Source organism: Luteimonas panaciterrae, assembly GCF_020511115.1.
GTDB lineage: Bacteria > Pseudomonadota > Gammaproteobacteria > Xanthomonadales > Xanthomonadaceae > Luteimonas > Luteimonas panaciterrae.
In genome coordinates, this window is the sequence record NZ_JAJAVH010000007.1 from 288,358 (window position 1) to 345,484 (window position 57,127).

Sequence of the window (57,127 nt, forward strand, 5' to 3'; positions counted from 1 at the left end):
CCTGCTGCTCGATCGCAGCGGTAAACAACTCGGCGCCTTTCACGGCGAAACCACCTCCGGTGGCAAGGCCATCACCTTGTATGCCGCGGGCACCATGCAATTCCCGTTCGGGGTGTTGTTCGCCGTGCACGAAGGCGGTTCGGTGGCGGCATTCGATCTCAGCGACGTGGCGCGCGCGCTGCAACTCGATCCGGTGTGCACGCAATGACGAGGTGCATCAAGCCAGCGCTGTTCGCGCTCGCCGTGTGCGCAAGCATGATCGCGCTCGCCCTGCCCGTCTCGGCCGGACAGGTGTATCGCTGGACCGACCGCGATGGCATCGTCCATTACGACGGTGATCGTCCCGACGCGCCCGGCGCGGACGTCACCGTGCTGCCGTTCCAGGCCGAGCCGAGCGCGATCGCGCGGCTCCGGCTCGAAACCGGCGACGGCGTTTATCTCGCCTATGCCGACAACATGCTGGCGGGCCCGATCGAGGTCATGCTGCACAGCGAAGGCGGCAATGCCGCGATCGTCGGCGAACCCGCGCTTCCCGCGCGCGCCACCGTGCCCGCGCGCGGCAGCACGCTGGTGGCGCGCCTGCATGCGGCGCCGGGAAGCCGCGGCGGCAGCTTCAAGGTGCGGCTCCAGGCCGTTCCCGGCTCGCCGAACGCCAAGCCGCAGGATTACGAATACGCCTACCCGCTGCAGACACGCACGCTGCGCGTGGAACAGGGCTTCGGCGGCGGCTTCAGCCACAACAGCGTGGAAAACCACTACGCCGTCGATTTCGCCGCCGACATCGGCACCACCGTGCTCGCTGCGCGCGAAGGCACGGTGATGCAGATCGCCTCGGACTTCGACAAGGCCAGCCTGGATGCCGAACGTTTCGGCGGGCGCGCCAACTTCGTGCGCATCCTGCACGACGACGGCAGCATGGCTGTCTACGCGCATCTGTCGATGGAAGGCGTGCTGGTGCGCGCGGGCCAGCGCGTCCGGCGCGGCCAGCCGATCGGCGTCTCCGGCAATACCGGGTTCAGCACCGGCCCGCATCTGCATTTCGTGGTGCAGGTCGATCGCGGCATGCGCCTGGAGTCGATTCCGTTCCGCATGTTCGGGCCGGCGGGCATCCTGCGCTTCAGCGAGGTGCGTCCCGGCGAAGCAAGCCCTAATCCGGCACGCCCCGGCAAAACGGCCGGTACGGGCCGATAACGCGACCGCAACGCGTATAATCCGCCTCCTTTCCGTGACCGAACCCGCGCCAGCACGGCGCTCCTCGCCATGTCTGACGTTTCCCTCGAGGCTTCCCGCCGCCGCACCTTCGCGATCATCTCGCACCCGGACGCCGGCAAGACCACGCTGACCGAAAAGCTGCTGCTGTTCGGAGGCGCCATCCAGATGGCCGGCTCGGTGAAGGGCCGCAAGGCCGCGCGCCACGCCACCTCCGACTGGATGGCGCTGGAAAAGGAACGCGGCATCTCGGTGACCAGTTCGGTGATGCAGTTCCCCTACGAGGGCCGCATCGTCAATCTGCTCGACACGCCCGGCCACGCCGACTTCGGCGAGGACACCTATCGCGTACTCACCGCGGTCGACTCCGCGCTGATGGTGATCGACGTGGCGAAGGGCGTCGAGGAACGCACGATCAAGCTGATGGAGGTGTGCCGCATGCGCGACACGCCGATCATGACCTTCATCAACAAGCTCGACCGCGAAGGCCGCGAGCCGATCGAACTGCTCGACGAAGTCGAACGCGTACTCGGCATCCAGTGCGCACCCGTCACCTGGCCGATCGGCATGGGCCAGCGTCTAAAGGGCGTGGTGCATCTGGTGACCGGCGAAGTGCATCTGTACGAACCCGGCCGCAATTTCACGCGCCAGGACTCGACCATCTTCACCTCGATCGACGATCCGCAACTCGAAACGCGCATCGGCGCCGACATGCTGCGCGAACTGCGCGACGAGCTGGAACTGGTGCAAGGCGCCTCGCATCCGTTCGACGCGGACGCCTATCTCGCGGGCACGCAGACGCCGGTGTTCTTCGGTTCGGCCGTCAACAACTTCGGCGTGCAGCCGTTGCTGGATTTCTTCGTCCAGCACGCGCCACCGCCGAAATCGCACGAAACCACCACACGGGACGTCCTACCGCAGGAAGAGAAGCTCTCCGGTTTCGTCTTCAAGATCCAGGCCAACATGGACCCGCAGCATCGTGACCGCGTCGCCTTCATGCGCGTGTGCTCGGGGAAGTTCAGCGCCGGCATGAAGGCCTTCCACGTGCGCAGCGGCAAGGAGACCAAGCTCGCCAACGCGCTGACGTTCATGGCCAGCGATCGCGAGATCGCCGCCGAGGCCTGGCCGGGCGACGTGATCGGCATCCATAACCACGGCACGATCTCGATCGGCGACACCTTCACCGAAGGCGAGGCGCTGGCGTTCACCGGCATCCCCAACTTCGCACCGGAACTGTTCCGCCGTGCGCGCCTGCGCGATCCGCTCAAACTCAAGCAATTGCAGAAGGGTCTGGCGCAGTTGTCCGAGGAAGGCGCCACGCAGTTCTTCCGTCCGCTGATGAGCAATGATCTGATCCTGGGCGCAGTCGGCGTGCTGCAGTTCGACGTCGTCGCTTATCGGCTCAAGGATGAATACGGCGTGGATGCCAGCTTCGAGCAGGTGAGCGTCGCCACGGCGCGCTGGATCCGCTGCGACGACGCCAAGAAGCTGGAAGAGTTCCGCGACAAGAACGCGCTGAACCTCGCCATCGACGCCGCCGGCGAGCTGGTTTATCTGGCGCCGACGCGCGTCAATCTGCAGCTGGCGCAGGAGCGCGCGCCCGGTGTGCAGTTCAATGCCACTCGCGAACACGCGCAGTCGGTCGGCGAAGGCTGAGCCGGTCGCTTGGTAACGACTGAAACGGTCACGCAAAACGAGTATGTAACCGCGTAAGATTCGTCGTGTTCACGCCATCGCCAGCTGCAATGGAGTATTTACTCTGAAATTGCACGGCAAGGTACCTGCATGCGCACTGCGGTTTCGTCCACACGCTCCCCAGAGGAGTTTTCCCGCGAGGAACTCGCCAGCGCGCTGACGCACGGCGTCGGCGCGATCAGTGCTTTGGCCGCCGGTGCCGTGCTCATCACGCTGGCCGCGCGCGATGGCAATGCCTGGCAACTGTCGGCGGCGATCGTCTTCGGCGTCTCCCTGCTGCTGCTCTACGTGGCCTCCACGCTCTACCACGCCATTCCGTTCCCGACGGCGAAGACGCGGCTGAAGGTCTTCGACCATTGCGCGATCTATCTGCTGATCGCCGGCACCTACACGCCTTTCACTCTCATCGGCCTGCGCGGCAGCCTGGGCTGGTGGCTGTTCGCGGCGATCTGGACGCTGGCGCTGGCCGGCGTGGTGTTCAAGCTGTTCTTCACCGGCCGCTTCAAGCGGCTGTCGACGCTGATCTACGTGGCGATGGGATGGCTGGTGCTGATCGCGATCAAGCCGGTGATGGCCGCCCTCGACGGCTGGACCTTCGGCTGGCTGCTCGCCGGCGGCGTGTTCTACACCCTGGGCACGGTGTTCTATCACCGGGAGTCGCTGCGCTACTCGCACGCGGTCTGGCATCTGTTCTGCATCGCCGGCAGCGTCTGTCACTACATCGCGGTGATGGCGCAGGTCTTGCCCTATTAACAGCGTGCCCTACTAAAAGCACGCCCTACTCAAGGCGCGCCCTATTGACGGCGGAGCCCTGCCGCGTGCTGACGGTCGCATCATCTCCGATAACGACATCACAGCTCCTTGCGCACCGCGCCGCGCAAGCATGCGCCGCTGACGTACCCCCTGACGCCCCGCATTCGCACCGTGGGCGCACGCCGCCATGCGCGCGGCATCGTGGACGCATGGGATTCGTGAAGGACATCACGGCGGGACTCCCTTGAATTGCCAATGCTGGCAACGGAGGGGGAGCCTGGGCGACGTCGGTGGGTAACGGCGGCGTGTGTCCGTGGCACACATACGTTCGCACAGCCGGTCGCGGCTCCGCTCCCGAGGAATTCCGAGCAAGGAGCAAAGCGTGAACGATTCACGATCGCCAGACATCGCCGACGGCGGCGATATCCATTCATAGACATCAACGGGAACGGCCGCACCGCGGCTGTCGTCCCCGTCGTGCGCAACGGCATGCAGGAGACAGGACATGAGTAACGTGCGTTTGGACAGGAAGACGGCCGAAGCGACGCTGGAAAAAATGATCGTCGATTATCGCGATTCCTTGCCGATCTCCTACCGCATTCCCTTCTTCGGCAGCGATCCGCTGCGCGACGCGATCAATGCTTCTCCCGATCTGAAGGAAAGGCTGCTCGATGCCGTGAGCAACGGCTATCTCACCGGCTTCACCAACGTCAACGCGCCGGAGGGCGCGTCGGCCGGCTATGCCATCAAGACAGGCGCCATGCACCTGCCCGAGTCGGCATTGAAGAGCCCCAATGATCTGATCTTCGTCCTCGGACACGAGACCCAGCATGCCTGCAGCCAGAAGGGCGTGAACTACGTCGATCGCACCCTGGTGCCAGGCATCGCCGGCATCGCCATGAAACCGCCGCCGCACGATTACACCGCGCCGATCAAGGACTACGTCGATCGTACCCTCGCGGAAGAGGCGCAGGCGCATATCGGCGGATTCAACGCAGCCGTCTCCGCGCTCGCCAAGAAAGGCCAGCCCGTGACCGTGGAGAACCTCTATCGCTTCGAGCCCGGCCGCATGCGCGACTTCATCGACGTGGGCGGGACCTTCCCCAACAACACCTACCAGCTCAAGCAAGGGCTGACCCAGAGCCAGGACGGCAGCCTGGCCTACAACCAGGGGAATGTCGATGCGATGAAGCAATACTACGCCGACAAGTTCCCCGGCAGTTTCGGCGACAACGGCCTGCTCAATTACCGTCACGAAAAGGTGATCGAAGGCTGGCACATGGCGCACGAATACGAGCGCATCGGCATGGCCGCGCTGCAGACGCATACCCCGCAGCAATACACCATCGATTTCGCACAGCTCGGCACCAATCCGGCGCTGTTGAACACGCCCCGGAACGGCCAGATCACCACACAGAATCCGATCGACACCGGCACGATTCCGGGCCTGCACGTCGTGAAGAACCACACGCTCAAACTCACCACACTGCTCGACGATTTTCCGGCCAACACGGTGGTCGACAAACAACAGGCGCTGGCGAGGATCCAGCAGGCGACCGCCCCTCAGCAGCCCACTACTTCCACCGTCCAACCGCTGCCGCAAAACATCGCCACCTCCAGCAACAACCTGGGAGGCAATACGAATTCGAGCATGACGAACACGCACAATGCAGGATCGATGCATTCGAACCTGTACATGCAGGCACTGGAAGGCGTGCGCAATGCCAAGCTTGACGGCGTCAAGAACCGCGAGCAGATGATCAACGTCGCCGGCTCACTGGCCCTGGAGGCGCACAAGGCCGGACTGACCTCGATCGATCATGTGGTCAAGGGCGACAAGGGCAACGTCTTCGCGGTACAGGGAGACAGCCCTCACGCCAGTACCGCGCTACGCGCCAACGTCAACGTCGATACGGCAAAACTGCAGCCCATCGAGCAGAGCAATTCGGAACTCTATGCCTCGCTCTCGAAGCAGAGCAGCAATGCCACCCAGGTACAGACCGGCAATCCCTCGCAGCAGCCACAAGGCTTGACCCATTGAGCGCGCCCTACTGAGCATGCCCTATTGAGCACGCCCGACCCGGCCAGACCCATTACCGGAGAACGACCATGAACGATCCGCAATTGCAGACTGCCGCGGACGACATCTCCGCCCGCATCCTCAGGCTGATCGAGAACGCGCACGGCGCGGACGATCTCGCTCCCGACAGTGTCGAGCGCGTGACCGGTATCCACGTCGAACACGATCCCAAGGATTCCAGGGTCTACGGCTTCGGCGCGCACATGGACAAGGACTGGTGCTACAACCTCATGTCCTTGCCGGATGACGAGGACAGCCAGTCCAGGCGCCTGATCTTCTCCTTCGACGATCAGACCGGCCATTCCTTGCCGCCGCCCGTCGGTGAACTGGACTACGACGCTTATGCACGCGCGCTGGGGGCTTCCGGCTACGCGGGAAGCCTGAGGGTCGGCCCGCGGGGCGCCTTCGATGGCTTCACCTTCAAGCGCGGCAAGGTCTCGGTGAGTGTCAGTGTTCGCGGCAACGAGGCCGATCCGCTGCATCTTCGCGTGTCCAGTTTGATCATCGACGCGCGGTAACCGGCCATGAGCACCGTCATGATTTCCCGCAGCGCGGCGGAAGCCCGGCTGGACAAGATGCTGGTCGAGTATCACGACACCCTGCCCTTCTTCCCCTATCACATCCCGTTCCGCACATCCGATCCTTTGCGCGATGCGATCGAAGCTTCTCCCGAACTCAAGGAACGGCTCATCGACTCGATCCAGCTGGGCTATCTGCGCAAGTTCACCAACGCCGAACCGGAAGCCGGCGCGCGCGCCGAGCACAAGGTCGGCACCCGCGAGATTCTCGTCCCGGAAAGAGCGCTCGACGACCGGCATGACCTGATCTTCGTCCTGGGTCACGAGAATGCGCATGCACTGAACGCCAGGGGCATCAATGCCAAGGATCAGATCAAGAGCGAGATACGGGCCATCGCCCGCGGACCGCAGCCGCACGACTACACCGCGCCGATCATGGAACTGGTCGAGCACACTCTCGCGGACGAGGCGCAGGCGCACATCGGCGGCTTCAATGCCGCGGTCTCCGCGCTTCGCAAGGCGGGCCTCGAACCCACCGAGAAAAACCTCTATGCCTTCGATCCGGCGCGCATGCGCGACTTCATCGAAGTCAGGGGCAAGCATCCCGACATGGAGTTCGTGCTCAAGGACGGACTGACGCGCGACCCGAGCACCAAGATACTGACGGCCAACGCGGAAAACATCGAGGCGATGAAGGGTTACTACCCGGACAAGATTCCCGGCACCTTCGGCGAGAACGGACTGTTGAACTACCGGCATACCGCGATCCTGGACGGCTGGACGGCGGCCGATGGCGCCGAACGCGAGGTCAAGCTCGAAGCCGCCACCGCGAAAATCGAGGAGTTCGAGAAGGGCAAGATGCCCGAGCCCAAATCCGGCCCGGGAGGTCTGCCGGAAAAGCTCACGCTCCCGGGTGGCCTCGTGCTCGTCGGCATGGATGTTCCGGATTTCGAGGACCCCGACCTCCCCAAGGTCTTCAACGACGCCGGCTACGATCGGGCGGAATACAAGATCGATTTCAAGCAACTCGGCGTCAGCCCGCTGCTACTGGATGTGTCCCGATTCGGCAATGACGGCATCATCCCGATCCAGATCGACATGACTTCCGGCCAACCCGAGAAGGCGCGCGCCAAGATCAATGGCCATCTGGATTATCTCGACGTCGTCGTCTCGACGGGCACGTTCCATCGGCTGCAGGCCGACCTCAACGGAAATGTTCCGCCACAGCCGCGAACACCCTCCGTCACGACGACAACGACCACACCCGATGCGGTCACATCGCCGCAACGCACGGACGCCTTGCCGCCAAGGCTGTACGAACAGGCGCTCGATGGCATCGGCAGGGCCGGGATCGAGGATCTGAAGGGGCAAGACCGCCTGAATGTCGCGGCGGCACTCGCGCTGGAAGCGCACAAGCAAGGCCTGCCATCGATCGACTTCGTCGTGCCGGGCGCCAAGGGCAACGTGTTCGCCGTGTCGGGAGACAACCCCCACTCGGACACGGCATTGCGCGCCAACGTCGACATCGAAACGGCCCGGCAACAACCCGCCCGGGACAGTAATGCACAACTGCTGTCCCTGCTCTCGCAGCCGACGCAGCCAACCAACACTTACGAACAGCAGCACACACAAAAGCTCACGCAATAGCCATAACCCTGTTCCTTATTCGCAACGAGGCCATCCGGAGAGAGCGCCATGAACCAATCGCAACTTCCCACGAGCGCGGACGATATCGCCACACGCATCCTGCAACTGATCGGAAACGCGCACTCCCCAGCGGATCTCGCGCCCGAGGGCATCGAGCGCAGCACCGGCATCCAGGTGCAGTACGATCCGCGCGATCAGCGTGTCTACGGTTTCGGCAACCGCATGGACGACACCTGGTGCTACAACCTGGTCGCGATGCCGAAGGACACCGACAACCAGCCCACCCGGCTGGTGTTCTCCTTCGACGATCAGACCGGGCGTTCCCAGCCACCGCCCGCGGGCAGGTTCGATTTCGAGGCCTACGCCGAGGCGATGAAAGCGGCGGGCTACGTCGGACGCATGCGTCTTGGGCCGCGCGGCGCCTTCGATGGCTTCACCTTCGAGCGCGATGGTATCTCGGTCGACGTGCAGGTGCGCGGCAGCGAGGCCGATCCCGGACAGCTGCGTGTCTCCAGCCTCGTCATCGACGCGGCGGAGGTGGGCCATGGCTAATCTCGTCATGAACCAGCAGCAGGCCACGGCAAGACTGGAAGTGATGCTGAAGGAATACCACGACGCGTTGCCGATCAAATATCGCGTCCCGGTCTTTGGCAGCGATCCGTTGCGTGATGCGGTGAACGCCTCTCCCGACCTGAAAGCAAAACTCATCGACGCGATCAGCGACGGTTACCTCACCAAGTTCACCAACGAGGCAGCCGTTCCCGGCGCCGCCGCGGAGTATCGCGTTTCGACCCGGGACATCAAGGTCCCGGAAAGCGCGCTCGACAACAAGAACGACCTGATCTTTCTTCTCGGCCACGAGAATCAGCACGCGCGCAGCCTGCAGGGAATCGATTACCGCCAGACCGTCCTGAAGCCGGATACGCTTGCCATCAGCCAGAGCCCGCCGCCGCACGATTACACCGCCCCCATCACGGCCCTGGTCGAGCGTACTCGCGCCGAAGAGGCACAGGCGCACATCGGGGGATTCAACGCTGTCGTCTCCGCCTTGACCGCGGAAGGCAAAGGCACCACGCCGGAGGACATCTATCGCCACAACCCGGGCCGCATGCGTGATTTCATCGACGTCGGTGGTGTCTTCCCCAACCTGACCTATCAGATGAAGGCAGGCCTCACCCAGCAACCCGACGGCAGCCTGGATTGGACTCCGGCCAACGTCACGGCCATGAAGGGTTACTACGCGGACAAGATCCCCGGAAGCTTCGGCGACAACGGCTTGCTCAACTACCGGCACGACTCCGTCATGGAAGGATGGCGACTCGCGCACGGCTATGAAAGCGTTTCGCTCGCGGGGACGAACAGCACCCAGAACTACACGATCGACTTCACCGGCATGGGCATCAATCCGGGAATGTTGAATGTACCGAACGGCGGACCAGGCGGTGTCGGAGTCATCAGCGCGTCCGACCCGATCCCGAACGGTATGAATCCATTTGCCGACTTCCCGACCAACGCCGTCGTTCCCCGACATACCGCTTTGACAGCGCTGGGAATCCCGCATGGACCGCAGCCGGCCGTGATGCCACCTCCGCTGCCCACCCCTACCATCACGGATTCGATCTCGTCGCTATGGAACAAGGTGACCGGAAATGCGATCGAGCGACTCAGTCCGGAAACGCCGACGACGCCGGCCCCCAAAGAGCCGCCCTTGTTCGCGCAGGCGATCGACGGTCTGGGCAAGCTCGGCAAGGACAGCGGCGTGCAGAGCCGCGAGGAATTCCTCAACGCCGCCGCCGCGCTGGCTGTGGCCGCGGAAAAGAACGGCCTGACGTCGATCGATCACGTGGAGAAAGGCAGCAACGGCAATGTGTTCGCGGTGCAAGGGCAGGACGTCGCCTCGCCTCTCGCGCAACGCGCCCACATCGAGATGGGGGAGGCGGTGCAACAGCCTTCGCAACAGAATCTCTCGCAGTTGCAGCCGCCGCCACAGGTTTCGACGCCCGAGCAGCCTTCGCAGCACAAACCGCATTCGCTCTGAAAGCCAAGCCCGCGTCCGGAGGTGATGCGGAAAGCATTTGTGGCAACTCGCACGACCGCTTCCGCATCCCTCGGACTCGCTTCGGATCATCGGTGCCACCGCGCAAGGAGACGCTCATGAATAACTCGCAACCCCCCACCACCGCGGACGGTATTGCCGCCCGCGTTCTGGATCTGATCACCAAGACGCACAACGCGGACGATCTCGCGTCCGCCGCCGTCGAACGGAGCACCGACATCCAAGGAGCCATGCCATGAGTAACGTCCGCATGGAAAGAGCCCAGGCCGAAGCGGCGCTGGACCGGATGCTGTCCGAATACCGCAGCACATTGCCGTTCGCGACCCGCATGCCGATCTTCGGCAGCGATCCGTTGCGCGAGGCCATCAACGCCTCGCCCGAGCTGAAGAGCAAGCTCGTCGATTCCGTGCAGGCCGGCTATCTCGTCGGATTCAAGAACGAGGCCGCCGAGCCCGGTGCTTATGCTTCGCACAGCGTGGTCGAGCACAAGATCACCGTTCCGCAAACCTCCCTGGACGACAAGAATGAGCTGATCTTCGTGCTCGGGCATGAGAACCAGCATGCGCTGAACCTGAAGGGCGTCAATTTCCGCGAAGGACTCAAGCGTGAAATCGAGGGAATCGCCGCCGGCCCGCAGCCGCATGACTACACCGCCACGGTCAAGAAGCTGGTCGATCACACGATCCAGGATGAGGCCCGGGCCCATATCGGCGGTTTCAATGCCGTGGTTTCCGCCTTGAAGGCGGAGGGCACGCAACCGACGCCCAAGAATCTCTACCAATTCAATCCCGGACGCATGCGGGATTTCATCGAGATCCACGGAGCGCACCCGAACTGCGAGTACCAGATGAAGCCGGGGCTGACCTTGAACAACCACGGCTTCCTGCCTGGGACACCCGAAAACGTCGAAGCGATGAAGGGCTACTACCCGGAAAAGATGCCGGGCACTTTCGGCACCAACGGGCTGTTGAACTACAGACATCAGGCCGTGATGGACGGAGTGACGATGGTGCACGGCATCGAATCCGTCGCGCTGACCGAAGCCACCGGAACCAAGATCCAGGAATGGGAAGACGCACAGGAGGCACAATTCAAATCCGCCCTGGCGGCAGCGAGCGCGGCCCAGTCCAACGGAGGCGGACTGGTTGGCGTCGACATGTCCAACTTTCAAGATCCCGATCCGGTCCAGATCGTCAGGGACGCCAACCTCGAGAGAAGCGAATACAAGATCGATTTCGGGCAGCTGGGCGTCCATCCCGCGTTGCTGGATGTCTCCAAGCTCGGACAGGATGGGAAGATCACGGTCACCAACCCTGTCACCAATCCGCAGGCGCTCCCCGACATCGTAGTGCAGAGGCATACGGGCCTGGAGCAGTTGAAACAGGAAGCCGAGGCCCGGCAGGCCGCGCTCGCGCAGCCGCCACAGCCGCAACGACCGGCGCCGACGGATAGTCCCGATGAGGCGCAATCCAAGCTGTATCTCCAGGCGATCGGCGGAATGCGCGGCATCAGCGTGACACCCGAACTCAGTCGCGGACAGATGCTCAATGTCGCCGCGTCGCTCGCGCTGGAAGCGCACAAGGAGGGACTGACATCCATCGACAAGGTGATGTCAGGCGAGAAGGGCAACCTGTTTGCCGTGCAGGGAGACGGCATCACTTCGCTGCGCGCTCATGTCAACGTCGCCGAAGCCAAGCAGCAGCCATCGGAAGACACTCTGGTGAAGCTGCATGCCTCGCTGACGCAACAGCAGCAGGAGTTCAAAGCCGCCAGCGTGGAGCATCAGCAGCCGTCCAGGATCGTGCAATAACCACCTCGCGGGAATCGCGGCGCCGCGAGACGGTGTCGTGATTCCCTGCCGAGGCTTGACGGCCAGAAGCGTCGTGGACTTCGATACGAGATATCGGGACGCTTCATCAGGGCGCTTCATCAGGGCGCTTCATCAGAATCGAAACGCCCCCTTCATCTTAGGTTTACCCGGTGCGAGGAATGGTGGCAGGCGGAGAAGAGAATCCGCATGTCCACACCCTCGCCCACGCCACGTGCCAGCAATCCGATCGCCAGGCATCCCTGGTGGAGCGCTTTCGCTGCCTTGCTGGTCACCATGGCCATCGCGGTGCTGGTTCTAGTCCTGATCTGGGACTGGAACTGGTTCAAGGGACCGGTCGAACGCCAGGTACAAACGCTCACCGGCCGCAGCTTCGTCATCACCGGCAATCTCGACGTCGATCTCGGCCGCGTCACCACGATCCGGGCCGATGGTCTGCAACTGGGCAACGCGGCGTGGTCGAAACAGCCCACGATGGCGTCGCTCGACCGGCTGGAACTGCGCATCGAACCCTGGCCATTGATCATCAGGCGCGAAGTGCGCATTCCCGAAATTCGTCTGGCGCGCCCACGCATCGCGCTGGAAACCGGGCCGAAGGGCGAGAACAACTGGACGTTCGGCACCTCTGGCGGCGGCGAGGTGCCGAAGCTGCAACGCATCTGGATCGACGATGGTCAACTGCGCTTCGTCGATGCGCGCGGCAAGACCGACATCGACGTCAAGATCGCCAGCGTGCAGCCGCGCCGCGAAGATGCGGCACCGCCCATCACCGTCGAAGGCGGCGGCAAGTGGAGCAACAACCGCTTCACGCTGAGCGGTCGCGCCGAGTCGCCGCTGGAATTGCAGAACACCGAGCAGCCGTATTCGATCAACCTGAGCGCCACGGCCGGCGCCACGCGCGCGCGGGCACGCGGCAAGCTGATCAATCCGTTCCAGCTGGAAGGATTCGATCTGCAGTTCGCGCTGGCCGGCAAGAATCTGGCCGATCTCTATCCACTGATCGGTGTCGCCATTCCGCCAACGCCGCCCTACGCGCTCGACGGACGGCTGAAGCACGAGAAAAAGTTGTGGAAGTACGAAGGCTTCACCGGCAAGGTCGGTGACAGCGATCTGTCCGGCTCGGCGAGCGTGGCCACGGGCGGGCCGCGCCCGTTCCTGCGCGCGAATCTGCTGTCGAAGCGGCTGGATTTCGACGATCTGGCCGGCTTCGTCGGCGGCGCGCCGCAGGCCAAGGGCAAGGAGTCGACCAATCCCGAACTGCAGGCGCTGGCGACGAAACAGGCCGCTTCCTCGCGCCTGCTTCCCGACACGCCCTATCAGCTCGACAAGCTGCGCACGATGGACGCCGATGTCACGCTGAAGGCGCAACGCATCAACGCACCGTCGCTGCCGATCGACGACATGGATGCGCACTTGTTCCTCGACGATGGCGTGCTGCGGCTCGATCCGCTGAACTTCGGTGTCGCCGGTGGTGACATCCGTTCGCGCATCCGCATGAACGCGCGCGAGGCCGCGATCCGCACGCGTGCCGACGTCATCGCGCGCGGGCTCAACCTGGCCAGATTGATGCCGGACGCGAAACTGGCCGAGGACGCGATGGGCAAGGTCGGCGGCAAGTTCGCGCTCGACACACGCGGCAACTCGATCGCGAAGATGCTGGGCAATGCCGATGGCGACATCACTATGGGCATGGGCCAGGGCCAGATCAGCAAGCTGCTGATGAAGCTGGCCGGCTTGAACCTGGGCGGCGCGTTGCGCACCAAGCTCTCGGGCGATAAACCCATTCCGATCCGCTGCGCCTACGGCGATTTCGCGGTGCGCGACGGCGTGATGACGACGCGCGCACTGGCGTTCGACACTACCGACACCGTGGTCACCGGCACCGGCAACATCAGCTTGCGCGACGAAACGCTCGATCTGATCATGCGACCGAAGCCGAAGGTGCGCAGCCTGCTGTCGTTGCGTGCGCCACTTTATGTTCGCGGCACTTTCAAGAATCCGACCTTCAAGCCGGACTACATGCGGATCGGCCTGCGTGGCGCCGCGGCGATCGGGCTGGGATTGATCGCGCCGCCCGCGGCATTGCTGGCGACGACCGAATTGGGCGGCGGCAAGGATGTGGATTGCAGCGGGAAACTATCCGTGAAATAGCTTTCCTTCTCCCGGAGGGAGAAGGAACAGCGATCACCCCGCAATATATCTTTGCAATTGATCCAGCTGCAATTGCTGATCCTCGATCACCGCCTTCACCAGATCGCCGATCGAAATCACGCCGAGCACGCGATCGCCTTCCAGCACCGGCAGATGGCGGATGCGTTTCTCCGTCACCAGCCGCATGCAGAAATCGGCGCTGTCGCCGGGGCCGACGGTGATCACGTCCGCGGTCATGATGTCGCGCACCGGTGTATCCGACGAGGAGCGTCCTTGCAGCACGATCTTGCGTGCGTAATCGCGCTCGGACAGGATGCCGGCCAGTCGCCCCTGCCGCAGCACCAGCAACGAGCCGATGCGCTTCTCGGCCATCAGGCGGATCGCGTCGATCACCGGTGCGTCCGGGTCGATCGCGAAGATGTCAGGCGCCTTCGCCTCCAACAGCTGACGTACGGTATGCATGGGATCGCTCCTCCACCGATGGTGCTGCTTCCGAAGATACTCTCGCCGCCGGGTGCCAGCAGTCAACCAGATACAGCGGCCGCTGTTTCGATTCTTCGTACAACCGGCCGAGGTACTCGCCGATCATGCCGAGCGCGACCAGTTGCACGCCGCCGAGGAACAGGATCACCGCCATCATCGTCGGCCAGCCCGCGACCCGGTCGCCCCACAGCAGGGCCTTGGCCACGATCCAGATGGCATAGAGAAAGGCGATCAGGGCCGTGGCCACGCCAAGATACGTCGCCAGACGTAACGGCGCGGTCGAGAAACTGGTGACCCCCTCGAGCGCGAAGTTCCACAACCGCCACAGGTTGAACTTGCTGTGCCCGGCCAGGCGCGCCTCGCGCTGATAGGGAATCGCAACCTGCTCGAAACCGATCCAGCCGAACAGGCCCTTCATGAACCGGTGCCGCTCGCGCAGCTGCCGCAGCGCCGCCAGTGCGCGCGGCGAGAGCAGGCGGAAATCGCCGGTATCGGTGGGGATCGGTGTCTTCGACAGCCGTCCCATCACGCGATAGAAGGCGTGGGCCGTGGTTTTCTTTACCCAGGTCTCGCCCTCGCGCACGGTGCGCGTGCCATGCACGTCGTCGTAGCCCTCGCGCCATTTGGCGACGAATTGCGGGATCAGCTCCGGCGGGTCCTGGCCATCGGCGTCGAGGATGATCGCCGCGCCCTCCACGACATGGTCGAGACCGGCGGTCAGCGCCGCTTCCTTGCCGAAGTTGCGCGACAGCCGCAGCAGCGACACGCGTGCATCCCCGTTGGCGATGCCCTGCAGGATCGTCCACGTCCCGTCACGGCTGCCGTCGTCGATGTACAGCACGCGCCCTTCCACGCCCTCCAGCGCATCGAGCGCCGCGGCGATGCGTGGATGCAGGACGGGCAGCGCGTCGGCCTCGTTGAAGGCGGCGACGACGACGGTGAGCAGGTCTCGGGGCATGCCGCCATCGTACAAGCTGGCACCTGTCGCCGACCAATCCGGCCGGCACCGCGATACGCAGGAACTTAGTCGAGCCCCTTTACATAACCACTGCCGCCGATCCGCTGCACATTGCGCTGAATCCACGCCGCGCGCCGCTGCACGTATGGCCCCGGACGGGCGGCGCTGTAGCGCTTCGGGTTCGGCAATACCGCCGCCAGGCGCGCGCTTTCGGCCGGGGTCAGCCGCGCCGCGTCCTTGCCCCAGAAACTGCGCGCCGCCGCCTGCGCGCCGTAGATGCCGTCACCGAACTCGGCCACGTTGGCGTAGACCTCGAGGATGCGCCGCTTCGGCCACAAGGCCTCGATCAGCACCGTGTACCAGGCCTCGACGCCCTTGCGCACCCAGCTTCGCCCGCTCCACAGGAACAGGTTCTTCGCCAACTGCTGGCTGATCGTGCTGGCGCCGCGCACCTTGCGGCCGCGCGCGTTGTTGGCGCGCGCTTTCTCGATCGCCTTGAAATCGAAGCCGTTGTGGTTGGCGAAATTCTGATCCTCGGCCGCCACCAGCGACGCCGGCAGGCTGGGCGCGATCTCGTCGAGATCACGCCAGTCGTAGGCGACGCCGAAACGGAAATCCCCTTCGCCCCAGGCCTGCAGCTGCCGCGCGGCCATGAACATCGAGAACGGCGGATCGATGACGCGCAGCACCAGCACCTGCAGCACGCTGAGCACAAGCAGAATCAGCGGCAGCTTCCACAGCCAATGCAGCCAGCGACGCCGCGAGCGCGTGGGCGCCGTGAAACGGGCCGCGCCATCGTTTGCGCTCATGTCCCGCATCGCGCGTATGCCTTGTCCGGCCTGGACGCCATCCCCATTCTCATCGCATCCCCAAAATCACCGGACAGCATTATTCTGCGATGCTGGATGCACGACAACGCCTGATGCCTTCGATCACCGACAACCCAACCGCGCCGGCCGCCGATGATCGGCTGCTCCGATTCCTGCTCGAACACGCCGGCGTCCGCGGCGTGCACGTCTCGCTCACCGACACCTGGGCGCAGATCCGCAGCCGCGACCACTATCCGCTGGCCGTGGCCGAACTGCTCGGCGAAGCCGCGGCGGCGGCGGCGCTGTTCACCGGGCATGCCAAGGTGGACGGCCGTCTTTCCGTGCAACTGCGCGGAGACGGCCCGCTTCGCACACTGTTCGCCGAGTGCACGGCCGCCGGCACGCTACGCGGCATCGCGCAGCTGGCCGAGGGCGACAGCAGGCCGGTTTCGCGCGACCTGCGCACGTTCGGCCCCGAAGCGGTGCTGGCGATCACCATCGAGAACCACGGTGCCGCCGGGCGCGACCCGATGCGCTACCAGGGCATCGTGGCGTTGTCGTCGGACGCGCTGTCCGGCGCCTTCGAACAATATTTCGTGCAATCCGAGCAGTTGCCCACGCGTCTGCTGCTGGCCGCCGACCCCGAGCCGCGCCATCCGCGCGGCGAGATCCGCGCCGCCGGGCTGATGCTGCAGAAGCTGCCGGGCGACGCCGGCGACGACGACGGCTGGACCCGGGTCGGGGCCCTGTTCGACACGCTCGGCCCCAACGAACTGCTCTCGGTCCCGGCCGAGACCCTGCTGCGGCGCCTGTTCCACGAGGAAACACCGGCCCTGCTGGGCGCCAAGCCGCTGCGCTTCGCCTGCTCCTGCTCGCGCGAGCGGGTCGCCTCGATGCTGCAGTCGCTGGGAGCCGAGGAGGCCCGTGCCGCCGTGATCGATGGCAGCGCCACTGTCCGCTGCGAGTTCTGCGGCCAAACCTATCTGTTCGCCCCGGCCGACATCGACGCCCTGTTCACATCCCGTGAGCATCCAATGGAGGCACCGGAACGGCTACAGTAGCTAGACAGGGGCCCCCAAGGGGGATTGTTAAAGAACCATAAATCGAATAGAGTCGGAAGCGCCTGTACGGGGGAACTTCCTGCCTGGGAATGGGGTCGGTTTTTAACCAATGTTTCGCGATTTCGCTCGACTGTCGTGTGCCCTGCTGCTCGCCCTAGGCGTGGCCACGGGCGCGTACGCGCAGGAAAAACCGGCGGATCGCAGCGACAAAAGCGCTGTACTGCCGGTCCTGGATCATGCCAGCGGCAAATTGCAGGGCTATCTCCTGCTCGAACCCACCAGCGTCCCCCAGAACGGCGGTCGCTGGCATTTCGGCGGCAATTCGCTCGATGCCGCATTCGGTCTGAATGCGGGCGATTCGCTCGGATTGCTGTGCGATCGCCGCAGCGGCCTGGCCGCCGCGATCGGCAGCCTCGCCAACAACTGCATGCTCGCCACGCTCAATGACGACGGCACCAGCCATCGCACCAGCGCCACGGCCGCGCTCACCCGCGACGGCAACCGTATCGGCCTGAGCGCCGGCACCGGCCGCGACACCCTGCCAACCTGGCTGTCCGGTGGACGCGGCACCGCGCAGGTGGACGTCAACGATCTCACCGTCTTCGCGCAGAAAACCATCGGCGGCGAAGGCGTTGTCGAAATCGCCGGCACGGTCGCGAAGGCCCGTCTGCTTTCGCCGGCGGAAGCTTCCAACTTCGGCATCTCCGACCAGTGGAGCAGCCGCTCGCTGTCGATCGGTGGCGGCTACGGCGCGTTCAGCGCCAACATCATCGGCCGCGTCGTCGACACGCCCGGCCAGCCGAAATGGGAAGGTATCGGCCTCGGCCTGACCTGGCGCACACCCTGGAGCGGACAGCTCACCGTCGGTGCCGACAATCTGATCACGCGCGGCAAGAATCCGTTCTCGCCCAATACCGATGCCAAGCAGGACGAGGGCGCGGTGCCCTACGTCCGCTACGAGCAGGATCTGTAACCAGATCTCTAGAGAGACATCACGGTCCTCTGCATCGCCCGACACGCTGCGGCGCTCGTTCCCTACCTCGACCCTTCTGTCAGCATGCGTTAAGCAATGCTTACCGGCGTTACAGTGGCGTTACACGTCACATCCAGCCTGATTCCAGAGCTTTTACTCGCAAAAATGTGAAGAAGCGCATGCTTTGCATTGCATCAGGCACTTTTCCGCCTTCATTCACTTACATGAAGGTTTCTTCCGAAACGTTAACAACACTTTAATTCTCTCCCCCCGGCTTCTACTATCGGCCGGCCATACCGCATTTGGACGGCAATTTGCTGCCATCGGCGTGGTTTTTGCATTGGGTTAACCCCTCCACGGAGAGAGAAATGACTTTTAAGACCAACAAGCTGCGCGACGCGATCGCTTATGCGCTCGTCGCGGGTGTCACCGGTTTCGGTGGCATCGGCATTGCCGCTGCCCAGGAAGCCACCGCTGCCCCGGCAGATCAGAGCCAGCCGACCGAACTCGACCGCATCGAGGTCACCGGTTCGCGCATTCGTCAGGCCAGCATCGAGACCGCCAACCCGGTCATCGTGATGAGCCGCGAAGAGATCCAGAAGCAGGGCTTCACCAGCGTCGGCGACATCCTGCAGAACATCACCACCACCGGTTCGCCGGCGATCAGCCGCTCGAATGCCCTCGCCTCGGGTGAGAACGTTGGCGGCCAGTACGTCGATCTGCGCAATCTCGGTGCGGAACGCACCCTGGTACTGCTTGACGGCAAGCGCATGGGCGTCACGTCCTCCGGCTTCTCGGATCTGGCCTCGGTCCCAACCTCCGCGATCGAGCGCATCGAAGTGCTGACCGATGGCGCCTCCGCCATCTACGGCTCCGACGCCATCGCCGGCGTGATCAACATCATCACCCGCAAGAACTTCGACGGCCTGGAAGCCAGCGGCTACGTCGGCCAGTACGGCGAAGGCGACGGCCAGGTCCAGACCTACAACTTCGTCGTCGGCAGCACCGGCGAGCGCAGCTCGGTCCTGTTCGGTGCCGAATACACCAAGGAAGATCCGGTGTATGCACGCGACCGTGACTTCTCCGCCTATCCCAATGGCCCCTGGCACCGTCAGGATGGTTTCAGCGGCAATACCGACAAGGGCCGCATCATCCTGGCCAACGGCGATCAGTGGGTGCTCAATCCGGGCGCCGATCCCAGCGATCCGGCGAATTATCATGCTTTCGGCACCGGCGTTGACGGTGACCGCACCAACGCCAACCAGTACATGTTCCTGCGTACCGGAATCGAGCGTCGCTCGGTCTTCGCCAACGGCAGCTTCGACATCACCGACAAGGTGCGCGCGAAGGCCGATGTCCTCTACACGCATCGCGAAACCCTGCAGCAGATCGCCGGCTATCCCTTCGGCGCGTCTGACTTCGGTCTGTCGTGGTCGGCGGACAACGCCTACAACCCGTTCGGCGAAGATGCCGACTTCATTCGCCGCACCTCCGAGGTCCCGCGTCAGACCAACAACGAGCTGACCACCTACCGCTTCAGCGCGGGCCTGGAAGGCGCGTTCGACATCGGCGACAAGGGCTGGAACTGGGATGTCGGCTACGTCTACAACCAGAACAAGGGTGTGCAGACGAGCACGGGCAACCTGGTGCTCCAGCGTGCCGCCAACGCCCTGGGTGCCACCTTCGTGGACGAGAACGGCACGCTGCGCTGCGTGAATGATCCCGACAACTGCACCCCGTGGAATCCCGCGCTGGGCTATGGCCAGGCCGGCCCCGGTGGACTCACCGGCAATCAGGCGCTGCAGAACTACCTGTTCCTGCCGACGCATGACACCTCCGAGACCACGACCCACATCTACAGCCTCAACCTGAGCGGCGCTCTGGCCACCCTGCCCGCAGGCGACCTGACCATGGCCGCCGGTTACGAGCACCGCAAGGAAGACGCCCGCTTCGAACCGGATGCGATGAAGCAGGCCGGTCAGAACACCGACCTGGCTGGCGGCGTGACGCAGGGCGGCTACTCGCTCGACGAGTTCTACCTGGAGTTCAATGTTCCGATCCTGGCCGACAAGCCGTTCGCCAAGGAACTGTCGGTCGACGTGGCCGGCCGCTTCTCGGACTACGACACCTTCGGTAACACCACCAACAGCAAGTTCGGCGTGAAATGGCGTCCGATCGAAGACCTGCTGGTGCGCGGCACCTACGGCACCGGCTTCCGCGCGCCGTCGTTGAACGACATGTTCGGCGGCTCCTCGCAGAGCTTCGAGTTCTACACCGACCCGTGCGACACCCTGTTCGGTTCCGCCGCCGGTTCGGCGAACTGCCTGGGCGCCGGCGCCGGTCCGGGCGTGCCTGCCGGTTATCGCCAGATCGCCGCGGGTGGCGACCCGGCACCGACCCCGAACTCGCAGGGCAACGTGCCGTTCGTGCTCACCTCGAATCCCGATCTGCAACCGGAAGAGTCGAAGAGCTTCACCGTCGGCGTGGTCTACAGCCCGCACTTCGTTGAGGGCCTGGACCTGAGCCTCGACTGGTGGAAGATCAAGATCGAGAACGTGATCCAGTTCGAAACCGCCACCTCGGTGCTGAACGCCTGCTACGTGCTGGGTATCGCCTCGCGTTGCGACGACTTCATCCGCGATCCGGTCACCGGTGAGGTACAGAACGCCGTTCTCACCACGACCAACGCCGGTTACATGGAAACCGCCGGCTTCGATTTCGGTGTGCATTACCGCCTGCCGGAAACCAGCTTCGGCAACTTCGTCATCGACTGGAAGACCTCGTATGTGGACTACAACGAGTTCAAGCGCGACAACGAAGCTTCCACGCCGGTCGAGCAGAAGAACAGCTGGAGCGTCGACAGCACCGCCTATTTCCGTACCCGCTCCAACCTGAGTGTCGACTGGAGCTATCAGGATTTCGGCGTGAACTGGGCTGTGCGTTACTACTCGGGCCTGAAGGAAGCGTGCGCTTACGATGGCGAATGCGACAAGCCGGACTTCGTGTCGCCTTACACCGGTGCATCGCCGACCCGCACCACTGGCGCCAATACGTTCAACGACGTGCAGTTCCGCTACAACGCGCCTTGGAACGCCACGATCGCGCTCGGTGCCAACAACGTGTTCGACCACGAGGGCACATACATGTACACCAGCCCGAACTCGGACTTCGGCACGTACGGTGGTTTCGACATCGGTCGCTTCGTGTACATGAAGTACACCCAGCGCTTCTGATCGATCGCAACCTGCAATGATCGATCGCAACCTGCAACAAGAACTACGGCCCCTCTCGGGGCCGTAGTTTTTTGTGGGTCTGATCCTGGACGCAAGGATGCGGCGAGACGCGCCGCACCGGAGAATCAGCTGAGGCCTTGCAGAATCCTGGCCTGCTCCGCATGCAATGTCCGCGGCATGCGCGTGCCGTAATCTTCGAGGTACCGGCCGATGCTGACGAGTTCCTCGCGCCAGCCCTGGCGATCCATGGCAAAGAGCTTTTCCTTCGCCTCGTCGCTCAACTCGACGCCATCCAGGTTGAGATCCGCGACAGCCGGCAGCGCGCCGATCGGCGTATCGACCGCACCGGCCTCGCCCTTCACGCGGCCGATCATCCACTCCAGCACGCGCAGGTTGTCGCCGAAGCCGGGCCACAGGAACTTGCCGCCGTCGCCCTTGCGGAACCAGTTGACGTGGAAGACCTTCGGCAACTTCGCGCCCGGCTTGTCGAACGACAGCCAGTGGGCGAAGTAGTCGGCGAAGTTGTAGCCGCAGAAAGGTTTCATCGCCATCGGGTCGCGGCGCATCACGCCGACCTGGCCGGTGGCGGCGGCCGTGGTCTCGGAGCCCATCGAGGCACCGACCAGCACGCCGTGCGTCCAGTCGCGCGCTTCGAACACCAGCGGCACGAGCGAGGCGCGGCGGCCGCCGAAGACGATCGCCGAGATCGGCACGCCCTGCGCGGCCTCGGCATGCGGCGAGTACGACGGGCACTGCTTCGCGCTCACCGTGAAGCGTGAGTTGGGGTGCGCGGCCGGGCCGTTGTCGGCTTTGTAATCGCGGCCTTGCCAATCCTTGGCGGGAACGCGGTCGTCGAGACCTTCCCACCACGGCTGGTTGTCGGCGGTCGTGGCGACGTTGGTGAAGATGGTGTCGCGCTGGATGCTGGCCAGCGCATTGGGATTGGAGTTGGCGCCGGTGCCGGGCGCGACGCCGAAGTAACCGGCCTCAGGATTGATCGCGTACAGGCGGCCATCCGCGCCGGGGCGCATCCAGCAGATGTCGTCGCCGACAGTCCAGACCTTCCAGCCACGCTCGCGATAGCTCTCCGGCGGAATCAGCATCGCCAGATTGGTCTTGCCGCAGGCGCTCGGGAAGGCGGCGGCGATGTAATGCACTTCACCTTGCGGATTCTCGATGCCGACGATCAGCATGTGCTCGGCCAGCCAGCCCTCGTTGCGCGCCTGATGCGAGGCGATGCGCAGCGCATGGCATTTCTTGCCGAGCAGTGCGTTGCCGCCGTAGCCGGAGCCGTAGGACTTGATGGTGAGTTCTTCCGGGAAATGCATGATGTAGCGGCGCTCGGGATCGAGCTCGCCGATCGAATGCAGTCCACGCACGAAACTCTCCTCACGCTCGATCCGCGCCAGCGCGTCCGCGCCCATGCGCGTCATGATGCGCATGTTGGCGACGACGTAAGGCGAGTCGGTGATCTCCACGCCGCAGCGCGCCAGCGGCGAGTCGATCGGGCCCATGCAGTACGGGATCACGTACATGGTGCGGCCGCGCATGCAGCCGTCGAACAGGGCGTCGATCTTGGCGTGGGCTTCGGCCGGCGCCATCCAGTGATTGTTGGGGCCGGCGTCTTCCTCGTTTTCGTGGCAGACGAAGGTGAGGTGCTCCACGCGCGCCACGTCGTCCGGATGCGAGCGGTGCAGCCAGCTGCCCGGATGGGTGTCGGCATTGAGCGGCAGCAGAGTACCGTCGGCCTGCATCTGCTTCAGGAGCGCGGCGTATTCGGCATCGCTGCCGTCACACCAGTGGATGCGATCCGGCCGGGTCAGTCCGGCGACGGACTGGACCCAGTCATTGAGCGCCTCGAGCGAACTGGGGGAGGGATTCGACGGGGCGATCGCGGCATTCATTACGAGTTCTCAGGTTTGGGATTTCGGGGGAATCACCACGGCCATCATGTGCTCGACATAGGCTTCCAATTCTTCACGTGGCGGCTTGGCCTGCTGCAACTGTAGTTGCAGCTGTAGAAAGCCCACGTATGCGGCGTAGACAAGGCGCGCCCGGTGCTGGGCGTCGCTGCGGGTCAGTCCGGCCTGGCGGAACGAAGCGGTGAGGTAGTCCAGGCGCCGTTGTGAGACGCGTTCCATCACCGGTCGCACGATCGGATGATCCAGCGCTTTGAGCAGCGCGCTGAAGATGATGTGGGAGGTGACCTCGTGGGCGACCATCTGAAAGAGGTCGCGCAGGCGCTGGCGCGGGTCCGGGACGGCTTCGAGCATGCCGAAGACGGACTGCTGCTCGATGCTTTCCCAGCGTTCGAGCGCCGCCTGCAGCAGCGCGTCGCGCGAGGGGAAGTGCCAGTAGAAGCTGCCCTTCGTTACTCCGAGGCGCCGCGCGAGCGGCTCCACCGCCACGGCGGCGACGCCCTGCTCGGCGATCAGGTGAAGAGCAGCCTGGGCCCAGTCCTCGGCGCTGAGGCGCCCTTTGCGTTCCGGTTTTTCGGCAACCGGGGCCGTATCGGTGGCGGTCGTCATCATGGGCAGTGTAACCATACGCAGAGGCACGGAAAAGTATCGTTCATGAATCCGCGTTCATTCCCGGGCCCTATCGGGCCTTATCGGACTTCGCCAGAACTTCGATTGACAACTCAAAAAATACTACTCCATACTAGGCCGTATGGTAATACCAGCGGTCGCGCCACGGTAACCCGACACGGCCTAGTCTCTCCTTCTAAGTAGTTCCCGGAGTGCACAGATGAGCATCGCGCTTCCCTTCCTCGCTTTCCTTCTCGTGGGCGCATTCGCCGCCTACCATCGCCTGCGTCTGGCGTACTGGGCCGCGATCACCGCCACTCTGCTGGTGGCTTGCTGGCTGCTCGGCGTCAACCAGACGGCCGTGATCGTGGCCGCCGCGCTGGTCGCACTGATCGCGGTGCCGCTACTGCTGCCGCCGATCCGCAAGGCGCTGATCACCGCGCCCCTGCTGAAGGGTTACCGCAAGGTGCTGCCACCGCTGTCGCAGACCGAGCGCATCGCGCTGGAAACCGGCTCGGTCGGTTTCGAAGGCGAGCTGTTCTCCGGCGATCCGGACTGGAAGCAGCTGCTCTCGCAACCGAAGGCGCAGCTCACCGCCGAGGAGCAGGCCTTCCTCGACGGCCCGGTGGAAGAACTGTGCAAGCACACCAACGATTGGGAAATCACCCACATCCTGGCCGACCTGCCGCCGGAGACCTGGGAATACATCAAGAAGCACAAGTTCTTCGGCATGATCATCCCGAAGGAATACGGCGGTCTCGGCTTCTCGGCGCTGGCGCACCACAAGGTGATCCAGAAGCTGGCTTCGGTGTCGAGCGTGCTCAGCTCCACCGTCGGCGTGCCCAATTCGCTCGGCCCGGGCGAACTGCTGATGCACTACGGCACGAAGGAACAGAAGGACTACTACCTGCCGCGTCTGGCCGACGGCCGTGAAGTGCCCTGCTTCGGCCTGACCGGTCCGTTCGCCGGCTCCGACGCCACGTCCATCCCCGACTACGGCATCGTCTGCAAGGGCGAGTGGAACGGCGCGCAGGTGCTCGGCGTGCGCCTCACCTTCGACAAGCGCTACATCACGCTCGCCCCGGTGGCGACGCTGATCGGCCTGGCGTTCCGTCTGTACGATCCGGACGGCCTGATCGGCGACAAGCGCGACGTCGGCATCTCGCTGGCGCTGGTGCCGCGCGATACCGCCGGCGTTGAAATCGGCCGTCGCCATTTCCCGCTCAATTCCACCTTCCAGAACGGCCCGATCCGCGGCCGCGATGTGTTCGTGCCGCTGTCGCAGCTGATCGGCGGTGAGGAATTCGCCGGCAAGGGCTGGCTGATGCTCAACGAGTGTCTGTCGATCGGCCGCTCCATCACCCTGCCCTCCACCGCCAGCGGCGGCGGCAAGATGGGCGCGGTCGTCACCGGTGCCTACGCGCGCATCCGCAAGCAGTTCGGCCTGTCGGTCGGCCGCTTCGAAGGCGTCGAGGAAGCACTCGCCCGCATCGGCGGCAAGGCCTACACGGCCAGCGCACTGGCGCAGGCCACGGCGATGGCGGTCGATCGCGGCGAGAAGCCGGCGGTGCCGTCGGCGATCGCCAAGTATCACTGCACCTCGATGGGCCGCGAACTCTCGTCCGACATCATGGACGTGCTCGGCGGCAAGGGCATCATCCTCGGCCCGCGCAACTTCGCCGGCCGCGCCTGGCAGGCGGCGCCGATCGCGATCACCGTGGAAGGCGCCAACATCATGACGCGCAGCCTGCTGATCTTCGGCCAGGGCGCGATCCTGTGCCATCCGTGGGTGCTGAAGGAAATGAAGGCGGCGCAGAACACCGACGTGAAAGCCGGGCTCGCCGAGTTCGACCGCAGCCTGTTCGGCCACATCGGCTTCGCCATCTCCAACGCCGTGCGTTCGTTCTGGTTCGGCCTGACCGCCGCGAAGATCGGTTCGGCACCGGGCGACGACTACACGCGCCGTTATTTCCGCAAGCTCGATCGCTACTCCGCCAACCTGGCGCTGATCGCCGACGTGTCGATGCTGCTGCTCGGCGGCAAGCTGAAGTTCAAGGAATCGCTGTCGGGTCGCCTGGGTGATGTGCTCAGCAACCTCTACATCACCAGCGCCATGCTCAAGCGCTACCACGACGAAGGCGCGCCGGTCGCCGACCAGCCGCTGCTGGCCTGGGCTTTCCACGACGCCGTGCACAAGATCGAACTGGCGCTGTCGGGCGCGCTGCGCAACTTCCCGATCCGTCCGGTCGGCTGGCTGCTGTGGGCGCTGGTGTTCCCGTGGGGACGCCGCGCGCAGGCGCCGAGCGATCGCCTCGGCCACCGCGTCGCCGCCCTGCTGATGGCGCCGAACGAAGCACGCGACCGCCTCGGCAACGGCGTGTTCCTCACCCCGTGCGAGAACAACCCGGCTGGCCGCATCGACAGCTATCTCGCCAAGGCCGTGCTGGCCGAACCGGTGGAGCGCAAGTTCCTCAAGGCGCTGAAGAACAGCGATATCGAGGCGCTGGAGTTCACCCAGCAACTCGACGAGGGCGTGCGCGAAGGCTGGATCACGGCCGACGAGCGCAAGCAGCTGGAAGAACTGCGTGCGATCACGCTCGACACGATCACGGTCGACGACTTCGATCCGCACGAACTGCGCGCGGCCACCTACTACGACCGCAAGCAACCGCAGCCTTCGCGCGAGGCGGCATAACCGGCCGCGCGATCGTCGGATCGCAGGTCCGAGTAGACACCCACAACGGCGAGCCTCGGCTCGCCGTTGTTCTAGGAGGATTCCATGTCCGCGTCCGTCCTGTCCCTATATCGCCGCATCAGCCGCTGGCCCGCGGGCCACTGGCTGTTCTCACGGCTGATCTGCGTGAAGGCGCCCTACTTCAGCAGCATCTCGCCGCGCATGACCGTGCTCGAACCCAATCGCGGCGAAGCCACCATCACGCATCGCCGGCGCGTCACCAACCATCTGGGCACCGTGCATGCGATCGCGTTGTGCAACCTGGCCGAATTCGTCGGCGGGCTGACCACCGACGTCAGCATTCCCGCCTCGATGCGCTGGATTCCCAAGGGCATGACCGTGGAATATCTGAAGAAGGCCGTCGGCACGCAGCGCGCGGTGGCGACGCCGGAATTCCCGCCACGTGAATCGGCGGAGGGCTACGAATTGCCGATGAATATCGTGGTCACCGATCCGCAAGGCGATGCGGTGTTCAAGGCACGCATCTCGATGTGGGTGTCGCCGAAACCGGCGCGCGGCAGCTGACGTCATGTCTCCGGACCTGCTGGTCCAGCTCTGTGGCCTGCACAGCTTCGGCTTCGCCGTGTTCCATCTCGCGTTCTGGAAGCTGTTCGACTGGAAATTGCCTGATTGGAGCCGCGACCCGCAGCGCGCCAGCTTAGCCACGCGCGCCATCACGCAGATCCTCAATCTGCGGCTGATCTACGTCTTCCTCGGCATCGGCGTGCTGTGCTTCGCCTTCACCCGCGAATTGCATGAGACGCTGCTCGGACGCGCCGTGCTGGTGTTCATGTCACTGTTCTGGGTGGGGCGGACCATCGAGCAGTTCGTGTTCCTGCGTATCAACCGGCCGCTGGTACACGCATTGACCGCACTTTTCGTGCTGGGCGCCGTGCTGTTCGCGGCGCCGCTCTTCGTCTGACTCTTACGCGATCAGGCCGGGTACCCACCGCCCAACCACAACACCGCAGCGATCGCCAGCAATGCCGGCACACCCTGCACGTAGAAAATGCGCTTGTTGACGCTGTAGGCGCCGTACAGAGCGGCCACAACCACGCAGCCCAGGAAGAACAGCTGCACGTCGCGCTGTCCGCTGCACAATCCCCACAGCAAGCCAGCCGCGAGGAATCCGTTGTAAAGGCCCTGGTTCGCGGCCAGCACGCGCGTGATCTCCGCCTTCTCCGGCGTGTTGCGGAACACTTTCAGCCCGGGCGGCTTGGTCCACAGGAACATTTCCAGCACCAGGAAATACAGGTGCAGCAAGGCGACCAGTACGACCAGTGCGACGGCAATCCACGACATCCCGGCATCTCCCCTGAGCAGAGCGCCCAGCTTACGGCGAAGTCGCCCCGCTACGCAGCGTCAACCGCGAAATTTCCGGCGGCACGCCCAGGCGGATCGGCATGATGCTGGTACCGATGCCCGTCGTGACGAACAGCTGGCGGTTGCCCTCGACGATCAGACCGCTGACGTAACGATGGTCCGCGGGCACGATCGGCGTGCCGATCAACGGCAATTTCACCTGCCCGCCGTGGGTGTGGCCGGCGATCGTCAGCGATGCGCGCGACGGGATCTGCGGAAAGAGATCGGGATTGTGGGTGAGCACGATCACCGGCGCGTCGTCGCGAATAGTCGAGAAGGTCGCGGCGACTTGCGGATGGCCTTCCCAGAAATCGCCGATGCCTGCGAGCCAGAACCTGCATTGCCCGAGCTGCAGCTCGCGCGCCTGATTTTCCAGCACCACCACGCCGGCCGATTCGAGCGCCCTGCGCACCTGACCACCATTTTTCCACCAGTCGTGATTGCCGAGCACGGCATAGACCGGCTTGCGCGCGGTCAACGGCTTCAGATGCGCGGCGAACTGGTCGGCCGGCACGTAGGTGCCCATGAAGACGCTGAGGATCACGTAGTCGCCGGCCATGAGCACCGCCTGCGAGTCGCTGGCAATCAGGCGCTGCACGATGCGGTCGAGATTATCCACACCGTTGCGCGGGGAGCCTGTGTGCGTGTCCGAAATCACGTCGAGGCGCAGCTCGTCGCAGGATGCCGGCCAATTCGATGGCGTCAGCGCATAGTCGCGTTCGACCAATTGTCCCGGCTCGATCACGAACCCCCAGACGGCGACACTGGACATCGCCAGCAACAGCACCAGAATCGGATAACGCCAGCGGCGCAGCAGCGGCGCTAACTTCTGTCTCATGCTTCTGATGACTTCGTCGCGGCGTCGGAAGTTCGCTCGGAAGGCAGCTTGGATTCCTCGCGCAGCAACCGCCACGCACCGAAGGTCATGCCCCCGGCTACCAGCAGACCCACGCCGAAGACCACGTTGGAGCCGAAGGCGGACAACACTTTGTGCACCCAGACGAAGGTCAGGTCGCCGCCGCGATAGATCACCGTGTCGATGGCGGCGCCTGCCTTGTAACGCCATTCGCGGCCGACGCGCGTGTAGATGGTCTCGCGCGCCGGCTTGGCGAGCGAGAACTCGCTGGCACGCGTGATGATCTGCACGATCGCCACCATCAGCGGCAACGGCGATGCGGCCAGCGCCGCGAATCCGAGCATGATCGCGAAACCGGGAATCAGCAGCGCCGGTTTGATCCCGAAACGCGAGAGCAGCCAGCGCGTGGCGAGCAATTGGACGATCAGCGTCAACCCGTTCACCACCAGATCGATCTTCGCGTAATAACCCGTGCTCATCGCCGGATCGGTGAACAAGCGCCGCACGATCGCCGCCTGCTCGTTGTAGAGCAAGGTGCCGACACCTACGCCGAAGATCGTCAGCACCGCGAGCCAGCGCAGTAGCGGCTCGCGCGCGATCAGCTTCAGGCCGGCGAGCACGTCGCCGCCCATCGGCACCTCGCCGCTGGCCAGTTTGCGTTCCTGCTCGCGCGCCACCGCCGTCCAGCGCAGGCGCAGCACGCACACCACGCAGATGGTGAGGAAACCGGCCGAGACCAGCATCAGGTTGGCGATCCCGATGCGTTGCACCAGCGTGCTGGTCAGTGCCGGCCCCGTCAGCGCGCCCAGCGTGCCGGCCGCGCCGATGTAGCCGTAGTAGCTGCGCGCCTCGACGTTGCTGAAGACATCCGCCATGAAGCTCCAGAACACCGCCACCGCGAACAGGTTGAACACGGTGATCCAGAGGAAGAACGCCATGCCCCGCCCCGGCATGCCGCTGTTGAAGGCGAGATAGAACAGCAGCAGCGTGACGATGAAGAAGCCGTACACCACCGGCAGGAACACGCGACGCGGATAACGGCTGACCAGCGCGCCATAGGCCGGCTGCAACAGCAGCATGATCAGGAAGGTGCAGGTAAACAGCACCTGCAGCGTGAACTCCTTCAGCGGCATGCCGCGCGCGGCGAAGAAATCGATCATCCAGGGCGGGAAGATCGCCTTCACGTCATTGGATGCGCCCATCGCCTCGCGCACCGGACGCAGCACGTAATAGCCGCTCAGCAGACAGAAGAAATAGAGGAAAGCCCACACCAGCGGCGGCGAAGCGGCGAGCGCCGCACGGAAACGTCCGATTCGTTGGGTGGCGCTAGTGGCGTTCAAGCAGGCACCGGGTTCGTGGATCGCATGCTGCGCTGCGGCACGTTAGCCGATGTCGATGACATGTGCTAGTTGTGCATCGCAACAAGAGCATATGCTCTACCTGCGCGGCCTACTTTCCGCCGCATGTCCGAATCTCCCACGACCTACGACTACATCATCGTCGGCGCCGGCTCCGCCGGTTGCGTACTGGCCAACCGTCTCAGCGAAGATCCGGACGTGCGCGTGCTGCTGCTGGAAGCCGGCGGCCGCGACTGGAACCCGTTCATCCACATGCCGGCCGGCCTGGCCAAGCTGGTCGGCCGCAAGGGCATCAACTGGGACTACAACACCGCGCCCGAAGCACAGCTCGACAACCGCCAGCTGTGGTGGCCGCGCGGCAAGGTGCTGGGCGGCTCCAGTTCGATCAATGCCATGTGCTACATCCGCGGCGCGCACGCCGATTACGACGAGTGGGCGGCGCTCGGCGCGCAGGGCTGGCATTGGGACGCGGTGCTGCCCTACTTCAAGCGCAGCGAAGGCAACAGCCGCGGCGGCGATACGTGGCATGGCGGCAACGGTCCGCTGTCGGTGTCCGATCTGCGCTACGTCAATCCGCTCTCGCAGGTGTTCATCGACGCAGCGCAGCAGGCCGGGTTCTCGCCCAACGCCGACTTCAACGGCGCCAACCAGCTCGGTGTCGGCCTGTACCAGGTGACGCAGCGCGACGGCATGCGCTGCTCCACGGCCGTGGCCTATCTCGAACCGGCCAAGGCACGCGCGAACTTCACGCTGGAAACCGGCGCGCTGGTGCAGCGCGTGCTGATCGAGGGCGGCCGCGCCGTCGGCGTCGCCTGCCGCCTGCGCGGTCGCGAGGTGCAGGTGCGTGCCACGCGCGAGGTGCTGCTGTCGGGCGGCGCGATCAATTCGCCGCAGCTGTTGATGCTCTCGGGGATTGGCCCGGCGCAGGAACTGCGCCGGCACGGCATCGGCGTCACCGTCGATGTCGCAGGGGTCGGCGCCAATCTGCAGGACCATCTCGACGTCAGCACCCTGCAGCATTGCACGCAAGATCACGTCAGCTACGACCGTGCCAGCGAGGTGGGCACGGCCTACCGCTATTTCCTGCACGGACACTCCGGTCCCGGCAGCAGCAACCTCGCCGAGGCCGGCGGCTTCGTGCGTTCGCATCTCGCACCCGATGCGCGGCCGGACATCCAGTTCCACTTCATCCCGGCGATGCTCGACGACCACGGCCGCCACCGCCTCAAGGGCGACGGCTACACCGTGCATGCCTGCTTCCTGCGCCCGCGCAGCCGCGGCCGCATCACGCTCGCCAGTGCGAACCCCGCCGACAAGGCACGCATCGAGGCCAACTACCTCAGCGACGCCGAAGGCTTCGACCTGAAGATGATGGTGGAATGTGCCAAGGTCTCGCGCGAGGTGTTCGCGCAGAAGGCCTTCGATCCGTATCGCGGCGCGCCGATCTTCCCGACCCGCAACGACCTTTCCGACGACGAACTGGTGGCTTTCATCCGCGCCAAGGCGGAAACCGTCTACCACCCGGTCGGCAGCTGCCGCATGGGCAGCGACGACGCCTCGGTGGTCGATCCGGAACTGCGCGTGCGCGGTGTCGACGCCCTGCGCGTGATCGACGCCTCGGTGATGCCGGCTCTGATCGGCGGCAACACCAACGCGCCGACGATCATGATCGCGGAGCGTGCGTCCGATCTGATTCGCGGCAAGCTGCGATCGGATGCGGGACGCTCTTCCGAAGCCAGGCAAGACGCCCGGCCCGTGGTGGATGTGGTGACGGCCTGATTGGTTCGCCTCGGATGAATCTCCGAGGCGTCTGCACGGTCTCAGGGAACGGATAGGTATCGTTCCGCCTCGAATTCCTTCAGGAACTGATCGAACTGCTCGGCCGGCATCGACTGGTTTCCGGTCTTGTTCTCGGCGGCCTGTTTCTTGTACTCGTCCGTCTGCTTGTACTTGGCGAACCGCTCATCGCGAAAACGCTCGAACTCATCGAGCGAGAGATTGTGGCGCTCGGTCTCGATTCCATCCTTGATGGATACGACGATGTATTTCGCGTAGGTCGACCCGTAGCCCATGTGCACGTACTCGACCTGCTCGCCGTCGGGGATGATCAAGGTGCCGGTATACCAGTCGGCGACGACATCACTCTTGTCCGGAAACATCTCTTTCATGCCGTCGACATTCGCGCCGGAATCGTCGGCACTGCCGGCATCGTTGCCCGAGTTGCGATGTCCCTCGACCTTCCTGAGATACAGCTTGCCCTGGGCCAGCTCCCACGTGGCGACGTAACCGCGCCACAAGGCGGTGTGAGGCCATTCGAATCGCGGCGCCTTGTCTCCGAGCTTGTCGAGATACCGATCCAGCGGATTGGTGTTGAGCGAATATTCCTTGCCGTCGATCAGGATGACATCGGGGACCTGCGCCGTGGCATGCGCCAGGGAAAAGAAGCCCGACAGGACGAACAACACAATCGCGAATGCGTTTTTCACGGAAGCCCTCTCGAATCCGTCCCGAGATGCCTACGTTACAAGGTCTCGGGGCGTCACGCACTGTCAGCCGTCGGCGGCGATGACAGCCGATCGCATCACTGCTCCGGGATCAGGCTCAGGTCTTCGCGATAGCTCCAGGTTTCGGAATCGACTTCGGCCACCGCGGTCGTCAGATCTTCGCGCTGCGCTTCCGTGACGACGAGTTGGTCCAGACTGGCGGCATGGTCGTCGTAGCTCTTCCAGTCCTGGCGCGCGACCATCAGCATGTATTGCGGCGCGGTACCACCGACGACTTTTTCGTACCAGGTGTGCACGGGCGCCTGATCGTCCTTGCGCAGGGTGTCGCGCGCGGCGAGCAGCGCCCGTTCGAAACGCGCGCGCGTTCCCGGCCGCAGCGTGTAGTGGAAAACCTGCACGCGCTTGCTCGGTTTCCATTGCTCCAGCGGAAAGCCGGTGCTCAACTCGCGACGGACGCGGTAGCTCGCGCGGAATGCCGTATCGGCGTAAGGCGTGACGTTGCGGTCGGCGTCCGCGCCGTCGCCGGCCGGATCGATACGTCGGTCGAACGCGGCGAACGGCGCGCCGAAGCTGCCGTCGACGAACAGGCCGACACGCGTGCCGTCGCTGACGTACCAGCCGTACCAGACCAGCGGGTCGTGTTTGTCGCGATGCCAGTTCAGATGCGTGCGATAGCCCGCGTCGAAACGCGCCTCCATGCCCTTCTTCGGGTAATAGGCAAACAGGTGGGCGGCATCCCCAGTGTCGCGCAGCGACTGCGCCTGCACGGCCGGTGCCGCCGCCAGACAACAGGCCAGTCCCGCCAGGAATCGGATCGAACCTCGCATACGCGCCTCCCGCGTCGATGGCTGGCGGCAGCTTAGTCCCGTCGGCGGATCGCGACTATTTCAATTCCGCATGCGGGCATTCAAGTTCATAGAATGGTCCGATGCCGCCCGACTTCAAACGACTCTCCGTGTTCCGCGCCGTGGTCAACCACGGCGGCGTGATCGCGGCCGCGCGCGTGCTGCACAAATCCCCTTCGGCGGTGACGTACGACCTGCAGCAGCTCGAGGGTGCGCTTGGCGTGCGCCTGTTCCGCAAGGTCGGCCGCCGTCTGGCGCTGACGCCGGAGGGCCGCACGCTCGCCGCGTCCATCGAGCGCGCGTATCTGGATCTGCAGCACGCCTGGGATGGATTGGCCGGCGGTGAGTCGCCCGAGCCGCTGCGCATCGCCTGCGTCTCCGGCTTCGGCCGGTATCGGCTGCTGCCGCGGCTGCTGTCGCGCCTGCCGCGGCAACGATCGCTGGAAGTGCTGTTCCGCACCGCCAACGAAGTGCTCGCGCTGCTCGAAAGCGGTCGCGTGAGTTTCGGCGTCAGCTATCGGCCACTGGTCACCACTGGCATCGCCTCGGCGCCGCTGGCCGAGGAGTCGCTGGTGCTGATCGGGCCGAAGGCATCGCGTCGCCCGGCACCTTCCGACGTGGCCGCGCTGCCCTTCGTCACCTACGAGGAATTCGATTACGTCTTCTTCCGCTGGTTCGAGGTCCACGAGTTGGCCCTGCCGCAACCGTGGCGGCGTGTCGATCATTTCGACGAGCTGGAAGAAGCGCTGGAAAGCGTGGCCTGTGGTCGCGGCTGGTCGGTGGTGCCCTTGGATGCCGCGCAGGGGCGCGCGTATCGCACGCGGTTGAAGATCCATCACCTGCAGGGACGGGTCTGCCGCAATCAGGTACATCTGGTCGGCAGCACCGAAGCGCTGCAAAGCGAGGATGCGGCGCTGCTACGGCTGGCGGCGTCCTGAAAGATTGCCACCATTGCACTGTGCTACCGCCATCCTTGGCGTAGTTTTTCTGGCTTCGGATCGCCCGGCCCGACCATCCATGGCCGGGCGTTCGCCAGGGCAGCACGGCATGCCGCGCTAAGCACGCCCTGGCTCACCCAGCATCGGCGGCAAGGGGCAATGCAGCACCGCGCAGATCGTGCGCAGCAGCTCCGCCTCGGCCACGGAAACGCGACCGTCGGCGCTGACCGCGGCGGTGATCGCTTCCACCATCACCTGCTTGGCCAGCGGATCGAGCGCATCGAGCGGCTCCCAGACCGCATCGAGCGCGCGCACGCCCTCGGCCGGCACCGCGTAAGGCACGTGATCGCGCGGCAGCACGCGCTGCATGCCGGCGAGGTAGGCGCGCTGCGCTTCGGCGGGATCGTCATTGCCCGCCTGCGCCACCACGGCCAGCAGCGTGGCGAATTCCTGCTTGACGCTCCCGGGCTTGCGGCGCCCGAAACGCGCGTATTGCGAGGGATCGAGCGCCTCGCGCACCTGCACTTGCAGCAGGCGCCCGAGGCAGTACTCGAATAGCGAGACCCTGCCATCGGTGTGGATGGCGGCATGCACGGTGTCGAGGAAGGTATCGAGCTCCGGACGCGGCCGCCTGCGCAGCAACGGGAAGGTCAGCGCGGCCAGCGGCAGGCGCTGCGCGGGGTGCAGTCCGGCGATGAAGCGTTGCCGCAGGTCCTGCACGACCTCCACCGTGGCGGTGCCCATGCGCGAGGAGATTTCGCCGAACTGCTTATCGCGAACCGCCACGGCCTCGTCCAGCAGCAACGCCAGCAGCAGCGGCATGGCGGCCTCGCGGCGCTGCGCGAGTTCGCGCAAGGCTTCGGGCAAGCTGGAGACTATGGTGTCGGCGAAGCGGTAATCGTCCGACTGCGGATGCGCGACCTGCGCGGCCACCATCGGCGGCGTGACGTTCATGCGCGCGTTCGCCGCGGGCAGCGATGGCAGCGTGGCATGGCCGCTGCCGGTCAGGCCCATGCGGACGTCTTCCTCCAGGCCGTCGGGTGGCGCGGACAACCATTGCGCCTGCAACGCGGACAAATGTTCGGCGCGGAAGCCGGGTTCCAGCGTCTGGATGCGATCGAGGATCGGTGGATGCGTAGCGAAGAGCCCACTGAAGCCGACGCCATCGCCGAACAGCATGTGGCTCGCCTCTTCCGCGTCGCCGCGATCGCTGAGCTTCGAGCCGTCCTGCAATCCGGCGATCTTCTTCAACGCGCCGGCGAGACCGACGGTCTGGCGCGTGAACTGCACCGCCGAGGCATCCGCCAGCGTTTCGCGCGAGCGGCTGACGCCAGCCTTGATCATGCGACCGAAGAACAGCCCGATGTAGCCGATCGCGAGCGCCGCCAGCGCCGCGCCCAGGACCGCGCCGGCACCGCGTCCACGTCCGCCGCCGTGCTCGAGGATCTTGCGGCCGATCAGGCCGAGCATGAGGATGCCGAACAGCACGCCGATCAGCCGGATGCTAAGCCGCATGTCGCCGTTCAAGATGTGGCTGAACTCGTGCGCGATCACGCCCTGCAGTTCGTCGCGGTTGAGCCGGTCGAGCGTGCCGCGGGTGACCGCGATCGCCGCGTCGGAAGGCGAATAGCCGGCGGCGAAGGCGTTGATCGCCGACTCCTGCTCCAGCACGTAGAGCTTGGGCATCGGCACGCCGGAGGCGATCGCGATCTCCTCCACCACGTTGCGCAGGCGTCGCAGCTGCAGGTCGCTGGTGTTCTCCGGCACCGGCGTGCCGCCGAACTGCACCGCCACCGCCTCGCCGCCACCGCGCAGCGAGGTGATGCGGTAGAGCGAACCGAACCCGATGATCGCCAGCGTCAGCAGCGTGACAAAGGCCACCACGCCGACCTGGTGGCCGCCGCGACCGAACAGCAGCAGCGCGACGAGGTCGGCCGCCACCACGATGCCGAGAATGGCCAACGCGAACAGCACCACCAGCCGCATGGAGCTGCGCCGCGCCGCGGCCTGATGTTCGAAGAAATTCATGCGCCTCTATCCTCTCCCTGGAGAACGCGCTCTGGCCCGCCCTCGGCCGTGATCGGCCGCCGGGGCGGAACACCGGAGTCATCCTTCAGAACTGGACCTTCGGCGCTTCGCGCACCTGCGCCTGCTTCTCGGCCGGAATCTCCAGCAGCGCGGCCGGCGCGAAGCCGAACATGCCGGCGACCACGCTGGAGGGAAACACCTCGCGCTTGTTGTTGAAGGCCATCACCGCGTCGTTGAAGGCCTGGCGGGCGAAGGCGACCTTGTTCTCGGTGCTGGTCAGCTCTTCGGTCAGCTGCATCATGTTCTGGTTGGCTTTCAGGTCGGGATAGGCCTCCGACACCGCCAGCAGACGCCCGAGCGCGCCGTTGAGCGCGCCCTGCGAGGCCGCGAGTTCGGCCATCGCCGCCGGATCGCCGGGGCTGGCCTTGGCCGCGGACAGGCCGGCGACGGCGGCGCCGCGCGCGGCGATCACCGCTTCCAGCGTTTCGCGCTCGTGCTTGAGGTAGCCCTTGGCGGTCTCGACCAGGTTCGGGATCAGATCGAACCGGCGCTGCAGCTGCACGTCGATCTGGGCGAAGGCGTTCTTGTAGCCGTTACGCGAGGTGATCAGGCCGTTGTAGATCGCCACCGCCCAGAAGGCGAGCGCGACCACGATCACCAACAGGATCAAAGCGATAACCATCGAAGCTCCCCTTGTTCATGCAAATCTAAAATCAGACGGTATGATCCCCTGCAATAAAGCATACGTCAGGGGAGGGCTCCCGATGAAAGACTCCACCAGCCGGCACCGCCGGCGGACGTTGCGACTCGGCCTGGTCGGCATGCTCCTGCCGATCACGCTCGGCACCGCCGCACAGACGCCGCAACGCCTCAACACCCAACCCTCTTCTTCCGCCGCGCTGACCTCCGCGCAGGCCACCAGCGTCTCCACCTATCAACCGCCCGCCGAGCGCACCTTGCCGCCCGCCGCCGGTTTCGACGTGCGCCTGTTCGAGGCGATGGCGCAGGAACTGGTCGCCAACCAGCGCGTGCCCGGCATGGCGATGGCAGTCGTGCAAGGCGGACAGATCCTCAGCGCGCGCGGCTACGGCATCACCGACGTGCGCAACGCCGAGCCGATCGATTCGCACACCGTGTTCCGCCTGGCGTCGCTGTCCAAGGCTTTCGCCGGCACCGTCACCGGCCTGCTGGTGAACGAAGGCGCGCTGCGCTGGGACACGCATGTCGCCGACTACATGCCCTCGCTGCAGTTCTCCAATCCGAGCGCGGCGCGCGAGCTCACCGTCGCCGAGGTGCTCAGCCACCGCGTCGGCCTCACCCACAACACCTACGACCGTGACCTGGAAGGCAACGCCGACTACAACTCGCTTGTGCAGCGCCTGGCCTACGCGCCGATGCAGTGCGCGCCCGGCGAGTGCTACGGCTACCAGAACATCGCCTTCAGCCTGATCGGCGATGTCGTCTTCGGCGCCAGCGGACAGTTCTACAGCGAGGCGGTCAGCCGTCGCATCTTCAAGCCGCTGGGCATGAACGATGCCAGCTATGGCCTCGAAGGCATCGAAGCGAGCCCGCGCTGGGCCAAGCCCCACGTGCGCGCCGGCGGTGGCTGGATGTCGCTGATGCCCAAGCCGAGCTACTACCGCGTCGCGCCCGCGGCCGGCGTCAACGCCAGCATCAGCGACATGGCGCAGTGGCTGCTCGCGCAGGGCGGACATCGCCCCGACGTGCTGCCGGCGCCGCTGCTGGCGACGCTGCACGCGCCATTGGTCTCCACGCCGACCGAAATGCGCGGCGGTGCCAGTTCGTGGCGGCGTCAGCGCCTCTACGACGCCGGCTACGCGATCGGCTGGCGCGTCTACGACTACGCCGGCCACCGCCTCGTCTTCCACGCCGGCGCCGTGCAGGGATACCGCGGCATGGTGGCGCTGCTGCCAGAGCGCGATCTCGGCGTGGCGATCCTTTGGAACAGCGAAAGCGCCCTGCCCTCCGGCCTGCTGCCGACCATTCTCGATCGCGCGATCGGCCTGCCGGCGCAACGCTGGCTCGACGTCGATACCTCGTTCGAGACGCTGTACGCCAATGGCGCCGCGCCCGCGTCCTCGCCCGATCTGCGCCAGGCGCCCATCCAGGGCGGACCGGAAACCAGCACCGCCAACGCGCAGCCGGAATAACGGCGTCGCCGATGGCTTCGCGGCCCTGATCCTCGGGGCCGCTCTCACAAGTGCATCACACGCCTCCCGCGGCGCACGGGCGATCGTGGACATGCCGCGCGCGCCACTTTCCCGCGGGCAATAAAAAACTCCCTCTCCGCCTGGGCTCGCGGAGAGAGAGTTTGATTACGACTAATCGGGTTTTGATTACATCAGCGGAGCGGGTGCAGCGGGGATCGCTACAGACGCGGCTCGCTTGGCCTTCTTTTTGGCAGCCTTTTTCGGGGCTTTCTTGGCCTTCTTCTTGGTGGCCTTCTTAGTGGCCTTCTTGGCGGCCTTCTTCTTGGCTACCTTCTTTTTGGCTACCTTCTTTTTCGCAGCCTTCTTAGCGGTCTTCTTAGCGGCCTTCTTAGCAGGACGCTTCTTGGCAGCCTTCTTAGCGGTCTTCTTCGCAGCCTTCTTAGCGGGCTTGCGGGCAGCCTTCTTCGCTACCTTCTTCACTGCCTTGCGGACAGCTTTCTTAGCGGTTTTCTTCGCCGCCTTTTTGGCGGGGGCTTTCTTTTTTGCAGCTTTCTTCTTTGCGGCCATGTGATGGCTCTCCTCGTCAGTGGAACTATCAGGTACTGCAGCCCAGTGTGAAACAGCGCCACGGGTATCGGACCCGCGACCAACCGCCGACGCGCCAGGCGCGCCGGTACGGATTCCTTCCGCCTCGCGCATTGGCGCGGGGCAATAAAAAACCCACGGTGCCAGGTAGCGCCGCAGGTGGATTCGGGAGACGTTGCATTTTCGCAGGGGAGACGACGCCTGATTCCACCGTGATGAAATTCCGGGCAGAGGTCTGTGTTGTGCTGCGCGTTTGCGTTGTGGTTTGACTCACTCGCTTCTGTAACAACGTCTGTTGGGGCGAAACCTAATCACGGTTTTTTCAACTGTCAACACCCTCGCGTAAATTTTTTTACGCCCGGGTCGCGGCGACCGCCTTCCGCCAAACCGGCTTCGACGCGTCGGCATCACGCGCCGACATCGTCGCGACGCATCGCATCGACCGATCGCATTTCGCAAAACTACTTTTTTTCAGTGGTTTCGTGCGCGACGCATGTCATCGTCGTCGTTACGGACATCTCTTCGAAGCAGTGCCGACGACACGCGCGCGACGGTGCGAAGAAGGTGTATCGAACCTGTCCGATGCCGTGCCGCCGCCGACGGATTTCCGGCACCGCACCAGACGATTTGCGCAAAACTGCGCAAAACTTTCGGCGTCTCCACCCCGTCGCGAACCCACCGCGCGACCGCTTCGCGAAGTGTTCCGACGCGATCGCGACACGTCGTCGACGACGCCGAACACGCGTTTCGGATCGACCGCGTCGGACAAGAAATGGCATCGCCGAGGACGTCGTACACACCGCGTCGACACGCCGAAGACGTCGGCGACGGCAATTCGGAACGCCGAAAACGCCACCGGCCGCACATGGCGGCCGGTGGCGGATGTCGAACGAGATGGAGTCGAACCGGGTGTGTATCCCCGGCCCGGCACGGACGACTCAGTGCTCGTCGTCCTCGATCAGCTCGGCGTAGTCGTCCGGGCTGAGCAGCTCGTTGAGCTGGTCCGGCTCGCTGACTTCGACCACGAACAGCCAGCCTTCGCCGTAGGCGTCCTCGTTGATGGTTTCGGGCTTGTCGGCCAGCGCCGAGTTCACCGCGGTGACCTTGCCGGAGACCGGCGCGTACACGTCTGACGCCGCCTTCACCGACTCCACCACCGCGCAGGCATTGCCGGCATCGACGCTGTCACCAACGCTGGGCAGATCGACGTAGACCAGATCGCCGAGCAGGCCTTGGGCATGATCGGAAATGCCGACGGTGACCTTGCCGTCGCCCTCCACGCGCGCCCATTCGTGGGATTTCATGAACTTGAGGTCGCCTGGGATATCGCTCATCGGGGGGCTCCGAAACTGGGGAGACAGTGGAAAGATGGTTAGTAGTTTAAGCGAAGGAAATCGACAGCGTCAGATGCCTTCCTGCGCCTTGCCGTCCCTGACGAACGGAAACTTCACCACGCGCACGGGCACTTCCTTGCCGCGGATGTCCACGCGGACATTACCCGCCGCTCCCAACGGGATGTCGCCGGCCGGAACGCGCGCGAACGCGATCGCCTTGCCCAGCGTCGGCGAGAAGGTACCGGAGAGGATCTCGCCTTCGCCGTGAGCGGTCAGCACCTTCTGACCGTGGCGCAGCACGCCCTTCTCGTCCATGACCAACCCGATCATCTGTCGCGGCGCGCCTTCGGCCTTCTGCTTCTCGAGCACGTCACGTCCGGTGAAGGGACGGCCTTCGTCCAGCGCGATCGTCCACGCCAGCGCCGCTTCGTAAGGCGACACGGTCTCGTCCATGTCCTGCCCATAAAGATTCATGCCCGCCTCCAGGCGCAGCGTGTCGCGCGCGCCGAGGCCGGCGGGCTTCACACCGGCGTCCAGCAACGCGTCCCACAGTGCGACGGCCTGCTGTTCCGGCACGATGATCTCGAATCCATCCTCGCCGGTGTAGCCGGTGCGGGCGACAAAGACATCGATGCCATCGGTGGTCTTCGCCTGCCCCGCGACGAACTTGCCGAGCTTGCCGATGCGGGCGCGGTCACCATCGGCGATCAGGCCGAGCGTCTTCTCGCGCGCGTTCGGGCCCTGCACGGCGATCATGGCGAGTTCGGCGCGTTCCTTCATTTCGACGCCGCCGAACTGCTTCGCCTGTTCGCCGATCCAGGCCAGGTCCTTGTCGCGCGTGGCGGCATTCACCACGATGCGGAACCAGGATTCGTCGAGGTAGTAGACGATCAGATCGTCGATCACGCCGCCCTGCGCGTTGAGCATGCAGGTGTAGAGCGCCTTGCCGGAGGCCTTGAGCTTGTCCACCGAGTTGGCCACCAGCTTGCGCAGGAAATCGCGCACCTGCGCGCCGTGCAGATCGACCACGGTCATGTGCGAGACGTCGAACATGCCGGCGTCACGGCGCACCTGATGGTGTTCTTCGATCTGCGATCCGTAGTTGAGCGGCATGTCCCAGCCGCCGAAGTCCACCATGCGGGCGCCGAGGGCGCGATGGCGGTCGTTGAGGATCGTTTTCTGGGTCATGGACGCGGCCTGTGGAATCGAAGACCGCCATTATCGTAGGGCGGGCCTTGGCCCGCTATGGTCTTGGCTCCGGCGGCGATGGCTTTCGGCGATGCCAAAGCCCGTATCGTGACAGTAATGGCGGGCCAAGGCCCGCCCTACGCCGCTTCCACCACCAGCGTCATGCCATCGGCGGCGACGATCTTCACTGCGGCGCCCGCCGGCAGATCGGGGCCGACCACGTCCCAGTACGCGTCGGCGATCTGCACGCGGCCCTGGCCCTGCACGATCGCGCGCTCCAGCGGCACGACGCGGCCGATGAGCGCGGCGGCGCGGCGGTTCAACGCCGGTTGGTCGGAAGGACGGCCGCCGCTGCGGAACCAGCGCCGGCAGATCACGACGAAGACGAAGCTCAGCACGGCGAACAGCACCGCCTGCGCCAGCAGCGGCATGCCCGGGAACAGCAGCGTCACCACGAACATCACGCCGGCCGCGAAGCCAAACCACATCATGAAAGCACCCGGCGCCATGGTCTCCGCGGCGATCAGCAGCAGCGCCAGACCCGCCCAGACATAGACGACCCAAGGCATGGTTCAGCCTCCCGAGCGTGGCAGCGGCGGCACGGTGGCGGCCGACGGCTTGTTCAACGCTTCCTTCGCCAGTTCGGCGATGCCGCCGAGCGAGCTGAGGATGCCAGTCGACTCCATCGGCATCATCACGAACTTCTGGTTCGGCGCCTCGGCCAGCGCCTTGAACGCCTCGATGTATTTCTGCGCGACGAAGTAGTTGATGGCGCTGACGTTGCCGTTGGCGATGGCGTCGGACACCAGTTGCGTGGCCTTGGCTTCTGCTTCGGCCAGGCGCTCGCGTGCTTCGGCGGCGCGGAAGGCCGCCTCGCGATTGCCTTCCGCTTCCAGGATCACCGACTGCTTCTCGCCCTCGGCCTTGAGGATCGCCGCCTGTCGGAAACCTTCGGCTTCCAGGATGTTGGCGCGCTTCTCGCGCTCGGCCTTCATCTGCCGGGCCATGGATTCCACCAGATCGCGCGGCGGCTGGATGTCCTTCAGTTCGATGCGGTTGACCTTCAGACCCCAGGGATGGGTAGCCGCGTCCACCGCCACCAGCACCTTGGCGTTGATCTCGTCGCGCTTGGACAGCGATTCGTCGAGGTCGAGCGAACCGATCGAGGTGCGGATGTTGGTCATCACCAGATTGAGCACGGCGATTTCCAGCGTGGCCACTTCATAAGCCGCCTTGGCCGCGTCCAGCACCTGGAAGAACACGATGCCGTCGACCTTGACCACCGCGTTGTCCTTGGTGATCACGTCCTGGCTGGGCACGTCCAGCACCTGTTCCATCATGTTGATCTTGCGGCCGACGCTCTGATAGACCGGGATCAGGATGTGCAGGCCGGGATCGAGCGTGTGGGTGTACTTGCCGAAACGCTCCACGGTCCATTCGTAGCCTTGCGGCACCATCCGCAGCATCTTCGCCAGGAAGATCACGGCGGCGATCACCACGACGATGGCGAGCAGGAATCCAGCGTTCATCTCACACCCCTCTTTCCTTGAATTCACGCAGTATAGGCGCGGGGAGTGCGTTTAGCCTGTGCCGCGCCGGGAGCCGGCGGCGGCCAGGACGTCCAGCCGGAATCGAACGCGCCGGCTGCCCGGAAGCCTGCCGGCGCGACGCCTCAACGGTAGAAACAAATCGCCCCGGTAAATACCGGGGCGTTTGCTCTCAGCGGCGCTTGGCCGGCTCCACCCACTTCTTGAACACCTTGTCGATGTCGCGCTCGGACACCTTCTTGCCCTCCTGTATCCGGTCGGCCTGGGTGAACAGCGGAATGATCATCGCCATGCCATCGATCTTGGTCTTCAGGCGCAGCCCCGGCGGCTTCGACAGGAATCCATCCCAGCGCGCGCGCACCTTTGCCCAATAGTCGCCGGTCGCGGTCCAGTAGGCGTAGGCGGGCTTGAAGTCGATGTCCTTGGTCTTCTGATAGTCGTTGAAGCCGAATTCGCGCACCAACTCGACCTGCGTGCCGTCGGGCTTGCGCAGCACCTTGGTGTTGAACTGCTCGTGTGTCCAGCCACCCGGCGTGATGGTGTGGCGGTTGATCGCCGAGATCGCGTTGTAGTCGCTGCGCTTGGTGTACTCGCGGCGCGGCAACGGGCGCCAGCTCGGATCGCTGGTCCAGGTGGCGACGCCGTTGTCGTAGGTCCAGCGGCCGGTGCCGCAGTAACGCGGCGCGTCGCTGACCTCGAATACGCACTGCGTCCAGGCGCCCTGGGTCTGCTCCGCCGGGAGATTGCGCACGGTCCAGGTCTGGTCGGCGGTGAACTCGAAGCGATTCGGCGCCTCGTACGTCCAGTCCTGGCGCCAGTGCTTGGTGACGTGACCGCTCTTCTCGTCCACCAGGATGTGCTGGAGCACGATCTTCTTCGGCGTGTCCTGCACCACGATCACCGTCTCGTTGCCGCCGCTGCGCATCGCCGGATGGCGTTCGTAGCCGGGCTGCAGCAGCACGGTCTCGTCGAAGGCGAAATCGACGATGTATTCGCCCTGCATCGCCAGGATCGAGGCGCGATCGCGCTCCGGATTCGACGGAGCGTTCGCGGTGGAGGTTTGCGCGCCAGCGGCGCCGGTTGCGAGTGCCGACAGCGTCAGCATGGCTGCCAAATGCGATTTCATGCGTGTTCTCTTGAGTGAGGTCGGATAGACATGTTCGTTCCGGGGAGTGCTCACCACTCCAGCGCCAGGCTCACCGCCAAGTTACGCCCGGGCGATGTGTAGCGGTCGACGATGACGGAGCTGGCCGAGACCAGCGGCATGTCGCCCGCGTCGAAATACTTGCGATCGGCCAGGTTGAACACGCCGGCGTTGAGCTTGGCACCCGGCGCGAAGTTCCAGTGCGCCATCAGATCGAGCACGCCATAGCCGGGTGTTTCCCGATAAGGCACGCCCGGCGTGGTGGCCGACGGCAGACGATCCTTGCGAGCGACGAAACGCCCCGCGAGCTCCGCCCCCCAGACATTGCTGTCGTAGGCCACGCCCAGCGTCGCGGTGAACGGATCGATCGAAGCCAGCGGCTCGTCCGCGGTGCGGTCGTCACCGCGCGCGTAGGCGGCGGCGCCGTGCAGCGACCAGCCCTGCATGCGTTCCGACAAGGTGCCCAGGTCGACACCGGCCTTGACCTCCGCGCCATAGATGCGCGCATCGGCGATGTTCTGCGACTGGAACACCTGCAGCCCCTCGGCGTTGAAGCCGATGAAGCGGAACGATTCGATGAAATCCTTGTACTTGTTGTAATAGGTGGACACGCTGACGTGCACGGCATCGCCGACGAAGCGCACGCCCGCTTCCAGCCCATTACTGGTTTCCGGCTTCAGATCCGGATTGGCGATCGCGGTATAGCCGAACTGCAGATTGGTGAAGCCGATATTGACGTCGTTGTACGGCGGCGAGCGGAAACCGCGCGAATAACCGCCGAACAACGACCACTTGTCGGCGAAGTGCCACACCGCGCCGAGCTTCGGCGACACGCTGGTCTTGGTGAGATCGGAAATCGCCACGCCGGGATTGTCCTCGCGGAAGATCGCGTCCGACTGCGGATTCAATTCGTAACGGTCCACGCGCACGGCGGGAATCAGGCGGAACTTGTCGTCGGCGAGACTGATCTCGTCTTGCACGTAGACCGCCGCGGTGGTGGTCTTGCTGATCGGGAAATCGCGAACCGGGAACACGTCCGGCAGCATCGCATTGGTGACTCTGCCGGTATCCAGGTTGTACACGCGGCCATCGCGCTTCTGCCGGGTTTCGGTGCGCGAGACATCGAGTCCGTAGCTCAAGGTGTGCCGTGCGCCGCCGGTGTCGAAATCCTTGTGGAAGTTGGCCTGGATGCCGTAAAGGCGCTGGTCGAAGTTGAACTCGCGTTCGCGGCGCTCGTTGACGCCACGCGAAGTGCGGCGCACCTCGACCGTGTCCTGCGTGGTCTCGCTGTCCTGGCGGTAGATCTGCCAGTCGAGGCTGTCGGCGAAGCCGGCACCCACTTCGCCCATTTCGTGCGCCAGCGCCACGCGCGCGCGCGCCTGGTGATCGTTGCCGGTGACCAGAAGATTGTTGGCGCCGGTGAGCGCCTGCAGGCCGCGCATGCTGAGCAGGTCGGTGTCGACGCTGTCCTCGTTGCCTTCCACCGTCAGCTTGAAGCGTTGCGTGTCGCTCGGCGCGTACACCAGCTTGCTCAGCACGCTGCGGCCGTCGCGATCCTGCGGATCGTTCTGCGTGCGCTGGCTGCCCTCACCGCCGACCGTGCCCATGTTCTCGGTCTCCTTGCCCTGGCGATGGTTCACCGCGACCATCCCTGACCAGCGCTCGCCACCGAACGCGGCGGTGGCGCCGGCGGACAGACCGCTCCAGTCGCTCTCGTAGCCGAACTTCAAGCCGAAGTAGGCGTCCTTGCCGTCCTTCAGATAATCCGAAGGATCCTTGGTCACGAAGGAGACCACGCCGCCGAGCGCGTCGGAGCCGTACAGCGAACTGGTCGGCCCGCGCACCACTTCCACGCGCTTGAGCGTGTCGAGATCGACGAAGTTGCGGTTGGCGCTGGAGAAGCTGCCGATCGAGAACGCGTCGGAGACCGGGATGCCGTCGGTCTGGATGCGCACGCGGTTGCCGCTCAGGCCGCGGATGCGGATGTCGCCGAGGCCGAAGCGGCCGAAGTTGGAGGTGACGCTGATGCCGGGCTCGTAGCGGAACAGGTCCTTCAGGTCGCGCGTCAGCGTCTCGTCCATGCGCACGCGGTCGATCACGTCGACCGTGTTCGGCACATCGGCGATGACACGTTCGGTGCGGGTGGCGCTGACGACGACGCGGTTGAATTCGGTCGCCTCGCTGGCGCCGGCTTCTGGGGCTTCTGGGGCTTCGGCGGCGAGGACGGCATTGGGCAACGCCAGGCACAAGGCCAGGGAGAGAGGATGGAGGCGCATGGAAGGCTCGCGAAAGTTAAAAACGAGGCGAGCTGGGTGAGGAAGCGCGTGCTTAGCGGACGCCTTCAAGGCGTCTGCTGCGCTTCCGAACGCCCGGCCACGGATGGCCGGGCCGGGGCATCCGAAAGTCGGGCGTGTGGCGCCACGGATGGCATCCACTAACCACTTGGCTAGCGATTGGATGTGCCGGCAGAAGGCGGCCGGGCGACGATTTGGCGCCCCACTCCCGACCGGGTACGGGGATTACTTGGTCAGGATGAGCTTGTCGTTGCGGGTATGCCGCAGGCGGTAGCACTCGTTGCCATGACGGATACGCAGTTCGCGCTGGCCCTGCAGCAGGCGGGCGCTGTCGATCTCGATCACCTCCGGCGAGGCAGCCTGCCGGTCGGCGGCGCGCTCGGGCGTGATGGGGGTGACCTGCAATTGCGGGCGGGCGGCGAGCATCAGCATGGCTCCGTCAATAGGAGTGATAGATGCTAATGATTCTCATTTAAATGTCAACAACCCGGTCGGTTACTGCATCGCAGTTTCAATCCGCTTCCAGCCCGCCTCGTCCACCTGCCGCCCGACCTCCAGGGCTTCCAGGTTCTGCAGCAGCTGCTCGATACGGCTGGCGCCGAGGATCACGCTGGACACGTGCGGATTGCGCAGGCACCACGCGATCGCCAGCGGTGCCGGCTTCACGCCCAGCTCGGCGGCCAGCGCCGTGAACGCCCTCGCCCGCTCCAGCCGGCGCGAGGCGGCATCGCCGAGGATCACGCCCTGCAGGTCGCTGTACTGCGGATTCGCCAGCCGCGAATCCGCCGGCACGCCGGCGTTGTACTTGCCGGTCAGCAGACCGGAGGCGAGCGGCGACCACACCGTCGTGCCCAGGCCGAACGCTTCGTAGAGCGGCGCGTATTCCGTTTCGACCGGCTCACGATGCAGCAGGTTGTACTGCGGCTGCTCCATCGTCGGCGGCTGCATGTTGTGTTCGCGCGCGACCGTGAACGCTTCACGCAACTGCCCCGCCGACCAACTCGAAGTGCCCCAGTACAGCACCTTGCCTTGCCGGATCAGCGTATCCATCGCCGCCACGCTTTCGGCGATCGGCACTTCCGGATCGGGGCAATGGCAATAGAACAGATCGAGATAATCCACGCGCAGGCGCTTCAACGCCGCATGACATCCATCGTGCAGATGCTTGCGCGACAACCCGCGCTGCATCGGCCGCGGCGATTCGACCGCGCCATTGAACGCCTTGCTCGACACCGCGAAGCTGTCGCGCGGCAGACGCAGATCGGCGAGCACATCGCCCATGACGCGCTCAGCGCCACCGAAGGCGTAGTTCTCGGCGTGATCGAAATAATTGATGCCGTGATCCCACGCGGCGGCCACCAGATTGCGCGCATCACCACGATCGACGGAATCGCCGAACGTCGCCCACGTTCCGAACGACAACACGGACAACTGCAGGCCCGACGAGCCGAGACGACGATATTCCATGGCGATTCCTCGATCTGTGCGCGGACGCCGGCAAGCGTCTGCTAATGAATGAAGCACAGGCAAAGTTTAGCGTTTTGTAGTGAGTGGCTTGTAGAATGCGCGCCACTTCCTTTCGGGGAGTAGCCCACTCACGACTTTCGTGAGGCTGCGCGTCAACATGCTTGGCTGCGATTTTCGACGGATCGTTCGACGAATCGCCTCGCCATGGCGCGCGAGATGTTCCTTCCGCGACGAATACGCGCGGAAGCGACGATCGGGCAAGACCGAAGGCGGACTGCGCACGCACCCGGACCGGGCCGAGCGCTGTCGGCCTTCGCATGTGCGAGCGCCCGGTCCCGCGAGTTGCAATGGACGCGCTGTACGTCTCCACGTTTTCCGTCGCCCTCGCCGAAATCGGCGACAAGACGCAGTTGCTCGCGCTGCTGCTGGCCGCGCGCTATCGGCGTCCGTGGCCGATCGTCGCCGGCATCCTGCTGTCGACGATTCTCAATCACGCGCTGGCCGGTTCGCTCGGTGCGATGCTGACGCAGTGGCTCTCGCCCGCCGTGCTGCGCTGGGTGGTCGCGGGCAGCTTCCTCGCCGTGGCGCTGTGGACGCTCAAGCCCGACAAGCTGGGCGAGGACGAATCCGCGATTCCCGCGCATGGCGCGTTCATCGCGACCACCATCGCCTTCTTCCTGGCCGAGATCGGCGACAAGACCCAGGTGGCGACGGTGCTGCTGGCGGCGAAGTATTCGCCGCTGTGGGAAGTCGTGGTGGGCACGACGCTCGGCATGCTGTTGGCGAACGTGCCGGTGGTGGTACTGGGGAGCAAGTTCGCCGATCGCCTGCCGCTGAAGGCGGCGCGCATCGTCGCGGCACTGCTGTTCCTGGGGTTGGCCCTCTGGGTGGCGTTTCGAGGACTCGGCTAGGCGACCCGCAGCCGTCCTCTCCTGACCGCCCTCCCCCTTCCCCCGCGTCGCGGGAGAGGGTTTCAAACGAGTTTTGTTGCCCCGGCTGGCGCCGTGCTCTAGGCTGCGCCGACTCTAAAGAAGGTGGGGAACGGGATGGAGGCATTGGGGCGGATTGGATTCGGCCTGTTCGGGCTGGCGGTGCTGATCGGCATCGTCTGGCTGTTTTCGAACAACAAGCGTGCGGTGAACTGGAAGCTGGTCCTCACCGGTATCTCACTGCAGATCGCCTTCGCCGCGCTCGTGCTGCTCGTGCCCGGTGGGCGCGAAGCCTTCAACTCGCTTGGCAATGGCTTCGTGAAGGTGCTGAGCTTCGTCGGCGAAGGTTCCAAGTTCATCTTCGGCGATCTGATGGACACATCGAAGTACGGCTTCATCTTCGCCTTCCAGGTGCTGCCGACGATCATCTTCTTCGCCGCGCTGATGGGCGTGCTGTACCACCTGGGCGTGATGCAGCTGGTGGTGCGGGCGATGGCCTGGGCGATCACCAAGGTGATGAAGGTATCGGGCGCGGAGACCACCAGTGTCTGCGCGAGCGTCTTCATCGGCCAGACCGAGGCGCCGCTGACGGTACGCCCGTACATTCCGAAAATGACCGAATCCGAGCTGATCACGATGATGATCGGCGGCATGGCCCATATCGCCGGCGGCGTGCTGGCGGCCTACGTGGGCATGCTCGGCGGCGGCGATCCGGTGCAGCAGGCCTTCTACGCCAAGCATCTGCTGGCGGCCTCGATCATGGCCGCGCCGGCGACGCTGGTGGTGGCGAAGATCCTGATCCCGGAAACGCAGGAACCGCTGACCCGCGGCACGGTGAAGATGGAAGTGGAGAAGACCACCACCAACATCATCGACGCCGCGGCCGCAGGTGCCGGTGACGGCCTGCGCCTGGCGCTGAACATCGGCGCGATGCTGCTGGCCTTCGTCGCCCTGATCGCGCTGATCAACTGGCCGCTGACCTGGATCGGCGAAGTGACCGGCCTGGCTTCCGCGCTCGGCAAGCCCACCGACCTCGCCTCCATCCTCGGCTGGGTGCTGGCACCGATCGCCTGGGTGATCGGCACGCCGTGGCAGGACGCGACCACGGTCGGTTCGCTGATCGGACAGAAAGTGGTGATCAACGAATTCGTGGCGTACCTGCAGCTGGCTGAAATCGTCAACGGCAAGGTCGCGGGCGTGACGCTGACCGATCAAGGCAGGCTCATTGCGACCTACGCGCTGTGCGGCTTCGCCAACTTCAGCTCGATCGCGATCCAGATCGGCGGCATCGGCGGACTGGCGCCCGAGCGCCGTCACGACCTCGCCCGCTTCGGCCTGCGCGCGGTGCTGGGCGGTTCCGTCGCCACCTTCATGACCGCGACCATCGCCGGCGTGCTCACCTACCTGGGATCGTGATCGTGCCCTCGCGTGCTGTGTCCTCGCGTGTCGTTGTCGTCGGTTCGTTCAATGTCGATCACGTCTGGACGTGCGCAACGCTGCCGCGCGCCGGCGAAACGCTGAGCGGACGCTACGCCACCGGCCCCGGCGGCAAGGGCTTCAACCAGGCCACAGCCTGCGCGCGTGCGGGCGCGGTGACGAGCTTCGTCTGCGCGCTCGGCGAGGATGCGGGCGGCCAGCTGGCGCGTTCGCTGGCCGTCGCCGACGGTATCGATCTGCGCGATTTGCGCAGCGGCGAACCCACCGGCACCGCCGGCATCTATGTCGATGCCGACGGCCGCAACTGCATCGTGATCGGCGCCGGCGCCAACGCGCAGCTGACCGCCGAACACATCGCCGCGCAGGCCGATGCGATCGCCAGCGCCCGTGTCGTGCTCACGCAACTCGAATCGCCGCACGACACTATCGTCGCCACCCTGCGCGCTGCGCGCGCGCATGGCGTGCTTACCCTCTTCAACCCGGCGCCGGCCAACGCCGCGATCTCGCGCGAGCTGCTCGCGCTGAGTGACGTGCTGACGCCGAACGAAAGCGAATTCGCAGGACTGATCGCCCGCCACGTCGGCGAGCGCATCGAGGACGACGCCATCGCCGCGCTCGACCAGGCGCGCCTGCACGCGCTGTGCCGTGATCTGCTGGGCGCGGGCACCGTGGTGGTCACGCTCGGCGCCAGTGGTTGCTTCGTGTCCCATGCCGAAGGCCAGCTGCACGGCGACGAGCGCCCGTTCTATCGGATGCCCGCCGAACAGGTCAAACCCGTCGACACCACCGGTGCCGGCGATGCCTTCAACGGTGCCCTGGCGGCGGCGCTGGCGCTCGCGCCGGACGCACCGTTCGCGCAGCACATCCGTTTCGCCTCGCGTTATGCAGCGCTATCGACCGAACAGGAAGGCGCCGCCGCATCGATGCCGCAGCGCGAAGATGTCGAGACGCGCTTCCCCAGCTGAATGCGAGCGTTTTCGCATTGCGGCACATGACATCGGCGTAGAGTGACAGCGACTCCGGACGCCATCCGGAATCCGCCGTTGCCGTGCATCGGCACGCGCGTCTTTTTCAACACTCCGCTTTCCCACTGCAAGCACACTGGGAGAACGTCATGACTCGCAATCCCTCGTACCACCACACGGCCGCCATCGGTTTGTCTCTCCTCATTGGCTTGATCGCCATCGTCATCAGCGGCAAGGCGCATGGCCTGCACGACACCGCATGGGGAACCGATGCGCGTGTCGCGAACGTCGTCTCGAGCAATCACGCCTGAAGCGAGCCCGCTCCGAAACAATCGTGCCTTGATCCGGTGCGAGGCTCGCGTTTGGCGCTGCCTGGATTTCGGGCGGCATCCGGCATACATCTTCGTTAACAATCCTTGCGCTACCCTGCCGCCGCCATTCCGCCACCCAACCCAAGGAGCCAACGTCAATGGCAGGCAAGTTCGAGATCAGCAAGCGCAGCAACGGCGAATTCCAGTTCGTGCTGAAGGCCGGCAACGGCCAGGTGATCCTCACCAGCGAGGGATATTCGGCCAAGGCCTCGTGCACGAACGGCGTCGAATCCGTGCGCAAGAACAGCCAGGACGATCAACGCTACGATCGCAAGACCGCCAGCAACGGCAAGCTCTTCTTCAACCTGACGGCGAGCAATGGCCAGGTCATCGGCAGCAGCCAGATGTACGCGGACGACAGCGGCCGCGGCAACGGCATCGCTTCGGTGAAGGAAAACGCACCCGGCGCCACGGTCGACGACCAGACCGCCTGATCCGCAAACGTTTCCGCTCAGACAAGGCCCGCGCATCGCGGGCCTTGTTCGTTTAAGCACCTGCTCGAAGGCCGGCACTATCAAACGAGAATGCTTCGCATTAACATACGTCGGTTTGCCGCCTGGACTCCCCACTCCGATGCTCTCCCGCTCCCTCCTCGCCAGCGCGCTGCTGACGGCCCTTGTCATGCCCACCGCTCACGCCGCTGACGAGGTCCGCGAACTCGACCGCGTCACCGTGTCGGCCAGCACCAGCCGCATCCCGCACTCCGAGGCCGCGCTGCCGAACACCATCACCGTGATCGACCAGAAGCAGTTGCAGCAACAGCTCGCCATCACCCAGGACATCTCGCAGGTGCTGGCCAATCTGATCCCTTCGTTCGCGCCGTCGCGGCAGAAGCTGACCAATGCCGGCGAAACCCTGCGCGGGCGCAAGCCGCTGTACTTGATCGACGGCGTGCCGCAATCGACGCCGCTGCGCGAAGGCGGCCGCGACGGACACACCATCGATCCGGCGATGATCGAGCGCATCGAGGTGATCCACGGCGCCAATGCGCTGCAAGGCCTGGGCGCCTCCGGCGGCATCATCAACATCATCACCAAGCGCGCGCCGCGCAAGGACGGTGGCAGCTTCCAGGACGTCTCGATCTCCAGCAGCACCGCGCTGCCGCATGAGCACGACAGCGTCGGCTACCGCGGTTCCTACGTGTTCGGCACGCGCCAAGGCGCATTCGATCTCGTCGGCGGTGCGTCCTACGCGAAGGAAGGCCTGTACTACGACGCCGATGGCCGCTCAATCGCCGTCAGCAATGTGCAGGGCGATCTGATGGATTCCACCGCGACAAATCTGTTCGCGAAGGGCGGATGGAACATCGATGACGAGCGCCGGCTGCAGCTGACCGTCAACCGCTACGAACTGGAAGGCGACGGCGACTACACGGCGGTCGACGGCGACATCGCCGCCGGCGTGCCGGCGACTTCGGCCAAGGGACGGCCGCCGCTGCAGCCGCCGCGCAATCTGTCGACTTCGGTGTCGCTGGATTACACCGACCAATCGTTGTGGGACGGCCATTTCCAGGGCCAGCTGTACTGGTCCGATTTCGAGGGCCGCTACGGCTCCAGCACCTGGATCGATTTCTGGGGCCCGAACAGCGGTGACTGGGACGACCAGTCGCAAAACGTGTCGAAGAAGCTCGGCGGCAAACTCACCTGGTCGCGCGGCGACATCGCCGGCCTGCCGCTGCGGCTCACGCTGGGTCTGGACGCGGCGCGTGACGAGACCTATCAGGAACTGGTGGTCAGCGGCCTGAACTGGGTGCCGAAAACCGTCTACACCTCGCTTTCGCCGCTATTGCAGGCCGAATACCGCATCGGCCCGGTGCAGTTGAACGCGGGCCTGCGCTACGAACACGGCAAGCTGAAGGTCGACGACTACACCACGCTGCCGTTCTACGGCGCCCGTTTCGTCGAAGGCGGCGAACCGACGACCAACGAGACCTTGCTCAACTTCGGCGCGGTCTGGGAAGTCACCGACGCGCTCAAGCTGTACGCGTCGTATTCCGAGGGCTACACCGTCGCCGACATCGGCCGCGTGCTGCGCGCGATCAACCGCCCCGGGCAGCGCGTCGACCAACTGGTCGATCTGCAGCCGGTCATCGCCGACAACCGCGAGATCGGACTGGATTACGAAGACGATCGCTGGGTCGCGCATCTGGCCGCGTACTGGTCGGATTCCGATCTCGGTTCGATCCTGATCCGCGATCCGGCCAGCGGCACCTACAACGTCAACCGGCAGAAGACCAAGATCGACGGCATCGAAGCCAACCTCGCCTACCGGTTCGCCGAATCGGGCCGGATCGGCATCGGCTACGCGCAAGCCGACGGCCGTTACGACACCAACAGCGATGGTCGCGTAGACAGCGATGTGTCCGGCAGCAACATCAGCCCGGATCGCGTCACCGCGTTCTGGGAGCAGCGCTGGACGGAGGATTTCTCCACGCGCCTGCAGGCGAACCGCGCCATCAGCCGCACCTTCAGCACGCTCGGCAAGGCCGACACGCATTTCGACGGCTATGCCACGTTCGATCTGCAAGCCTCGCTGGCGTTGCCGCTGGGCCGGCTCAACCTCGGTGTCGAGAATCTGTTCAGCAAGCAGTACATCACCTACTACGCGCAGACGGTCGCGGTTCCGGTCCGCGACGCCGACGACTATTTCGCCGGTCGTGGCCGCACGCTGACGGTGGGCTGGTCACACCGTTTCTGAGTGACTCATGGTAGCCGCCGCGCCATCCTCGCCCATGCATGCACCGTCGCCGAAACGACGTCTGCGCGCGCTGCTGTCATGGCTGCACCTGTGGGGCGGGTTGAGCATCGGCGTCCTGTTCGCGTTGGTCGCGCTGGCCGGCAGCGTGTTGGTGTTCCATAACGAACTGCTGTGCTGGCAACACCCGCAATTGACCCAGCACCAGCCGCGCGCCGACGGCCGCGTGCTGGCGACGCTGATCGAACGCTGGCAGCCGCAGGGACTGCGCTCGCTCGACCTGCCGCGCAACGATCTGCCGGTCTGGCAGGGCTACTTCGAGGGCGGCCGCCGCGCCTACTTCGCCCCCGAGGACGGCGTGCTGCTGCTGCAACGCACGCCGCACGACGACGTGCTGTTGTGGCTGCACGAATGGCATGTCGAGCTGCTCGGCGGCAAGACCGGCAAGGCAGTGCTGGGCGTGATCGGATGGGCGGCGCTATGCCTGCTGCTGATCGGGCTGTACCTGTGGTGGCCCAAGCGCGGCCGCTGGCTGACGCAGCTGAAAATGCATGCGAACCCGCCTGTGCGGCGCTGGCTTACCTGGCATCGCAGCAGCGGTGCCATGCTGCTGCCGCTGCTGGTGCTGGCCACGCTGACCGGCACGGGCATGGTGTATTCGAACGGATTCCGGGCGGCATTGACCGCGGTGTTCGGCGGCGACGCGACGCGCACGCCCGCGCCGCCAACGCGCATGCTCCCGTCAAGCGAAGTCAGGCTGGACTGGACGCAACTCATCGCGCAAGCCCAAGCCGCCCTGCCCGATGCACGCATCAGCCGGCTCTCCGTGCCGAAACCCAACGACGGCACGATCAACTTCCGTGCCCGCGCCGATGGCGAATGGCATCCGACAGGACGCAGTGAAATCCGTCTCGACCACAGCGGCCGGATTCTGCAGGTCGTCGACGCCACCGCGCAGCCTCTGGGCAATCGCATGCATCAGGCGATTTATCCGCTGCACATCGGCGTCGCGGGCGGTGTCGTGCTGCGATGGCTGCTCGCCTTCACCGGTCTGATGCCCACATTTCTGCTGGTCACCGGCTTCCTGTTCTGGCGACGCCGTCGCGGCAAGCGCTAGCCGATCCGCGACGTCCGCGACCTCAATCCGGCAGTGGAATCGAAGCCTGCGCGAAACTGTATTGCCAGCCATCCGTCGTGCACAGATAAAGATCGCTAAACCACAGCCGGTACTGGAACGGCTTGCGCTTGTCGGTGCCCTTGGCGTGCAGCAGCGCGGTCACCATCGCCACTTCGCCCACGAAGCGCACACTGTGCTCGGAATCATCCTGGCGCTCGTACGCGACATCATCCGCGCGCGCTTCGGCCAGCAGATCGGACTTGCCGTACCGCTTGCCCTTGCCCGTGACCAGCACGAAATCATCCGGCAACAGACGCTCGATCGCCGCGACGTCGCGGTTCTTCACCGCGGCCTGGTATTCCTGATCCAACGCCACGATCGCCGCTTCGTTCTTCGGACATGCCGCGAACGCGGGCAACGCCGTCATCCCTGCCGCCACCAGCCATACCGCTTTCGCAAAACGCGCCATCTCGAATCTCCAGTCCGTCAGCTGCCGCGCAGCATCCGGAACCGGAACGGGACTTGCTGGCCGCTTTCGGACGCCATTCCCGCCTTCGCGACGCGCGCCTTAGAATGCGCGGATGCGGATCGGTTCCTTCTCCATCGCCCCCAAGGTGATCCTCGCGCCAATGGCGGGCGTCACCGACAAACCCTTTCGGCTGCTGTGCAAGCGGCTGGGCGCGGGCATGGCCGTGTCCGAGATGACCACCAGCGATCCGCGCTTCTGGCATACCGAGAAGTCGCTGCGGCGCATGGATCATGTCGACGAGCCCGATCCGGTGAGCGTGCAGATCGCGGGCACCGAGCCCGGAATCATGGCGGAAGCCGCGCGCTACAACGTCGACCATGGCGCGCAGATCATCGACATCAACATGGGCTGCCCGGCGAAGAAGGTGTGCAACGCCTGGGCCGGCTCGGCGCTGATGCGCGACGAGGCGCTGGTGGCACGCATCGTCGAGGCGGTGGTGAAAGCTGTCGACGTGCCGGTGACGTTGAAGATCCGCACCGGCTGGAACGCCGACAACCGCAACGCGCCGACGATCGCGCGCATCGCCGAGGACGCCGGCATCCAGACCCTGGCGGTGCACGGCCGCACCCGCGATCAGCAATACACGGGGCACGCCGAATACGACACCATCGCCGCGATCAAGGCGGCACTGCGCATTCCAGTGATCGCCAATGGCGATATTGACTCACCCGAACGCGCCGCCTTCGTGCTGCGCCAGACCGGCGCCGATGCGGTGATGATCGGCCGCGCCGCGCAGGGGCGGCCGTGG

51 protein-coding genes (2 of these 51 running past the window's edge) are annotated in these 57,127 nt (G+C 64.9%); 29 read left to right on the forward strand and 22 right to left on the reverse strand.

From position 1 onward, the window contains the following. From LG367_RS09415 to LG367_RS09470, 12 genes are all read left to right on the forward strand, one after another. A protein-coding gene (locus LG367_RS09415; protein WP_226468983.1) for an NHL repeat-containing protein crosses the window boundary here: on the forward strand, nucleotides 1-208 show its 3' portion. 692 nt of this gene lie to the left of the window's left edge; the window shows 208 of its 900 coding nt (coding positions 693-900); its start codon lies off the left edge, out of view; its stop codon occupies nucleotides 206-208. After that, nucleotides 205-1,191 carry a peptidoglycan DD-metalloendopeptidase family protein gene (locus LG367_RS09420; RefSeq protein WP_226468984.1) on the forward strand — a complete coding sequence of 329 codons (987 nt, stop codon included), beginning with the start codon at nucleotides 205-207 and terminating at the stop codon, nucleotides 1,189-1,191. Before LG367_RS09415 ends, LG367_RS09420 begins: the two co-directional genes overlap by 4 nt. Nucleotides 1,192-1,260: 69 nt before the next feature. Beyond that, nucleotides 1,261-2,865, forward strand: coding sequence for a peptide chain release factor 3 (locus tag LG367_RS09425; RefSeq protein ID WP_226468985.1), 1,605 nt, complete (start codon nucleotides 1,261-1,263; stop codon nucleotides 2,863-2,865). Nucleotides 2,866-2,994: 129 nt separating this feature from the next. Beyond that, nucleotides 2,995-3,657 carry a PAQR family membrane homeostasis protein TrhA gene (trhA, locus tag LG367_RS09430; protein WP_226468986.1) on the forward strand — a complete coding sequence of 221 codons (663 nt, stop codon included), beginning with the start codon at nucleotides 2,995-2,997 and terminating at the stop codon, nucleotides 3,655-3,657. A gap of 505 nt (nucleotides 3,658-4,162) precedes the next feature. Further along, nucleotides 4,163-5,698 (forward strand): XVIPCD domain-containing protein, encoded by a 1,536-nt coding sequence (locus LG367_RS09435; protein WP_226468987.1) that lies wholly within the window; start codon nucleotides 4,163-4,165, stop codon nucleotides 5,696-5,698. Nucleotides 5,699-5,766: 68 nt separating this feature from the next. Beyond that, a complete protein-coding gene (locus LG367_RS09440; protein ID WP_226468988.1) occupies nucleotides 5,767-6,255 on the forward strand; it encodes a hypothetical protein in 489 nt (162 codons plus the stop codon). Nucleotides 6,256-6,261: 6 nt separating this feature from the next. Beyond that, nucleotides 6,262-7,902 carry an XVIPCD domain-containing protein gene (locus LG367_RS09445; protein WP_226468989.1) on the forward strand — a complete coding sequence of 547 codons (1,641 nt, stop codon included), beginning with the start codon at nucleotides 6,262-6,264 and terminating at the stop codon, nucleotides 7,900-7,902. Nucleotides 7,903-7,950: 48 nt separating this feature from the next. Continuing rightward, nucleotides 7,951-8,454 carry a type 2 periplasmic-binding domain-containing protein gene (locus LG367_RS09450; RefSeq protein WP_226468990.1) on the forward strand — a complete coding sequence of 168 codons (504 nt, stop codon included), beginning with the start codon at nucleotides 7,951-7,953 and terminating at the stop codon, nucleotides 8,452-8,454. Beyond that, a complete protein-coding gene (locus LG367_RS09455; RefSeq protein ID WP_226468991.1) occupies nucleotides 8,447-9,940 on the forward strand; it encodes an XVIPCD domain-containing protein in 1,494 nt (497 codons plus the stop codon). The genes LG367_RS09450 and LG367_RS09455 overlap by 8 nt, the downstream gene beginning before the upstream one ends. Nucleotides 9,941-10,056: 116 nt before the next feature. Beyond that, a complete protein-coding gene (locus LG367_RS09460) occupies nucleotides 10,057-10,197 on the forward strand; it encodes a hypothetical protein (protein WP_226468992.1) in 141 nt (46 codons plus the stop codon). After that, a complete protein-coding gene (locus tag LG367_RS09465; RefSeq protein ID WP_226468993.1) occupies nucleotides 10,194-11,768 on the forward strand; it encodes an XVIPCD domain-containing protein in 1,575 nt (524 codons plus the stop codon). The genes LG367_RS09460 and LG367_RS09465 overlap by 4 nt, the downstream gene beginning before the upstream one ends. Before the next feature lie 207 nt (nucleotides 11,769-11,975). Then, complete coding sequence (locus LG367_RS09470) at nucleotides 11,976-13,937, forward strand: AsmA family protein (RefSeq protein ID WP_226468994.1); 1,962 nt, start codon at nucleotides 11,976-11,978, stop codon at nucleotides 13,935-13,937. Nucleotides 13,938-13,970: 33 nt separating this feature from the next. Here the strand turns inward: LG367_RS09470 and LG367_RS09475 are convergent, their stop codons facing one another. From LG367_RS09475 to mtgA, 3 genes are all read right to left on the reverse strand, one after another. Further along, the gene (locus tag LG367_RS09475) at nucleotides 13,971-14,399 is read right to left on the reverse strand and encodes a CBS domain-containing protein (protein ID WP_226468995.1); all 429 of its coding nucleotides are present in this window, start codon (nucleotides 14,397-14,399) and stop codon (nucleotides 13,971-13,973) included. Next, the gene (locus LG367_RS09480) at nucleotides 14,359-15,378 is read right to left on the reverse strand and encodes a glycosyltransferase family 2 protein (RefSeq protein WP_226468996.1); all 1,020 of its coding nucleotides are present in this window, start codon (nucleotides 15,376-15,378) and stop codon (nucleotides 14,359-14,361) included. The genes LG367_RS09475 and LG367_RS09480 overlap by 41 nt, the downstream gene beginning before the upstream one ends. A 65-nt stretch (nucleotides 15,379-15,443) precedes the next feature. Beyond that, a complete protein-coding gene (mtgA, locus tag LG367_RS09485; protein WP_226468997.1) occupies nucleotides 15,444-16,187 on the reverse strand; it encodes a monofunctional biosynthetic peptidoglycan transglycosylase in 744 nt (247 codons plus the stop codon). Nucleotides 16,188-16,300: 113 nt separating this feature from the next. Between mtgA and hslO the strand changes: the two genes are divergently transcribed. The 3 genes from hslO to LG367_RS09500 all read left to right on the forward strand — a co-directional run bounded on the left by hslO (nucleotide 16,301) and on the right by LG367_RS09500 (nucleotide 21,454). Beyond that, on the forward strand, nucleotides 16,301-17,248 hold the full coding sequence (gene hslO, locus LG367_RS09490; protein WP_226468998.1) for an Hsp33 family molecular chaperone HslO: 948 nt from the start codon (nucleotides 16,301-16,303) through the stop codon (nucleotides 17,246-17,248). 145 nt (nucleotides 17,249-17,393) lie between these two features. Further along, on the forward strand, nucleotides 17,394-18,221 hold the full coding sequence (locus LG367_RS09495) for an XOO1806 family protein (RefSeq protein WP_226469266.1): 828 nt from the start codon (nucleotides 17,394-17,396) through the stop codon (nucleotides 18,219-18,221). A gap of 368 nt (nucleotides 18,222-18,589) precedes the next feature. Further along, nucleotides 18,590-21,454, forward strand: coding sequence for a TonB-dependent receptor plug domain-containing protein (locus LG367_RS09500; protein WP_226468999.1), 2,865 nt, complete (start codon nucleotides 18,590-18,592; stop codon nucleotides 21,452-21,454). Nucleotides 21,455-21,579: 125 nt separating this feature from the next. Here the strand turns inward: LG367_RS09500 and LG367_RS09505 are convergent, their stop codons facing one another. Both LG367_RS09505 and LG367_RS09510 read right to left on the reverse strand, forming a co-directional pair. Beyond that, nucleotides 21,580-23,358 carry a phosphoenolpyruvate carboxykinase (GTP) gene (locus tag LG367_RS09505; protein WP_226469000.1) on the reverse strand — a complete coding sequence of 593 codons (1,779 nt, stop codon included), beginning with the start codon at nucleotides 23,356-23,358 and terminating at the stop codon, nucleotides 21,580-21,582. A gap of 9 nt (nucleotides 23,359-23,367) precedes the next feature. Next, nucleotides 23,368-23,985 carry a TetR/AcrR family transcriptional regulator gene (locus tag LG367_RS09510; RefSeq protein ID WP_226469001.1) on the reverse strand — a complete coding sequence of 206 codons (618 nt, stop codon included), beginning with the start codon at nucleotides 23,983-23,985 and terminating at the stop codon, nucleotides 23,368-23,370. 217 nt (nucleotides 23,986-24,202) lie between these two features. Between LG367_RS09510 and LG367_RS09515 the strand changes: the two genes are divergently transcribed. The 3 genes from LG367_RS09515 (at nucleotide 24,203) to LG367_RS09525 (ending at nucleotide 27,638) form a co-directional block, all read left to right on the forward strand. Next, nucleotides 24,203-26,677: an acyl-CoA dehydrogenase gene (locus LG367_RS09515; protein ID WP_226469002.1), complete on the forward strand. Its 2,475-nt coding sequence runs from the start codon at nucleotides 24,203-24,205 to the stop codon at nucleotides 26,675-26,677. 84 nt (nucleotides 26,678-26,761) lie between these two features. Continuing rightward, nucleotides 26,762-27,241, forward strand: a complete 480-nt coding sequence (locus LG367_RS09520) for a hotdog fold domain-containing protein (RefSeq protein ID WP_226469003.1) — start codon at nucleotides 26,762-26,764, stop codon at nucleotides 27,239-27,241. A gap of 4 nt (nucleotides 27,242-27,245) precedes the next feature. Next, entirely contained in the window at nucleotides 27,246-27,638 is a 393-nt protein-coding gene (locus LG367_RS09525; protein WP_226469004.1) for a hypothetical protein, read from the forward strand. An 11-nt stretch (nucleotides 27,639-27,649) separates the two neighbouring features. Here the strand turns inward: LG367_RS09525 and LG367_RS09530 are convergent, their stop codons facing one another. The 3 genes from LG367_RS09530 to LG367_RS09540 are packed head-to-tail and all read right to left on the reverse strand — an operon-like array spanning nucleotide 27,650 to nucleotide 30,274. Continuing rightward, nucleotides 27,650-28,018 carry a DUF1304 domain-containing protein gene (locus LG367_RS09530; RefSeq protein ID WP_226469005.1) on the reverse strand — a complete coding sequence of 123 codons (369 nt, stop codon included), beginning with the start codon at nucleotides 28,016-28,018 and terminating at the stop codon, nucleotides 27,650-27,652. Nucleotides 28,019-28,049: 31 nt separating this feature from the next. Continuing rightward, complete coding sequence (locus LG367_RS09535; protein WP_226469006.1) at nucleotides 28,050-28,916, reverse strand: metallophosphoesterase; 867 nt, start codon at nucleotides 28,914-28,916, stop codon at nucleotides 28,050-28,052. Continuing rightward, the gene (locus LG367_RS09540; protein WP_226469007.1) at nucleotides 28,913-30,274 is read right to left on the reverse strand and encodes an NTP/NDP exchange transporter; all 1,362 of its coding nucleotides are present in this window, start codon (nucleotides 30,272-30,274) and stop codon (nucleotides 28,913-28,915) included. The genes LG367_RS09535 and LG367_RS09540 overlap by 4 nt, the downstream gene beginning before the upstream one ends. A 123-nt stretch (nucleotides 30,275-30,397) precedes the next feature. On the opposite strand from LG367_RS09540, the gene LG367_RS09545 reads away from it, so the two are divergent. Further along, nucleotides 30,398-32,071, forward strand: a complete 1,674-nt coding sequence (locus tag LG367_RS09545) for a GMC family oxidoreductase (RefSeq protein ID WP_226469008.1) — start codon at nucleotides 30,398-30,400, stop codon at nucleotides 32,069-32,071. 41 nt (nucleotides 32,072-32,112) lie between these two features. Here the strand turns inward: LG367_RS09545 and LG367_RS09550 are convergent, their stop codons facing one another. Next, a complete protein-coding gene (locus tag LG367_RS09550) occupies nucleotides 32,113-32,778 on the reverse strand; it encodes a hypothetical protein (protein WP_226469009.1) in 666 nt (221 codons plus the stop codon). Between the two features lie 95 nt (nucleotides 32,779-32,873). Beyond that, a complete protein-coding gene (locus tag LG367_RS09555; protein WP_226469010.1) occupies nucleotides 32,874-33,623 on the reverse strand; it encodes a hypothetical protein in 750 nt (249 codons plus the stop codon). Nucleotides 33,624-33,724: 101 nt separating this feature from the next. Between LG367_RS09555 and LG367_RS09560 the strand changes: the two genes are divergently transcribed. Next, on the forward strand, nucleotides 33,725-34,579 hold the full coding sequence (locus LG367_RS09560) for a LysR family transcriptional regulator (protein ID WP_226469011.1): 855 nt from the start codon (nucleotides 33,725-33,727) through the stop codon (nucleotides 34,577-34,579). Between the two features lie 117 nt (nucleotides 34,580-34,696). Here LG367_RS09560 and LG367_RS09565 read toward each other — a convergent pair whose 3' ends face one another. Then, a complete protein-coding gene (locus LG367_RS09565) occupies nucleotides 34,697-36,607 on the reverse strand; it encodes a M48 family metallopeptidase (protein ID WP_226469012.1) in 1,911 nt (636 codons plus the stop codon). An 85-nt stretch (nucleotides 36,608-36,692) separates the two neighbouring features. Next, nucleotides 36,693-37,289, reverse strand: a complete 597-nt coding sequence (locus tag LG367_RS09570) for a LemA family protein (RefSeq protein ID WP_226469013.1) — start codon at nucleotides 37,287-37,289, stop codon at nucleotides 36,693-36,695. Between the two features lie 82 nt (nucleotides 37,290-37,371). Here LG367_RS09570 and LG367_RS09575 point away from each other — a divergent pair, with 82 nt between their 5' ends. After that, a complete protein-coding gene (locus LG367_RS09575) occupies nucleotides 37,372-38,778 on the forward strand; it encodes a serine hydrolase domain-containing protein (RefSeq protein WP_226469014.1) in 1,407 nt (468 codons plus the stop codon). Nucleotides 38,779-38,964: 186 nt separating this feature from the next. On the opposite strand, the gene LG367_RS09580 is transcribed toward LG367_RS09575, so the two are convergent. The 9 genes from LG367_RS09580 to LG367_RS09620 all read right to left on the reverse strand — a co-directional run bounded on the left by LG367_RS09580 (nucleotide 38,965) and on the right by LG367_RS09620 (nucleotide 48,337). Further along, nucleotides 38,965-39,345 carry a hypothetical protein gene (locus tag LG367_RS09580; protein ID WP_226469015.1) on the reverse strand — a complete coding sequence of 127 codons (381 nt, stop codon included), beginning with the start codon at nucleotides 39,343-39,345 and terminating at the stop codon, nucleotides 38,965-38,967. A 956-nt stretch (nucleotides 39,346-40,301) separates the two neighbouring features. Continuing rightward, the gene (gene gcvH / locus LG367_RS09585) at nucleotides 40,302-40,697 is read right to left on the reverse strand and encodes a glycine cleavage system protein GcvH (protein WP_226469016.1); all 396 of its coding nucleotides are present in this window, start codon (nucleotides 40,695-40,697) and stop codon (nucleotides 40,302-40,304) included. A gap of 69 nt (nucleotides 40,698-40,766) precedes the next feature. After that, nucleotides 40,767-41,885 carry a glycine cleavage system aminomethyltransferase GcvT gene (gene gcvT, locus LG367_RS09590; protein ID WP_226469017.1) on the reverse strand — a complete coding sequence of 373 codons (1,119 nt, stop codon included), beginning with the start codon at nucleotides 41,883-41,885 and terminating at the stop codon, nucleotides 40,767-40,769. A gap of 137 nt (nucleotides 41,886-42,022) precedes the next feature. Further along, a complete protein-coding gene (locus LG367_RS09595; protein ID WP_226469018.1) occupies nucleotides 42,023-42,454 on the reverse strand; it encodes an NfeD family protein in 432 nt (143 codons plus the stop codon). A gap of 3 nt (nucleotides 42,455-42,457) precedes the next feature. Then, nucleotides 42,458-43,414 carry an SPFH domain-containing protein gene (locus tag LG367_RS09600; protein ID WP_226469019.1) on the reverse strand — a complete coding sequence of 319 codons (957 nt, stop codon included), beginning with the start codon at nucleotides 43,412-43,414 and terminating at the stop codon, nucleotides 42,458-42,460. Between the two features lie 190 nt (nucleotides 43,415-43,604). Next, nucleotides 43,605-44,558: a DUF6607 family protein gene (locus LG367_RS09605; RefSeq protein ID WP_226469020.1), complete on the reverse strand. Its 954-nt coding sequence runs from the start codon at nucleotides 44,556-44,558 to the stop codon at nucleotides 43,605-43,607. 50 nt (nucleotides 44,559-44,608) lie between these two features. Beyond that, nucleotides 44,609-46,852 carry a TonB-dependent hemoglobin/transferrin/lactoferrin family receptor gene (locus LG367_RS09610; protein WP_226469021.1) on the reverse strand — a complete coding sequence of 748 codons (2,244 nt, stop codon included), beginning with the start codon at nucleotides 46,850-46,852 and terminating at the stop codon, nucleotides 44,609-44,611. A 243-nt stretch (nucleotides 46,853-47,095) separates the two neighbouring features. Next, the gene (gene hemP, locus LG367_RS18630; RefSeq protein ID WP_319004012.1) at nucleotides 47,096-47,296 is read right to left on the reverse strand and encodes a hemin uptake protein HemP; all 201 of its coding nucleotides are present in this window, start codon (nucleotides 47,294-47,296) and stop codon (nucleotides 47,096-47,098) included. 69 nt (nucleotides 47,297-47,365) lie between these two features. Continuing rightward, complete coding sequence (locus LG367_RS09620; RefSeq protein ID WP_226469022.1) at nucleotides 47,366-48,337, reverse strand: aldo/keto reductase; 972 nt, start codon at nucleotides 48,335-48,337, stop codon at nucleotides 47,366-47,368. A 347-nt stretch (nucleotides 48,338-48,684) separates the two neighbouring features. Here LG367_RS09620 and LG367_RS09625 point away from each other — a divergent pair, with 347 nt between their 5' ends. The 7 genes from LG367_RS09625 to LG367_RS09660 all read left to right on the forward strand — a co-directional run bounded on the left by LG367_RS09625 (nucleotide 48,685) and on the right by LG367_RS09660 (nucleotide 55,850). After that, the gene (locus tag LG367_RS09625; protein WP_226469023.1) at nucleotides 48,685-49,248 is read left to right on the forward strand and encodes a TMEM165/GDT1 family protein; all 564 of its coding nucleotides are present in this window, start codon (nucleotides 48,685-48,687) and stop codon (nucleotides 49,246-49,248) included. A 135-nt stretch (nucleotides 49,249-49,383) separates the two neighbouring features. After that, entirely contained in the window at nucleotides 49,384-50,682 is a 1,299-nt protein-coding gene (locus LG367_RS09630; protein WP_226469024.1) for a NupC/NupG family nucleoside CNT transporter, read from the forward strand. A gap of 17 nt (nucleotides 50,683-50,699) precedes the next feature. Then, the gene (locus LG367_RS09635) at nucleotides 50,700-51,668 is read left to right on the forward strand and encodes a ribokinase (RefSeq protein WP_226469267.1); all 969 of its coding nucleotides are present in this window, start codon (nucleotides 50,700-50,702) and stop codon (nucleotides 51,666-51,668) included. Nucleotides 51,669-51,817: 149 nt separating this feature from the next. Further along, nucleotides 51,818-51,979, forward strand: a complete 162-nt coding sequence (locus tag LG367_RS09640; RefSeq protein WP_226469025.1) for a hypothetical protein — start codon at nucleotides 51,818-51,820, stop codon at nucleotides 51,977-51,979. 158 nt (nucleotides 51,980-52,137) lie between these two features. After that, entirely contained in the window at nucleotides 52,138-52,473 is a 336-nt protein-coding gene (locus tag LG367_RS09645; RefSeq protein WP_226469026.1) for a YegP family protein, read from the forward strand. A gap of 187 nt (nucleotides 52,474-52,660) precedes the next feature. Next, entirely contained in the window at nucleotides 52,661-54,736 is a 2,076-nt protein-coding gene (locus LG367_RS09655; RefSeq protein WP_264179861.1) for a TonB-dependent receptor, read from the forward strand. A gap of 7 nt (nucleotides 54,737-54,743) precedes the next feature. Further along, complete coding sequence (locus LG367_RS09660) at nucleotides 54,744-55,850, forward strand: PepSY-associated TM helix domain-containing protein (protein ID WP_226469027.1); 1,107 nt, start codon at nucleotides 54,744-54,746, stop codon at nucleotides 55,848-55,850. 22 nt (nucleotides 55,851-55,872) lie between these two features. Here the strand turns inward: LG367_RS09660 and LG367_RS09665 are convergent, their stop codons facing one another. Further along, nucleotides 55,873-56,319 (reverse strand): nuclear transport factor 2 family protein, encoded by a 447-nt coding sequence (locus tag LG367_RS09665; RefSeq protein ID WP_226469028.1) that lies wholly within the window; start codon nucleotides 56,317-56,319, stop codon nucleotides 55,873-55,875. Nucleotides 56,320-56,431: 112 nt separating this feature from the next. Here LG367_RS09665 and dusB point away from each other — a divergent pair, with 112 nt between their 5' ends. Next, on the forward strand, nucleotides 56,432-57,127 hold the 5' portion of the coding sequence (gene dusB, locus LG367_RS09670) for a tRNA dihydrouridine synthase DusB (protein WP_226469029.1). The gene runs 303 nt beyond the window's last position; the window shows 696 of its 999 coding nt (coding positions 1-696); the start codon lies at nucleotides 56,432-56,434; the stop codon falls past the right edge of the window.

Bases quoted from the DNA above. Each gene is read 5' to 3' on its own strand.
- LG367_RS09420 (WP_226468984.1), top strand. From the start codon at position 205: ATGACGAGGTGCATCAAGCCAGCGCTGTTCGCGCTCGCCGTGTGCGCA.
- LG367_RS09425 (WP_226468985.1), top strand. From the start codon at position 1,261: ATGTCTGACGTTTCCCTCGAGGCTTCCCGCCGCCGCACCTTCGCGATC.
- trhA (WP_226468986.1), top strand. From the start codon at position 2,995: ATGCGCACTGCGGTTTCGTCCACACGCTCCCCAGAGGAGTTTTCCCGC.
- LG367_RS09435 (WP_226468987.1), top strand. From the start codon at position 4,163: ATGAGTAACGTGCGTTTGGACAGGAAGACGGCCGAAGCGACGCTGGAA.
- LG367_RS09440 (WP_226468988.1), top strand. From the start codon at position 5,767: ATGAACGATCCGCAATTGCAGACTGCCGCGGACGACATCTCCGCCCGC.
- LG367_RS09445 (WP_226468989.1), top strand. From the start codon at position 6,262: ATGAGCACCGTCATGATTTCCCGCAGCGCGGCGGAAGCCCGGCTGGAC.
- LG367_RS09450 (WP_226468990.1), top strand. From the start codon at position 7,951: ATGAACCAATCGCAACTTCCCACGAGCGCGGACGATATCGCCACACGC.
- LG367_RS09455 (WP_226468991.1), top strand. From the start codon at position 8,447: ATGGCTAATCTCGTCATGAACCAGCAGCAGGCCACGGCAAGACTGGAA.
- LG367_RS09460 (WP_226468992.1), top strand. From the start codon at position 10,057: ATGAATAACTCGCAACCCCCCACCACCGCGGACGGTATTGCCGCCCGC.
- LG367_RS09465 (WP_226468993.1), top strand. From the start codon at position 10,194: ATGAGTAACGTCCGCATGGAAAGAGCCCAGGCCGAAGCGGCGCTGGAC.
- LG367_RS09470 (WP_226468994.1), top strand. From the start codon at position 11,976: ATGTCCACACCCTCGCCCACGCCACGTGCCAGCAATCCGATCGCCAGG.
- LG367_RS09475 (WP_226468995.1), bottom strand. From the start codon at position 14,399: ATGCATACCGTACGTCAGCTGTTGGAGGCGAAGGCGCCTGACATCTTC.
- LG367_RS09480 (WP_226468996.1), bottom strand. From the start codon at position 15,378: ATGCCCCGAGACCTGCTCACCGTCGTCGTCGCCGCCTTCAACGAGGCC.
- mtgA (WP_226468997.1), bottom strand. From the start codon at position 16,187: ATGAGCGCAAACGATGGCGCGGCCCGTTTCACGGCGCCCACGCGCTCG.
- hslO (WP_226468998.1), top strand. From the start codon at position 16,301: ATGCCTTCGATCACCGACAACCCAACCGCGCCGGCCGCCGATGATCGG.
- LG367_RS09500 (WP_226468999.1), top strand. From the start codon at position 18,590: ATGACTTTTAAGACCAACAAGCTGCGCGACGCGATCGCTTATGCGCTC.
- LG367_RS09505 (WP_226469000.1), bottom strand. From the start codon at position 23,358: ATGAATGCCGCGATCGCCCCGTCGAATCCCTCCCCCAGTTCGCTCGAG.
- LG367_RS09510 (WP_226469001.1), bottom strand. From the start codon at position 23,985: ATGATGACGACCGCCACCGATACGGCCCCGGTTGCCGAAAAACCGGAA.
- LG367_RS09515 (WP_226469002.1), top strand. From the start codon at position 24,203: ATGAGCATCGCGCTTCCCTTCCTCGCTTTCCTTCTCGTGGGCGCATTC.
- LG367_RS09520 (WP_226469003.1), top strand. From the start codon at position 26,762: ATGTCCGCGTCCGTCCTGTCCCTATATCGCCGCATCAGCCGCTGGCCC.
- LG367_RS09525 (WP_226469004.1), top strand. From the start codon at position 27,246: ATGTCTCCGGACCTGCTGGTCCAGCTCTGTGGCCTGCACAGCTTCGGC.
- LG367_RS09530 (WP_226469005.1), bottom strand. From the start codon at position 28,018: ATGTCGTGGATTGCCGTCGCACTGGTCGTACTGGTCGCCTTGCTGCAC.
- LG367_RS09535 (WP_226469006.1), bottom strand. From the start codon at position 28,916: ATGAGACAGAAGTTAGCGCCGCTGCTGCGCCGCTGGCGTTATCCGATT.
- LG367_RS09545 (WP_226469008.1), top strand. From the start codon at position 30,398: ATGTCCGAATCTCCCACGACCTACGACTACATCATCGTCGGCGCCGGC.
- LG367_RS09555 (WP_226469010.1), bottom strand. From the start codon at position 33,623: ATGCGAGGTTCGATCCGATTCCTGGCGGGACTGGCCTGTTGTCTGGCG.
- LG367_RS09560 (WP_226469011.1), top strand. From the start codon at position 33,725: ATGCCGCCCGACTTCAAACGACTCTCCGTGTTCCGCGCCGTGGTCAAC.
- LG367_RS09565 (WP_226469012.1), bottom strand. From the start codon at position 36,607: ATGAATTTCTTCGAACATCAGGCCGCGGCGCGGCGCAGCTCCATGCGG.
- LG367_RS09570 (WP_226469013.1), bottom strand. From the start codon at position 37,289: ATGGTTATCGCTTTGATCCTGTTGGTGATCGTGGTCGCGCTCGCCTTC.
- LG367_RS09575 (WP_226469014.1), top strand. From the start codon at position 37,372: ATGAAAGACTCCACCAGCCGGCACCGCCGGCGGACGTTGCGACTCGGC.
- LG367_RS09580 (WP_226469015.1), bottom strand. From the start codon at position 39,345: ATGGCCGCAAAGAAGAAAGCTGCAAAAAAGAAAGCCCCCGCCAAAAAG.
- gcvH (WP_226469016.1), bottom strand. From the start codon at position 40,697: ATGAGCGATATCCCAGGCGACCTCAAGTTCATGAAATCCCACGAATGG.
- gcvT (WP_226469017.1), bottom strand. From the start codon at position 41,885: ATGACCCAGAAAACGATCCTCAACGACCGCCATCGCGCCCTCGGCGCC.
- LG367_RS09595 (WP_226469018.1), bottom strand. From the start codon at position 42,454: ATGCCTTGGGTCGTCTATGTCTGGGCGGGTCTGGCGCTGCTGCTGATC.
- LG367_RS09600 (WP_226469019.1), bottom strand. From the start codon at position 43,414: ATGAACGCTGGATTCCTGCTCGCCATCGTCGTGGTGATCGCCGCCGTG.
- LG367_RS09605 (WP_226469020.1), bottom strand. From the start codon at position 44,558: ATGAAATCGCATTTGGCAGCCATGCTGACGCTGTCGGCACTCGCAACC.
- LG367_RS09610 (WP_226469021.1), bottom strand. From the start codon at position 46,852: ATGCGCCTCCATCCTCTCTCCCTGGCCTTGTGCCTGGCGTTGCCCAAT.
- hemP (WP_319004012.1), bottom strand. From the start codon at position 47,296: ATGCTCGCCGCCCGCCCGCAATTGCAGGTCACCCCCATCACGCCCGAG.
- LG367_RS09620 (WP_226469022.1), bottom strand. From the start codon at position 48,337: ATGGAATATCGTCGTCTCGGCTCGTCGGGCCTGCAGTTGTCCGTGTTG.
- LG367_RS09625 (WP_226469023.1), top strand. From the start codon at position 48,685: ATGGACGCGCTGTACGTCTCCACGTTTTCCGTCGCCCTCGCCGAAATC.
- LG367_RS09630 (WP_226469024.1), top strand. From the start codon at position 49,384: ATGGAGGCATTGGGGCGGATTGGATTCGGCCTGTTCGGGCTGGCGGTG.
- LG367_RS09640 (WP_226469025.1), top strand. From the start codon at position 51,818: ATGACTCGCAATCCCTCGTACCACCACACGGCCGCCATCGGTTTGTCT.
- LG367_RS09645 (WP_226469026.1), top strand. From the start codon at position 52,138: ATGGCAGGCAAGTTCGAGATCAGCAAGCGCAGCAACGGCGAATTCCAG.
- LG367_RS09655 (WP_264179861.1), top strand. From the start codon at position 52,661: ATGCCCACCGCTCACGCCGCTGACGAGGTCCGCGAACTCGACCGCGTC.
- LG367_RS09660 (WP_226469027.1), top strand. From the start codon at position 54,744: ATGGTAGCCGCCGCGCCATCCTCGCCCATGCATGCACCGTCGCCGAAA.
- LG367_RS09665 (WP_226469028.1), bottom strand. From the start codon at position 56,319: ATGGCGCGTTTTGCGAAAGCGGTATGGCTGGTGGCGGCAGGGATGACG.